The sequence below is a fragment of the Streptomyces cavernicola genome (genome assembly GCF_029968035.1).
Classification (GTDB): Bacteria; Actinomycetota; Actinomycetes; order Streptomycetales; family Streptomycetaceae; genus Streptomyces; species Streptomyces cavernicola.
Map to the genome: position 1 here is coordinate 1 of NZ_JASCIQ010000048.1, position 57,671 is coordinate 57,671.

General features: G+C 71.2%; 46 protein-coding genes, 2 tRNA genes and 1 pseudogene (1 of these 49 running past the window's edge). 10 read left to right on the forward strand and 39 right to left on the reverse strand.

The window, feature by feature from the left end; genetic code table 11:
• Positions 1 to 68 precede the first annotated feature (68 nt).
• The 4 genes from QIS96_RS32640 to QIS96_RS32655 all read right to left on the reverse strand — a co-directional run bounded on the left by QIS96_RS32640 (position 69) and on the right by QIS96_RS32655 (position 3,018).
• Entirely contained in the window at positions 69 to 1,805 is a 1,737-nt protein-coding gene (locus QIS96_RS32640; protein ID WP_282546438.1) for an LCP family protein, read from the reverse strand.
• A 16-nt stretch (positions 1,806 to 1,821) separates the two neighbouring features.
• Entirely contained in the window at positions 1,822 to 2,448 is a 627-nt protein-coding gene (gene nadD, locus QIS96_RS32645; RefSeq protein ID WP_282546439.1) for a nicotinate-nucleotide adenylyltransferase, read from the reverse strand.
• 54 nt (positions 2,449 to 2,502) lie between these two features.
• A complete protein-coding gene (locus tag QIS96_RS32650) occupies positions 2,503 to 2,667 on the reverse strand; it encodes a hypothetical protein (protein WP_282546440.1) in 165 nt (54 codons plus the stop codon).
• A gap of 174 nt (positions 2,668 to 2,841) precedes the next feature.
• Entirely contained in the window at positions 2,842 to 3,018 is a 177-nt protein-coding gene (locus QIS96_RS32655) for a hypothetical protein (RefSeq protein WP_282546441.1), read from the reverse strand.
• 142 nt (positions 3,019 to 3,160) lie between these two features.
• Here QIS96_RS32655 and QIS96_RS32660 point away from each other — a divergent pair, with 142 nt between their 5' ends.
• The gene (locus QIS96_RS32660; RefSeq protein ID WP_282546442.1) at positions 3,161 to 4,297 is read left to right on the forward strand and encodes a M48 family metallopeptidase; all 1,137 of its coding nucleotides are present in this window, start codon (positions 3,161 to 3,163) and stop codon (positions 4,295 to 4,297) included.
• A gap of 50 nt (positions 4,298 to 4,347) precedes the next feature.
• Here the strand turns inward: QIS96_RS32660 and QIS96_RS32665 are convergent, their stop codons facing one another.
• The 5 genes from QIS96_RS32665 to proB all read right to left on the reverse strand — a co-directional run bounded on the left by QIS96_RS32665 (position 4,348) and on the right by proB (position 9,643).
• A complete protein-coding gene (locus QIS96_RS32665) occupies positions 4,348 to 5,454 on the reverse strand; it encodes an SCO2583 family membrane protein (RefSeq protein WP_282546443.1) in 1,107 nt (368 codons plus the stop codon).
• A 73-nt stretch (positions 5,455 to 5,527) separates the two neighbouring features.
• Positions 5,528 to 6,154: an SCO2584 family spore wall biosynthesis protein gene (locus QIS96_RS32670; RefSeq protein WP_456316899.1), complete on the reverse strand. Its 627-nt coding sequence runs from the start codon at positions 6,152 to 6,154 to the stop codon at positions 5,528 to 5,530.
• A gap of 124 nt (positions 6,155 to 6,278) precedes the next feature.
• The gene (locus tag QIS96_RS32675) at positions 6,279 to 7,562 is read right to left on the reverse strand and encodes a glutamate-5-semialdehyde dehydrogenase (RefSeq protein ID WP_282546445.1); all 1,284 of its coding nucleotides are present in this window, start codon (positions 7,560 to 7,562) and stop codon (positions 6,279 to 6,281) included.
• A 200-nt stretch (positions 7,563 to 7,762) separates the two neighbouring features.
• A complete protein-coding gene (locus tag QIS96_RS32680) occupies positions 7,763 to 8,251 on the reverse strand; it encodes a hypothetical protein (RefSeq protein WP_282546446.1) in 489 nt (162 codons plus the stop codon).
• 285 nt (positions 8,252 to 8,536) lie between these two features.
• Complete coding sequence (gene proB, locus QIS96_RS32685; protein WP_282546447.1) at positions 8,537 to 9,643, reverse strand: glutamate 5-kinase; 1,107 nt, start codon at positions 9,641 to 9,643, stop codon at positions 8,537 to 8,539.
• Positions 9,644 to 10,096: 453 nt separating this feature from the next.
• On the opposite strand from proB, the gene QIS96_RS32690 reads away from it, so the two are divergent.
• Positions 10,097 to 12,163 (forward strand): hypothetical protein, encoded by a 2,067-nt coding sequence (locus tag QIS96_RS32690; RefSeq protein WP_282546448.1) that lies wholly within the window; start codon positions 10,097 to 10,099, stop codon positions 12,161 to 12,163.
• A 154-nt stretch (positions 12,164 to 12,317) separates the two neighbouring features.
• On the opposite strand, the gene obgE is transcribed toward QIS96_RS32690, so the two are convergent.
• The 18 genes from obgE to folC form a co-directional block, all read right to left on the reverse strand.
• Complete coding sequence (gene obgE / locus QIS96_RS32695; RefSeq protein ID WP_282546449.1) at positions 12,318 to 13,757, reverse strand: GTPase ObgE; 1,440 nt, start codon at positions 13,755 to 13,757, stop codon at positions 12,318 to 12,320.
• A 194-nt stretch (positions 13,758 to 13,951) separates the two neighbouring features.
• Positions 13,952 to 14,206 (reverse strand): 50S ribosomal protein L27, encoded by a 255-nt coding sequence (rpmA, locus tag QIS96_RS32700; protein WP_282546450.1) that lies wholly within the window; start codon positions 14,204 to 14,206, stop codon positions 13,952 to 13,954.
• 14 nt (positions 14,207 to 14,220) lie between these two features.
• Positions 14,221 to 14,541, reverse strand: coding sequence for a 50S ribosomal protein L21 (gene rplU / locus QIS96_RS32705; RefSeq protein ID WP_161693665.1), 321 nt, complete (start codon positions 14,539 to 14,541; stop codon positions 14,221 to 14,223).
• A gap of 236 nt (positions 14,542 to 14,777) precedes the next feature.
• On the reverse strand, positions 14,778 to 16,151 hold the full coding sequence (locus QIS96_RS32710; RefSeq protein ID WP_282546451.1) for a phospholipase D-like domain-containing protein: 1,374 nt from the start codon (positions 16,149 to 16,151) through the stop codon (positions 14,778 to 14,780).
• Positions 16,152 to 16,431: 280 nt separating this feature from the next.
• Positions 16,432 to 20,544 carry an Rne/Rng family ribonuclease gene (locus QIS96_RS32715; RefSeq protein WP_282546452.1) on the reverse strand — a complete coding sequence of 1,371 codons (4,113 nt, stop codon included), beginning with the start codon at positions 20,542 to 20,544 and terminating at the stop codon, positions 16,432 to 16,434.
• A gap of 240 nt (positions 20,545 to 20,784) precedes the next feature.
• On the reverse strand, positions 20,785 to 21,576 hold the full coding sequence (locus QIS96_RS32720) for a TIGR03936 family radical SAM-associated protein (RefSeq protein ID WP_282546453.1): 792 nt from the start codon (positions 21,574 to 21,576) through the stop codon (positions 20,785 to 20,787).
• A 47-nt stretch (positions 21,577 to 21,623) separates the two neighbouring features.
• Entirely contained in the window at positions 21,624 to 22,733 is a 1,110-nt protein-coding gene (locus QIS96_RS32725; RefSeq protein WP_282546454.1) for a hypothetical protein, read from the reverse strand.
• A gap of 36 nt (positions 22,734 to 22,769) precedes the next feature.
• On the reverse strand, positions 22,770 to 23,282 hold the full coding sequence (locus QIS96_RS32730; RefSeq protein ID WP_282546455.1) for a GNAT family N-acetyltransferase: 513 nt from the start codon (positions 23,280 to 23,282) through the stop codon (positions 22,770 to 22,772).
• Positions 23,283 to 23,325: 43 nt separating this feature from the next.
• The gene (locus QIS96_RS32735) at positions 23,326 to 25,251 is read right to left on the reverse strand and encodes a TIGR03960 family B12-binding radical SAM protein (RefSeq protein ID WP_282546456.1); all 1,926 of its coding nucleotides are present in this window, start codon (positions 25,249 to 25,251) and stop codon (positions 23,326 to 23,328) included.
• Positions 25,252 to 25,322: 71 nt separating this feature from the next.
• Positions 25,323 to 26,861, reverse strand: a complete 1,539-nt coding sequence (locus QIS96_RS32740; RefSeq protein WP_282546457.1) for a CYTH and CHAD domain-containing protein — start codon at positions 26,859 to 26,861, stop codon at positions 25,323 to 25,325.
• A 47-nt stretch (positions 26,862 to 26,908) separates the two neighbouring features.
• On the reverse strand, positions 26,909 to 28,099 hold the full coding sequence (rodA, locus tag QIS96_RS32745; protein WP_282546458.1) for a rod shape-determining protein RodA: 1,191 nt from the start codon (positions 28,097 to 28,099) through the stop codon (positions 26,909 to 26,911).
• On the reverse strand, positions 28,099 to 30,279 hold the full coding sequence (gene mrdA / locus QIS96_RS32750; protein WP_282546459.1) for a penicillin-binding protein 2: 2,181 nt from the start codon (positions 30,277 to 30,279) through the stop codon (positions 28,099 to 28,101). Before mrdA ends, rodA begins: the two co-directional genes overlap by 1 nt.
• Positions 30,280 to 30,331: 52 nt before the next feature.
• Positions 30,332 to 31,027, reverse strand: coding sequence for a rod shape-determining protein MreD (mreD, locus tag QIS96_RS32755; protein WP_282546460.1), 696 nt, complete (start codon positions 31,025 to 31,027; stop codon positions 30,332 to 30,334).
• 5 nt (positions 31,028 to 31,032) lie between these two features.
• Complete coding sequence (mreC, locus tag QIS96_RS32760) at positions 31,033 to 32,088, reverse strand: rod shape-determining protein MreC (protein ID WP_282546461.1); 1,056 nt, start codon at positions 32,086 to 32,088, stop codon at positions 31,033 to 31,035.
• 189 nt (positions 32,089 to 32,277) lie between these two features.
• Positions 32,278 to 33,297, reverse strand: a complete 1,020-nt coding sequence (locus QIS96_RS32765) for a rod shape-determining protein (protein ID WP_282546479.1) — start codon at positions 33,295 to 33,297, stop codon at positions 32,278 to 32,280.
• 303 nt (positions 33,298 to 33,600) lie between these two features.
• Positions 33,601 to 34,014: a nucleoside-diphosphate kinase gene (ndk, locus tag QIS96_RS32770; RefSeq protein WP_282546462.1), complete on the reverse strand. Its 414-nt coding sequence runs from the start codon at positions 34,012 to 34,014 to the stop codon at positions 33,601 to 33,603.
• Between the two features lie 143 nt (positions 34,015 to 34,157).
• A complete protein-coding gene (locus QIS96_RS32775) occupies positions 34,158 to 34,511 on the reverse strand; it encodes a DUF4233 domain-containing protein (RefSeq protein WP_282546463.1) in 354 nt (117 codons plus the stop codon).
• 4 nt (positions 34,512 to 34,515) lie between these two features.
• Positions 34,516 to 36,072 (reverse strand): bifunctional tetrahydrofolate synthase/dihydrofolate synthase, encoded by a 1,557-nt coding sequence (gene folC / locus QIS96_RS32780; protein WP_282546464.1) that lies wholly within the window; start codon positions 36,070 to 36,072, stop codon positions 34,516 to 34,518.
• A 98-nt stretch (positions 36,073 to 36,170) separates the two neighbouring features.
• On the opposite strand from folC, the pseudogene QIS96_RS32785 reads away from it, so the two are divergent.
• Positions 36,171 to 36,836, forward strand: a pseudogene (locus QIS96_RS32785) (rod shape-determining protein).
• Between the two features lie 314 nt (positions 36,837 to 37,150).
• Positions 37,151 to 37,771 (forward strand): hypothetical protein, encoded by a 621-nt coding sequence (locus QIS96_RS32790; protein ID WP_282546465.1) that lies wholly within the window; start codon positions 37,151 to 37,153, stop codon positions 37,769 to 37,771.
• Positions 37,772 to 37,845: 74 nt separating this feature from the next.
• Here the strand turns inward: QIS96_RS32790 and QIS96_RS32795 are convergent, their stop codons facing one another.
• Entirely contained in the window at positions 37,846 to 40,473 is a 2,628-nt protein-coding gene (locus tag QIS96_RS32795) for a valine--tRNA ligase (RefSeq protein WP_282546466.1), read from the reverse strand.
• A 135-nt stretch (positions 40,474 to 40,608) separates the two neighbouring features.
• Between QIS96_RS32795 and QIS96_RS32800 the strand changes: the two genes are divergently transcribed.
• Positions 40,609 to 41,538, forward strand: a complete 930-nt coding sequence (locus tag QIS96_RS32800; protein ID WP_282546467.1) for a hypothetical protein — start codon at positions 40,609 to 40,611, stop codon at positions 41,536 to 41,538.
• An 86-nt stretch (positions 41,539 to 41,624) separates the two neighbouring features.
• Here the strand turns inward: QIS96_RS32800 and clpX are convergent, their stop codons facing one another.
• The 5 genes from clpX to QIS96_RS32825 form a co-directional block, all read right to left on the reverse strand.
• Positions 41,625 to 42,911: an ATP-dependent Clp protease ATP-binding subunit ClpX gene (clpX, locus tag QIS96_RS32805; protein WP_282546480.1), complete on the reverse strand. Its 1,287-nt coding sequence runs from the start codon at positions 42,909 to 42,911 to the stop codon at positions 41,625 to 41,627.
• A 159-nt stretch (positions 42,912 to 43,070) separates the two neighbouring features.
• Complete coding sequence (locus tag QIS96_RS32810; RefSeq protein ID WP_282546468.1) at positions 43,071 to 43,766, reverse strand: ATP-dependent Clp protease proteolytic subunit; 696 nt, start codon at positions 43,764 to 43,766, stop codon at positions 43,071 to 43,073.
• A gap of 45 nt (positions 43,767 to 43,811) precedes the next feature.
• Positions 43,812 to 44,417 (reverse strand): ATP-dependent Clp protease proteolytic subunit, encoded by a 606-nt coding sequence (locus QIS96_RS32815; protein ID WP_282546481.1) that lies wholly within the window; start codon positions 44,415 to 44,417, stop codon positions 43,812 to 43,814.
• 394 nt (positions 44,418 to 44,811) lie between these two features.
• The gene (gene tig / locus QIS96_RS32820; RefSeq protein ID WP_282546469.1) at positions 44,812 to 46,194 is read right to left on the reverse strand and encodes a trigger factor; all 1,383 of its coding nucleotides are present in this window, start codon (positions 46,192 to 46,194) and stop codon (positions 44,812 to 44,814) included.
• 291 nt (positions 46,195 to 46,485) lie between these two features.
• A tRNA-Pro gene (locus tag QIS96_RS32825) sits at positions 46,486 to 46,562 on the reverse strand.
• A 229-nt stretch (positions 46,563 to 46,791) separates the two neighbouring features.
• On the opposite strand from QIS96_RS32825, the gene QIS96_RS32830 reads away from it, so the two are divergent.
• Positions 46,792 to 46,862 (forward strand) — tRNA-Gly (locus tag QIS96_RS32830).
• A 167-nt stretch (positions 46,863 to 47,029) separates the two neighbouring features.
• On the opposite strand, the gene QIS96_RS32835 is transcribed toward QIS96_RS32830, so the two are convergent.
• Positions 47,030 to 47,224, reverse strand: coding sequence for a hypothetical protein (locus tag QIS96_RS32835; RefSeq protein WP_282546470.1), 195 nt, complete (start codon positions 47,222 to 47,224; stop codon positions 47,030 to 47,032).
• Positions 47,225 to 48,195: 971 nt separating this feature from the next.
• Between QIS96_RS32835 and QIS96_RS32840 the strand changes: the two genes are divergently transcribed.
• Entirely contained in the window at positions 48,196 to 49,377 is a 1,182-nt protein-coding gene (locus tag QIS96_RS32840; protein ID WP_282546471.1) for an acyltransferase family protein, read from the forward strand.
• A 16-nt stretch (positions 49,378 to 49,393) separates the two neighbouring features.
• Here the strand turns inward: QIS96_RS32840 and QIS96_RS32845 are convergent, their stop codons facing one another.
• Positions 49,394 to 50,320, reverse strand: coding sequence for a MinD/ParA family ATP-binding protein (locus tag QIS96_RS32845; protein ID WP_349017434.1), 927 nt, complete (start codon positions 50,318 to 50,320; stop codon positions 49,394 to 49,396).
• Between QIS96_RS32845 and QIS96_RS37775 the strand changes: the two genes are divergently transcribed.
• Entirely contained in the window at positions 50,310 to 50,564 is a 255-nt protein-coding gene (locus tag QIS96_RS37775) for a hypothetical protein (protein ID WP_349017436.1), read from the forward strand. The two genes, QIS96_RS32845 and QIS96_RS37775, sit on opposite strands and share 11 nt — an antisense overlap.
• Before the next feature lie 396 nt (positions 50,565 to 50,960).
• On the opposite strand, the gene QIS96_RS32850 is transcribed toward QIS96_RS37775, so the two are convergent.
• Positions 50,961 to 52,160 (reverse strand): type VII secretion integral membrane protein EccD, encoded by a 1,200-nt coding sequence (locus tag QIS96_RS32850; protein WP_282546472.1) that lies wholly within the window; start codon positions 52,158 to 52,160, stop codon positions 50,961 to 50,963.
• A 64-nt stretch (positions 52,161 to 52,224) separates the two neighbouring features.
• Positions 52,225 to 52,689, reverse strand: a complete 465-nt coding sequence (locus QIS96_RS32855; RefSeq protein ID WP_282546473.1) for an HD domain-containing protein — start codon at positions 52,687 to 52,689, stop codon at positions 52,225 to 52,227.
• 251 nt (positions 52,690 to 52,940) lie between these two features.
• On the opposite strand from QIS96_RS32855, the gene QIS96_RS32860 reads away from it, so the two are divergent.
• Positions 52,941 to 54,104, forward strand: a complete 1,164-nt coding sequence (locus tag QIS96_RS32860; protein WP_282546474.1) for a cation:proton antiporter — start codon at positions 52,941 to 52,943, stop codon at positions 54,102 to 54,104.
• Between the two features lie 221 nt (positions 54,105 to 54,325).
• Here QIS96_RS32860 and QIS96_RS32865 read toward each other — a convergent pair whose 3' ends face one another.
• On the reverse strand, positions 54,326 to 55,501 hold the full coding sequence (locus tag QIS96_RS32865; protein ID WP_282546475.1) for a PP2C family protein-serine/threonine phosphatase: 1,176 nt from the start codon (positions 55,499 to 55,501) through the stop codon (positions 54,326 to 54,328).
• Positions 55,502 to 55,642: 141 nt separating this feature from the next.
• Between QIS96_RS32865 and QIS96_RS32870 the strand changes: the two genes are divergently transcribed.
• Positions 55,643 to 56,869 (forward strand): GNAT family N-acetyltransferase, encoded by a 1,227-nt coding sequence (locus QIS96_RS32870; RefSeq protein ID WP_282546476.1) that lies wholly within the window; start codon positions 55,643 to 55,645, stop codon positions 56,867 to 56,869.
• Between the two features lie 28 nt (positions 56,870 to 56,897).
• On the opposite strand, the gene QIS96_RS32875 is transcribed toward QIS96_RS32870, so the two are convergent.
• Positions 56,898 to 57,671, reverse strand: partial view of an Fpg/Nei family DNA glycosylase gene (locus tag QIS96_RS32875; protein WP_282546477.1) — the 3' portion only. Its footprint extends 48 nt past the window's final position; the window shows 774 of its 822 coding nt (coding positions 49-822); the start codon falls outside the window, past its right edge — the gene reads right to left on this strand; its stop codon occupies positions 56,898 to 56,900.

Below are 57,671 nucleotides of genomic sequence, written 5' to 3' on the forward strand. Positions count from 1 at the left end.
GGCCCCGGGGGCCCCGCGGCGGCCCCCCGGGGGCCCGAGGTGGTACGGGGCGCGCCTGGGCGGGCGGTTCAGCCCGCCCTGTAGTCGGCGCCGAGGGCGACTGAGACGTCCGCGTTCGCCGCCACCTTGCCCTTCCTGACGGCGCTGCTCGGCAGGTCGAGGGTCTTGGCGACCTCCTCGGCCTGCGCCTTCTGGGCGGCGTCGGCATAGGTGATCTGCGACACCGTGCCCCCGGCGGTGTTGCCCTGGACCACCGCCCAGCCGCCGTTGACGAGGTCCACGCGCGCGCGCTGCACGGCCTGCGCACCGCCGGAGAGGCTGATGCGGACCGCGTCGCCCTGGTCGGGGCTCTTGACCTTGCCGCCCAGCACGTCCTTGACCACGGCCCGGGTGGCCTGCTCGGTGAGGGTGCCGTCCTGCTGCACGGGCAGAACCGACGTCTTATAGGCACCGGTTTTCGCGTGCTCGGCGAGCTTCGCGAGCGAGGCGCCCAGATCGTTCTCCTTGAGAGACGGATCGAGGATCTGAGTGAGGGTTTTGACGGTCGTGGTGGCCGCGTCCGGGTCGCTGGAGATCTTCCGCAGCACGCCGTGCATGACCGCGCCGAACCGTTGCAGCTGCGCCGTCTCACTCTCGCCCGGCGCCCTGTAGGTGGCGTACGCCACAGCCATCGGGCCGCTCAGGGTCTGCTTCTCGCCCTTCTTGACGAGCGGTGCCTCGCCCTTATTCTTCGCCTCGGGGTCCGGCACGTTCGCATCGGTGTCGATGTCGATGTTGCCGACGAGTTCGACGAGGTTGTTGAGGTACGGGGTGTCCAGCCGCCAGGTGCCCTCGATGCGGGTGCCGAGGAGCGTGTCGATGGCCTCGCGGGTGCCGCCGGCGCCGTCCTCGTCGACGGACTTGCCGAGGGTGGTGGCGGCGCCCTCCTCGTCGGTCACGGCAAGGGAGTTGGGCAGCAGGACGGTGGAGCCCTGCCCGGTGGTGGTGTTGTCGACGAGCAGGGCGGTGGACGTCCCGCGCGCCTTGGTGTTGTGCAGGTGGAGCACGATCACGTCGCGCTTCTGCGGGCCGTCCGCCGCCGCGGGGCCGCCTTCCGAGCCGGACAGGCCGGGGAGCTTGCCCGCGTACCAGAGGTAGCCGACGCCGCCGGTCAGGGCGAGCGCGAGGACCACGACGAGGGCGACCACCCGGTTGCGGCCGCGGCGCTTGGCCTCCTCTCGGCGCTCGGTGCGGGACTCGGTGAACTTCAGCCAGTCGATGACGTCCTCGGACTCGTCGTCCGGGTCCTCGACGAACTGGAACTGCTCGGTGCGGTACTCGCCCTCCGCGCGCGGTGCCCCGTTGCTCGGCGCCTCACCCCGAGGCGTTCCGGCAGGCGTAGGCGGCGGTGCCTCGGCCTCAGGGGGTTCCGGCCGCTGCTGCGGTACCCAGGCGGTCTGCTCCTCGACGCGCTGCTGCGGCGCGGTCCCTGGGGCCTGCCCGTACGGGTCGTACGCGGCGCCCTGCCCCTGGTCGTACGCCTGAGGGCCCTGCCCGGCGTCGTATCCGCCCTGCCCGTAACCGCCTTGCGCGTAGGGGCCGTTGTCGTAGGCGGACTGCTCGGCGTACGGGTCGTAGCCGTAGCCCTGCGGTTGTTGCTGCTGCTGCGCGGCGTACGGGTCGTAACCCTGGGGCTGTTGCGGGGGCTGTTGCACCTGCTGGGGTGCGACCTGCTGGTACACCGGCTGCCCGTACTCGTCGTAGCCGACGATCTCGTAGCGGCCGTCGGCGTACGGGTCGTAAGGGTCCTGCTGTCGGTCGTTCACCGGTGCCCCTCTCGGCTCACTCGCCGCGGTACAGCTCGCGCTTGTCGATGTAGCGCACCACGCCGTCCGGCACCAGATACCAGACGGGTTCGCCCTTGGCGACCCGCGAGCGGCAGTCCGTCGAGGAGATCGCGAGGGCGGGCACCTCGACGAGCGAGACGCCGCCTTCCGGAAGTCCGTCGTCCGAGAGGTGGTGGCCCGGCCGGGTGCAGCCGATGAAGTGCGCGAGGGCGAAGAGTTCCTCCGCGTCCCGCCAGGTGAGGATCTGGCCGAGTGCGTCGGCGCCGGTGATGAAGAACAGATCCGTGTCGGGGTTGAGCGCGCGCAGATCGCGCAGAGTGTCGATCGTGTACGTCGGTCCACCGCGGTCGATATCGATGCGGCTGACCGAGAACTGCGGGTTCTCGGCGGTCGCGATGACCGTCATGAGGTAGCGGTCCTCGGCCGGGGAGACGGCCTTGTGGCTCTTCTGCCACGGCTGTCCGGTGGGCACGAACACGACCTCGTCGAGGTGGAACTGGGCGGCCACCTCGCTGGCGGCCACCAGGTGCCCGTGATGGATCGGGTCAAATGTTCCGCCCATGACGCCGAGACGGCGCTTGCCCGAGTGCGACGGGCCGGTAGGCATGTCCTGCTCTCCCATGCGTGCAGACCCTACCGGCCTCAGGCAAGTGCCCTGTCGGCGGTGGGATACGGCTCAGCGGTCGCGGTTGAAGCGGGTGGTGATCCAGAGGAGCAGGAGCAGCACCACGAGGGCGCCACCGCCGGTGACGTAAGGGCTGATGCTCGCGTGCTCGTCTACGTGCTCACCGCCGCCGGAGGCGAGGGTGACCAGCTGGGCTGCGGTGGTGTGGAGGCTCATCGTCGGCAGGACCTATCCGGGTGGGAGCGGGGTTGAGACTTCCCGCACATCGTATGCGGGCGCCTCGCGGGCGCTCACGCCGACTCAGGCATCGGGGCCCCGGGGCGGTACGCGACGGCCTCAGGGCCGGGGCTCAGGGCCGGGCTCAGGAAGGGCCGGGGCTCAGGGCCGGGCTCAGGAGTCGTCGCGGTCGTCGTCCGCGCCCTTCCCGTAGCCGCGGAGCAGGAACCAGGCGAGCAGGGCGGCGCCGACGAGGGAGACGACGAGGACGATGCGCAGGGTGTCGCCCGGCCCCTGATCCTTCGCCGCGAGCTCGGCGGCGGCCTGCAGGGCGGTGGGGGCGTACTCCATGGCGCGTACTCCTTCGGTGTGCTGCCCGGCCACCGTAGCCCGCGCGGAAAAGTGGATCGATGCGACCCCGTCGCGATGGAACCGAAACGCATAGGCTGGACGTTCTTGGGGGGCGGGACCAGCCGCAGAAATTGGGGGCCACATGACCGAGAACTCCGGAAGCCACGAGAATCTCCCCGGCCGGCAGCGCCGCCGCTTCCCCGGGATCTCCTCGCGGGCGTACGAACACCCGGCGGACCGCTCGGCGCTGGTGGCCCTGCGCCGGCTCAGCGGGTTCGACACGGTGTTCAAGGCGCTCAGCGGGCTGCTGCCCGAGCGCAGTCTGCGGCTGCTCTTCCTGTCGGACTCGGTGCGGGTCAGCGACGCCCAGTTCGCGCACCTCAACACCATGCTGCGCGACGCCTGTTACATCCTGGACCTGGAGAAGGTCCCGCCGATGTACGTCAACCAGGACCCGAAGCCGAACGCGATGTGCATCGGCCTGGACGAGCCGATCATCGTCGTCACCACGGGCCTGGTGGAGCTGCTCGACGAGGAGGAGATGCGCGCCGTCGTCGGCCACGAGGTGGGCCACGCCCTCTCCGGCCACTCGGTGTACCGCACGATCCTGCTGTTCCTCACCAACCTCGCCCTGAAGGTGGCGTGGATCCCGCTGGGCAACGTCGCGATCATGGCGATCGTGACGGCGCTGCGCGAGTGGTTCCGCAAGTCGGAACTGTCGGCGGACCGCGCGGGCCTGCTCGTCGGCCAGGATCTGCAGGCGTCGATGCGCGGCCTGATGAAGATCGCGGGCGGCAACCACCTGCACGAGATGAACGTGGACGCGTTCCTGGAGCAGGCCGAGGAGTACGAGGCGGGCGGCGACCTGCGCGACTCGGTCCTGAAGATCCTGAACGTCCTGCCCCGTTCGCACCCCTTCACCACGGTGCGCGCGGCCGAGCTGAAGCGCTGGTCCGAGTCGCGCGACTACCAGCGGATCATGGACGGCCACTACCCGAAGCGGGACGAGGACAAGGACACCTCGGTCTCCGACTCCTTCCGCCAGTCCGCGTCGAGCTACGCCAGTGAGGTGCGTACGTCCAAGGACCCGCTGATGAAGCTGGTCTCGGACATCGCGGGCGGCGCGGGCGACCTGGGCGGCAAGCTGCGGGACAAGTTCACGGGGGCGGGTTCCGGCACGTCCGGCGCGTCCGGCGCACCCGGCACGCCCAGCGGCGAGGACGACCGCGGCGACAGGGGCGACCAGGACGGCCGAGACGACAGCGAGGGGCGCGCGTAAGGCGTACGCCGTACGGACAGGGGGCGCAGCTCCCGCTCACGAGCCCGGCCTCACGACCCCGGCGAAGGCTGGGCCGAGTCGGCGAGCGTGCCGCACAGCGCCGTGTCGTGCGCTCCGCTCGCGTACGGGTCGGTCGCCGCGGGGCCGCCCGGCTTCGCCGTCTGCCCGGCGAGCAGGGGCCGCAGCCGGTCGGCCGAGGCGGTCGCGCAGGAGAGCGGCCCGGCCTGGACGTGCGAGGTGAGCAGTTCGGTGCGCTGGCGCTGGAGGTCCTCGCGGTCGAAGCGGAAGTGCAGCACGCGGTGGACGGTGAAGAGGCTGGCGCGCTCGCCGTCGCCGTTCTCGTCTGTGGCGGGGCGTACGGCGTAGACGAAGGTGTGCTCGGCGGTCACGTCGATGAGCTCGGAGTTCACCTCGTCGACGTGCAGGCTGCCGTGGACGCGGACGCGCTGGTCGGCGAGCTCGGTGTGCTTGGGGTCGAAGCGGACGAGCCAGCCGGTGGCGGTGTGCCGGCCGTCGGCGGCGGGCCGCTCGAAGCTGCGGTCGAACTGATCGAGCTGGTCCGGGTCGAGCAGGATCCGCACCGAGCGCACCTCGTCGCCGGTGAGCGCGTCGGGGTCGAGGGAGGACGCCACGAGGTAGTCCTTGGCGGTGGTCAGCGCGGTGAGGACCTGGCTGTCGGAGAAGTGCGCGGTGCGGCGTGCGGCGGGCAGCCCGATCCCGGCGGCCCCGGCCTTGTACTCGGCGGCGGGGCTGCGGGCGAACAGCGCGGCGGCGTCCTGCGCGCCGGGCACGACCCCGCGCGGCGCGAGCGGGACGACGGTCGTGCGCAGCGGGTCGGCGGGCCGGTGGCGAGGGGGCGGGGCCGGGTTGCGTACGCCCATGAAGATCGCCGTGGCGAAGGCGACCACGATCAGCAGGACGAGGATCAGGGCCTGCCGGGACAGCCTGTGGGCCGCGGCCGCGGCGGCGGTGGGGCGGCGGCGGACGGCCGGCGCGTGCTCGCCGACGCGCTCGCTCGCCGAGAACTCCTGGAGGCGGGCAGCGCGTACGAACGACTCGTCGAAGACGACGGATCGGTACTCTTCCTCGCCTCCACCGGGGACGCCTTCTGGTGTGCCTTCGGGTGTGCCCTCAGGTGGGTCTCCAGGCCCGGCCATACTTTCAGGGTAGGTCGCCGGGCCCTCGGGTAAACGCGCTGGTACGCGTCAACTTCCCGCAGCGGCAAAGAACTTACGGCGCGGGCGCGGAGCGGTCGGCGTGCAGGGACGGGACGGCGGGGCCGGCCGGCGCGGAGGGGGTGCGGTCCACTCCGCTGGTGGCGGGCGGCGGGCCCGGATCCTGGCGGCCCGAGGAGTTGCCGCGGTACACGGCGCTGAAGGCTAGGGCGACCATGCCGATGCCCATGACGAGGGCGAGGACCCAGGCGACGGGCCGGTGCCAGCGCCCCGGAGCGCGCCGCCCCGCACCGTTCCCGCCCGTCTTGTCGCACTCGGTGCACTCCTCGGAACCGTGGGCGACACAGCCGCCGGGCCCGTGGCCGTACGGGTCGTAGGCGTCGTACGCGTCGTAGGCGTCGTGGGGGTGGTACGAGCCGCGAGGGCGGTGCGGGTCGGACGGATCGCCGCGTTCCGGATCGTGGCCGGATTCGTCCCTGTACCGACGGTGTTCGGCCTCGGCTCGGGCCTCGGCCGCGGCGAGCAGGCGCTCCACGGCGCTGGGCTCGTGGAAGGCGGCGGAGCGGACGAAGTCCTCGTCGAAGACCACGGCGGCGAACTCCTCGTCCGCACGTCCGTGGTCGCGGTCGTCGTCGGGCTCCCGGCCGTCCGGTGACGGCGTGCCCCCCACGTCCTCCGGCACGGGTCCAGAGTAGACCTGGGGGGTCAATTTGGGCAGGGCGTAAGGGAATTCGCCGCTTTGTATACGCGCCGACGGGCACCCGCCGCCCAGGCGCGTACGCCCTGCCCGTGCGTACGGGACGGGCTCAGCGGGTGTGGCCGTCGCCGGTGACGATGTACTTGGTCGAGGTCAGCTCGGGCAGGCCCATCGGGCCGCGGGCGTGCAGCTTCTGCGTGGAGATACCGATCTCGGCGCCGAAGCCGAACTGGCCGCCGTCGGTGAACCGCGTGGAGGCGTTCACGGCGACGGTGGTGGAGTCGACCAGCTGGGTGAAGCGGCGGGCGGCCTGCTGCGAGGTGGTGACGATGGCCTCGGTGTGCCCGGAGGTCCAGAGCCGGATGTGCTCGACGGCTTTGTCGAGGGAGTCGACGACGGCGGCGGCGATGTCGTACGAGAGGTACTCGGTCTCCCAGTCCTCCGGCGTCGCGGGCACGACGGTGGCCTCGGACTTCTCGGCGTACGCCTGGACGCGTTCGTCTGCGTGCACGGTCACTCCGGCCTGCGCGAGGGCGTCGAGGGCGCGCGGCAGGAAGGCCTCGGCGATGTCGGCGTGCACGAGGAGGGTCTCGGCGGCGTTGCAGACGCTGGGGCGCTGGGCCTTGGAGTTGATCAGGATGTCGACGGCCATGTCGAGGTCGGCGTGGGCGTCCACGTAGACGTGGCAGTTGCCGGTGCCGGTCTCGATGACGGGGACCGTGGACTCCTCGACGACGGTACGGATGAGGGAGGCGCCGCCGCGCGGGATCAGCACGTCGACGAGGCCGCGGGCGCGCATCAACTCCCGTACGGAGTCCCGGGATTCGCCGGGCACGAGCTGCACGGCGTCGGCCGGCAGACCGGCGCCGCCGACGGCGTCGCGCAGCACGCGGACGAGGGCGGTGTTGGAGTGGTACGCGGAGGACGAGCCGCGCAGCAGCACCGCGTTGCCGGACTTGAGGCAGAGGGCGGCGGCGTCGACGGTGACGTTGGGCCGGGCCTCGTAGATGATCCCGACGACGCCGAGCGGGACGCGCACCTGGCGCAGGTCGATGCCGTTGGGCAGGGTCGAGCCGCGCACGACCTCGCCGACCGGGTCGGGCAGGGCCACGACGTCGCGCACGTCGGAGGCGATGGCGCGGACGCGCTCGGGGGTGAGGGTGAGGCGGTCGACGATGGACTCGCTGGTGCCGGCGGCGCGGGCCTTGGCGATGTCCTCGGCGTTGGCCTCGACGATCTCCTTCGTCCGCACTTCGAGGGCGTCCGCGATGGCGAGCAGCGCGTCGTCCTTGGCGGCCCGTGGCAGCGGCGCGATGTCGGCGGCCGCGGCGCGGGCGCGGTAGGCGGCCTGGGCGACCGGGGACATGTCGGCGTACGGGGAGAGCGAGGTCATGCTCGCAGGGTAACGGGGCCGCTCACCGGTTCCGGCAGCTGTTCCGCACTCCGAGATGTTCCGAGATGTGAGGTGAGACGGGGGCGGGTCGGCAGGGGGCACCACCGCGAGGCGGCGCCGCATCCCCGCCTCCCCGCCTCCCCGCCTCCCCCGCAGGTCGGCCGGATCCGGTGCCGGGTGGTGGCCGGAAAGGGAGCCGTTCAGAACGGGTGGACGCCCACGGGGGCCGCAGGCGGTGGGCCGTAGCCCTCGGCGATGCGCTGGTGGTACGTCTCGCGGTCGATCACCTCGAGGCCGACGATCTCCCACGGCGGCAGCTGTGCGCTCTGCCGGTGCTCGCCCCACAGCCGCAGGGCGACGGCGGCCGCGTCGTGCAGGTCACGGGCCTCCTCCCAGTACCGGATCTCGGCGTGGTCGTTCGCGTACCGGCTGGTCAGCAGGAACGGGTGGTCGTGGGCGAGCTGTTCGAGGCCCCGCCTGATGTCCGGGAGCGGGGTCGCGGGGCCCGAGACGCTCAGGGTCACGTGCCACAGGCGGGGCTCGTCGGCGGGCGCCCGCCGCTTCTGCTCCGCCGGCTCGCTCGTCGGCTCGGTCCGCTCGTCCGGGTCCGCGGGGGCGTCGCCCGTCCTGACGCTCGTCAGGGCCCGCTCCCCGCCTCGGGACGCCGCCCCAGGGCGCGCTCGTCTCACCGGCGGCCTCCTGCTCTGCCTTCGTCGTGCGGACCTGCCCCGCCCGCGTCACTGCCCCGCAAACAATTGCCCCGCAACAAAGTTGAACAGGCCGGGGCGCTTCGCGTGGGGTTTTTACGGAAGGTCCCCCGCCCAGGGCGCGCTGTTTCGGCCGGATCGGCGTTCCAGCTGCACGTATGGCGTCAACAGGCTGTTGCAGCTTCCCCCGGACTTCCCCCCGGCCTCCCCCGGCTTCCGGCGGTTTCCGGCGACGCGCGCCCGTCCGTCACGCGATACGCACGCACCTCAGCCGTGCAGCAGCACCAGGTCGTCCCGGTGCACGACCTCCCGCTCGTACGCCGGACCCAGCTCCTTGGCCAGCTCGCGGGTGGAGCGGCCGATGAGCTGCGGGATCTCCTTGGCGTCGAAGTTGACCAGGCCGCGGGCGACCGCATGCCCCTCGGCGTCCCGCAGCTCGACCGGGTCGCCCGCGCTGAACTCGCCCTCGACCGCCTGGATGCCGGCGGGCAGCAGCGACGTACGCCGCTCGCAGACCGCGCGCACCGCGCCGTCGTCCAGGGTGAGCGCGCCCTGCGGGGTGGAGGCGTGCTGCAGCCAGAGCAGGCGGTCGGCGGAGCGCCGCCCGGTGCTGTGGAAGTGGGTGCCGGTGTCCCGCCCGGCGAGCGCGTCCGCGGCGTGCACCGCGGAGGTGAGGACGACGGGGATGCCGGCGGCGGCCGCGATCCGGGCGGCCTCGACCTTGGTGACCATGCCGCCGGTGCCGACGCCCGCCTTGCCGGCGCTGCCGATCTGGACGTGCTCTATGTCGGCGGGCCCGCGGACCTCCTCGATGCGCGAGGTGCCGGGCTTCGCCGGGTCGCCGTCGTAGAGCCCGTCCACGTCGGAGAGCAGCACGAGCAGGTCGGCGCGGACCAGGTGGGCGACGAGGGCGGCGAGGCGGTCGTTGTCGCCGAAGCGGATCTCGTCCGTCGCCACCGTGTCGTTCTCGTTGACGATCGGCAGCGCGCCCATGGCGAGGAGCTGGTCGAGCGTGCGCGAAGCGTTGCGGTGGTGGGCGCGGCGGGCCATGTCGTCGCTGGTGAGCAGGACCTGGCCGACGCGTACGCCGTAGCGCGCGAAGGAGGCGGTGTAGCGGGCGACGAGCAGGCCCTGGCCGACGCTGGCCGCGGCCTGCTGGCGGGCCAGGTCGCGCGGTCGGCGGCGCAGGCCGAGCGGGGCGAGCCCGGCGGCGATGGCGCCGGAGGAGACCAGGACGATCTCCTTCTCACCGCCGCTGCGGGACTTGGCGAGGACGTCGACGAGGGCGTCCACCCGGTCCGCGTCGAGGCCGCCGGCCGCGGTGGTGAGCGAGGAGGAGCCCACCTTCACCACGATGCGACGGGCCTCGGCCACGCTCTTCCTTGCTACGCCTGACGCTGCGCCTGACACTTGCGTTCCCCTGCTGCCCTACCGGCGACGTTCTACGGCCAGTGCCGAACCACTGGCCACGACCGGTGACGATCCCTGCTCCCGCAATCTACGTGAGAGGGGCGGGCGGCCGCCCGCGCATTCCGACCCGTGGGCGGCGCGGGCACCGGTCCGCGGTCGGCGCCGGTGCCGGCTCATCGTCGGCGCGGGCGGAGGCGAGGGTTCCGGCAGCTCGGGGGCGGGACGGCCGGCCTCACTCACGGGTTCAGTCGCTTTGCCCCGGTATCCGGTGATAGTTGTCACGGAAGATTGCTCAGGCAGCGCCGATGGTCATACGGTCAGGGGTCAGCCTTCCCCGCTCGGCCCTCCCCCACGGCGTCGTGACGGGGACCGTTTCCACCGCATCCCCCCATCCGAACTTTGCCAGGAGCCCAGCCCGTGCCCTCCGCCGGACTCGCCACCCGCCGCGTCGTGCAGCTACTCACGCTCTTCACGATGTTCGCGCTCTTCACGGCGCAGCTCGCCAGCGCTCTGCTGCCGAACCTGCCCGTCTTCGTCGTAGCGAGCGCCGGGGGTCTGGCCCTCGACACGTACCTGCAGTACAAGCGTCCGGGTCTGCTCGCCCTGCTCGGCAAGATCCGCTTCGACGTGACGGTGCGGCAGCTCCTGCGCGACATGCTGATCGTGGTCGGCCTGCTCCGCCTGCCCGGGATAAACCCGCTCAACGAGCAGGCCCCGCTCACCATCGCGCTGCTCACCTTCTACCTGGCGCACTTCGTCTGCCAGGCCCTGGCCGTACTGGTCCGGCGCAGCCGCCAGCTGCCGATCGTCACGCGCAACATCGACGCCTCGGCCCTGCACCTGAGCGCCGCCCCGCCGCGCATCCTGGCCCGCCGCCAGGCCCACCGCCTCCTTGTCTTCTCGGCCCCCGCGACGGTCGGCCTGATGGTCTCGGCGCTCACCAAGACCGTGTTCGCGGGCGCCGTCGGCGTCGGCATCTCGCTCGCCCTGATGGCCGGCGGCACCGCCTACCTGGCCACCTGGATGCTGCCGAAGAAGCGCCGCGTCAACGACGAGAAGGTCATGGAGTGGCTCTCGGCCTGGCTCGACGAGTACAAGCCGACCGTCGCCATGTACTTCTCCGGCGGCACCACCTCCGCGTACCAGGCGAACATGTGGCTCTCCACGCTCGCCAAGGTCGACGGCAAGCCGCTGATCGTGCTGCGTGAGCGCTTCATGGTGCAGAAGATCGACGCCACCGACGTGCCGATCCTGTGCGTCCCCAAGGTCGCGAACATGTTCGCCCTGGAGGACTCGACGCTGAAGATGATGCTGCACCCGGCCAACGCCGCGAAGACCTCGCAGGTGCTGCGCATCCCCACCCTGAAGCACGCGTTCATCAACCACGGCGAGAGCGACAAGCTCTCCTCCTGCAACCCGTACGCGAAGGCCTACGACGAGGTCTGGGTCGCGGGCCCCGCCGCCCGCGACCGCTACCAGCTCGCGGACATCGGCGTCGACGACAAGGACGTCGTGGAGGTCGGCCGCCCGCAGCTCTCCCCGATCCGCCCGTACGCGGGCGCCCCCACCGGCGAGTACACGACGGTCCTGTACGCCCCCACCTGGGAGGGCTGGGACGGCAACCCGGGCAACACCTCGGTGGTCCTCGCCGGCGAGAACATCGTGCGCGAGCTGCTCGCCGACCCGAAGGTCCGGCTGCTCTACAAGCCGCACCCGATGACGGGCTCGCAGAACCCGGCCGCCGGCGCCGCCAACGACCGCATCAAGGCGATGATCCGCGAGGCCGCCGCGCAGCGCACCGGCGCCCGGCCCGGCCCCGAGGCCGCCGAGGAACTCGCCCTGCGCACCGCCGAGTTGGACGCGCTCACCTCGTCGTCGTTCCGCACCGGAACCGACGAGCAGGAGCGGATGATGCTGCAGACCGCGCCGGCCGAGGACCGCGAGGCGGCCGTGGCCGCGGCGACGGCGGCCTGGGAGGCGGCGTACTGGAGCTCGTTCCCGGAGTGGGAGCACCAGATCATCACCAGCGCCCGCCCGCCGATCTTCTCCTGCTTCAACCAGGCCGACCTGCTGATCAGCGACGTCTCCTCGGTGGTCTCGGACTGGCTGAGCAGCGAGAAGCCGTACGCGGTCGCCAACACCTCGGGCCTGTCCGAGGCCGAGTTCCGCTCGGGCTTCCCGACGGTGCGCGCGGCCACGATCCTCACCCCCGAGGCGGACGGCGTGCCCGCGCTCATGGAGTCGGTGCGCAACCCGGCGCAGGACCCGCACGCCGGCTCCCGCGCCGAGCTCAAGGAGCACCTGCTCGGCCCGTCGGACCCGCCGTCCATCGACCGCTTCAACGCCGCGATCCGCGCCCTGTGCGCCGAGGCCGACGCCCGCCGCGCCCGCACGGAGGCCCGCCTGGTCTCGGAGATCCCGGCCCAGCGCACGGCGGAAGCAGCAACAGAGGAAGACGCGGACGCCGAAGAGGTCAGCGCCTGATCTCCTTGGCCTGTTGTGGGCAATCGTTCCGCAGGGCGGAACGGGTGGGCACAACACCACGGCGCCGAGTGCGCTGAACGACAAGCTGGAGCAACACCAAGAGGGCGGCACCCGGAACTTCCCGGGTGCCGCCCTCTTACGTACGCACGAAAGCCTAGAACGGCTTGAACTCGTCGAACTCCTGCTCCGCCTCGTCCCGCTCCGCCTGCTTGTCCCGACGCCGCTGCGCCGCAGGCCTCGGCGCCTCGAAGCGGTGGTCCTCGCCACGGCGGCCGAGCATCTCCGCACCGGAGGCCACCGTCGGCTCCCAGTCGAAGACGACCGCGTTCTCCTCGGGGCCGATGGCGACGCCGTCGCCGGTGCGGGCGCCCGCCTTCATCAACTCGGCCTCGACACCGAGGCGTTCGAGCCGGTCGGCGAGGTAGCCCACGGCCTCGTCGTTGTTGAAGTCGGTCTGCCGCACCCAGCGCTCCGGCTTCTCGCCGCGCACCCGGAAGAGTCCGTCCTCTTCCTGTACGACGGTGAAGCCGGCGTCGTCCACGGCCTTCGGGCGGATGACGATCCGGGTCGCCTCCTCGACCGGCTTCGCGGCGCGCGCGGCGCCCACCAGCTCGGCGAGGGCGTACGACAGCTCCTTGAGCCCGGTGTGCGCGACCGCGGACACCTCGAAGACGCGGTAGCCGCGCTCCTCCAGGTCGGGCCGGACCATGTCGGCCAGGTCCTTGCCGTCGGGCACGTCGATCTTGTTGAGGACGACGAGCCGCGGGCGGTTCTCCAGGCCCGCGCCGTACTCCTTCAGCTCCGCCTCGATGACGTCGAGGTCGGAGACCGGGTCGCGCTCGGACTCCAGGGTCGCCGTGTCGAGTACGTGCACGAGGACCGAGCAGCGCTCGACGTGCCGCAGGAACTCCAGGCCCAGGCCCTTGCCCTGGCTGGCGCCGGGGATGAGACCGGGCACGTCCGCGATGGTGTAGACGGTCGAACCGGCCGTCACCACACCGAGGTTGGGCACGAGCGTCGTGAACGGGTAGTCCGCGATCTTCGGCTTGGCGGCGGAGAGCACGGAGATCAGCGAGGACTTGCCCGCGCTCGGGTAGCCGACGAGCGCCACGTCCGCGACGGTCTTCAGTTCCAGGACGATCTCGCCGGTCTGGCCGGGCTCGCCGAGCAGCGCGAAGCCGGGCGCCTTGCGGCGGGCGGAGGCGAGGGCGGCGTTGCCGAGCCCGCCCCGGCCGCCCTGCGCGGCGACGTACGAGGTGCCCTGGCCGACGAGGTCCGCGAGGACGTTGCCCTGCCGGTCGAGGACGACCGTGCCGTCCGGCACGGGCAGAACCAGGTCCTGGCCGTCCTTGCCTGCGCGGTTGCCGCCCTCGCCGGGCTTGCCGTTGGTGGCCTTGCGGTGCGGGCTGTGGTGGTAGTCGAGCAGGGTGGTCACGGACTGGTCGACGACGAGCGTGATGTCGCCGCCCCGGCCGCCGTTGCCGCCGTCGGGGCCGCCGAGCGGCTTGAACTTCTCCCGGTGAACGGAGGCACAGCCGTGACCTCCGTTACCCGCGGCGATGTGCAGCTCGACGCGGTCCACGAAGGTGGTCATGGTTCGGTGCCTCCAGGGGTACTGCTGACTGACTGGGTCTGACAGGTCTGACGGGCCTGTCTCTCTACTAACACGCCGAGGGCGGACCCGCTTCCCGTACGAGTGCCGTACGAGAAGTGAGGTCCGCCCTCGGAGTTCCGCGGTGGGAACCGCGGAGAAGAACCGCGAGAGAACTCGCTCTACGGTGCCTTGGTTCAGGCGACCGGAACGATGTTCACGACCTTGCGGCCACGGTGGGTACCGAACTCCACCGCACCGGCGGCAAGCGCGAACAGAGTGTCGTCCTTGCCGCGGCCGACCGAGTCGCCCGGGTGGAAGTGGGTGCCGCGCTGGCGGACCAGGATCTCACCGGCGTTGACGACCTGACCGCCGAAGCGCTTCACGCCGAGCCGCTGAGCATTGGAATCGCGACCGTTCCGAGTGGACGATGCGCCCTTCTTGTGTGCCATCTCTCCTCAGTCCCTTACTTCGCAGCCGTGGGGATCTCAGTGACCTTGATCGCCGTGTACTGCTGGCGGTGGCCCTGACGACGGCGGTAACCGGTCTTGTTCTTGTAGCGCAGGATGTCGATCTTCGCGCCCTTGTGGTGGTCCACGACCTCGGCCTGGACCTTGATGCCGGCCAGAACCCACGGGTCGCTGGTCACAGCTTCGCCGTCGACGAGCAGCAGGGTCGAGAGCTCGACCGTGTCGCCGACATTGGCGGTGGAAATCTTGTCAACCTCAACGATGTCACCGACAGCAACCTTGTGCTGGCGGCCACCGCTGCGCACGATGGCGTACACGCGGATCTCACTCTCTACGACTCGAAACGGGACCCTGCAGTCCAGCCGCTCGCGAAGGCGATCGGCCTCCCCCGGGCACGAGGCGCGGGGGGCTCCCGGACAGAGATCCAGGAGGAGAAAGGTTTACAGGGGTGCGGCACGTCTAATGGACACGCCGACGGCCAAGGTTACGGGGGCCCACCCGGAAGGGTCAAACCGGCCCCGGACCACCGCTCCGCGCCACCGAGCCGGGCCGCTCACGCGAAGCGCCGCTCGCCGTCCTGCGGCAGTGACCGCACGCCTTTGCACAGGTCGGTGGAGTCGTCGACGCCCGGCCAGGCGACGCTGCGCAGCCGGTCGAAGTGCGACCGGTACGCGTCGTGCACGGAGTCGTCGTCGACCTTCACCATCGCCTCGTCGTTCTCCCGCAGCGCCGGCGCCGTGTGGTTGCCGGAGCCGGTGAAGGAGACCTTGTTCCGCTTGCCGACGTACACGCCGTCGATCAGCAGGTACTTGTTGTGGACGAGGTACGGCGTGACGAGCCTCTCACCGGGGTTCTGCGGGTCCCGATCGTCGTTGTAGCAGCGCAGGGACGGCCCGCCGGAGGTGTGCAGCGCCTCCCAGGTGCCCTTCACCCCGCCCTGGCTCGCGGCGCTGTCGGTCTCCGCGTACGTCACGTACACCGAACAGCCGGCCTTCCTCAGGGCCACCAGCTTGTCGGCGATGACCTGCCGGGTCAGCTTGAAGACGGCGACGCGGACCCTGGTGCGCTGGGTGACGCCGGCGGAGTCCTTGTACGTGCAGGTGACGTTGTTGAGGATCGAGTGCACGGTGTCGGTCTCGACGGTCGTCCCGGCCCGCGGGAAGTAGTACGCCTTGTAGGGGTAGTCGGTCACCGTGCGGTAGCGCCAGGCCGCCCAGTCCTTGCGGGTCATCTCGGCGAAGTACGCGGAGTACGCGCCGTACAGCGCCGAGTTGTCCGGCAGTTGCAGCGCGTCGTTGAAGAACTTGGTGTTCGCCGACGGGGTCGAGTTGGTCGTCGTCTGCACGACCACGTTCCGCCCGCCCTCGACCGCCGAGAACAGCCAGAACTTGTTGTGCATGATCGACTTCCCGAACTGCGGGTCGCCGAGGCAGGACTTCCCGGCCGGGCAGAGCAGCGCGAACGACGGCTTCGTACGGTCCGATCCGAGCGCGGCCTTCAAGGTGGCGTACGAGGGGTTGGTGGGGTTGTCGCTGACGCTGGACTCGTCGAGCAGGACCTGGACGTTGACCCCGCGGGCCCGCGCGCGCAGCAGGGCGTCGACGACCGTGGTCTCCCACACGTGGTAGACGGCGACCTTGATCGTGGAGCCGGGGAGCGCGGAGTCGGTGAGGTGGACGAGGCGTGTGCGTATCGCGTACTGCTCGGTCGTGCCGCCCAGCGGGTCGTTGAAGATCGGCCCCTCGGCCAGAGCCCGGGGCTCGGCCGGGGCCTGAGGTTCGGCCGTCGACGTGGTTGCCGCGCCCGCCGGTTGAGCCCCCGTCAGCTGGAGTCCCGCCGCGGACACGGCGGTCACGAAAACGGCGAGGCCGCGCGCACCGGTGCGCAGCCTCGCCGCAGGGTCCCGTACTGCGTCTCTCGGGCGCACGGGCAAGACGATCCCCTCCCCTGCCCCCGGCCACGCGTCCCACCCGGACACCGCTCTCGAACACACAACCGTGGGCTCATGTGTGTGACTCACGAGTCTTACACAGAGTGTCCGGCCGGTTGTAGAGGGTTGCAGCCACCGTCGCTGCGGACGGACTTCCGCGCCAACTCCCGTCCTGGTCAGGGCAGTTGTGGGGGCAAAAAACGGAGGCGCCCCCGCCCCGGAATCACCGGGTGCGGGGGCGCCGTCGTCAGCGGGTGCCGGGCGGTACGCCGTCCGGTCAGCCCTCGTCGGCCGAAGCGGACGCCGAGACGGAGGGAATGGTCTGCTGCTCCGCCGCGGCGGTCTTCTTCGCCGTCTTCTTCGCGGCCGTCTTCTTGGCCGTCGTCTTCTTGGCAGTGGTCTTCTTCGCTGCCGTCTTCTTCGCGGCGGCCTTCTTGGCGGGCGCCTTCTTGGCCGCGGCCTTCTTGGCGGTGGTCTTCTTCACCGCCTTCTTGGCCGGAGCGGCCTCCGCCTCGGGCTTGGCCTCGGCCGGAGCCTCAGCGGTCGCCTCTACGGGAGCCTCCGCAGGTGCCTCAGCCTTCTCGGCCTCGGCCTTGGGCTCGGCCTTGGGCTCGGCCGGCTGCTCCGCGGGGACGACCACGACGGCCGCCTCAGCGGAAGCGGTCGGCGCCGACGCCTTGCGCACCGCACGGCGCCGCGGCCGCGCGGGAGCGGCGGCCTCGGCAGGAGCGGCCTCCGGCGCGGGCTCCGCCTTCGGCTCGGCCACCGGGGCCTCGGCCACGACCGGCTCGACCACGGTGGGCTCGACGACCGCCACGGCCACGTCCTCGGACGGCTTGGGCGAACCGGCGGGCGCCGTCGCCTTCCGCGTGGCCCGACGACGCGTACGACCCTTCGGCGCGGCCTCCTCGGCGGCGGCCGGGGCGGGCTCGGCGACCGGAGCCGCCTCTTCCACGACCGGAGCGACCGGGGCGACCGGAGCGACCGGCTCGGCAGGAGCAGCCGCCTCCGCCGGAGCGGGCTCGACCTCAGCCTCGGCCTCAGCAGCGGCAGCCGCCTTGCGCTCGGCCCGCCGCGCCTTCTTCTCGGCCTTCGCCACCGCCCGCTCGGACGGCTCGGCCGGAGCGGTCTCCTCCGCCGCCTTCGGGGCACCGGCAGGGGCCGTCGCCTTCCGCGTGGCCCGGCGCCGCGAACGGCCACGGGACGCGGCCGCCTCGGCCTCGGCAGCGCTGCTGTACAGCTCCTCGTCCGGCTTGAACTCCGGCTCGGCGAGCTTCGCCGGGGCCGCGGCCTCGGCGGCGACCTCCGCCTCCGTCTCGGCCTCGGCGCTCTCCGCCTTCTCGGCGGCCGGCGCCTCGTGCACGTGCTCGTCCTTGCGACCGCGCTTCTTGGAGCGCTTGCCGCCACCGCCGACGGAGGTCGGCTGCTCCATGTGCACGATCACGCCGCGGCCGTTGCAGTGCACGCAGGTCTCGGAGAAGGACTCCAGGAGCCCCTGCCCGACGCGCTTACGGGTCATCTGCACGAGGCCGAGCGAGGTCACCTCGGCGACCTGGTGCTTCGTACGGTCCCGTCCCAGGCACTCGAGGAGGCGCCGCATGACCAGGTCCCTGTTGGACTCCAGGACCATGTCGATGAAGTCGACGACGACGATGCCGCCCAGGTCGCGCAGGCGCAGCTGGCGCACGATCTCCTCGGCCGCCTCCAGGTTGTTCCTGGTCACGGTCTCTTCGAGGTTGCCGCCCTGGCCGGTGAACTTGCCGGTGTTGACGTCGACGACGACCATCGCCTCGGTCTTGTCGATCACGAGGGAGCCGCCGGAGGGCAGCCACACCTTGCGGTCGAGCGCCTTGGCGAGCTGCTCGTCGATCCGGTACGTGGCGAAGACGTCGACCTCGGACGTCCACTTCTGCAGCCGGTCCGCGAGGTCGGGCGCGACGTGGTTGACGTACCCGTGGATGGTCTCCCAGGCCTCGTCACCGCTGACGACGACCTTGGAGAAGTCCTCGTTGAAGATGTCGCGGACGACGCGGACGGTCATGTCCGGCTCGCCGTACAGGAGGCTCGGCGAGCTCGTCGAGGCCTGCTTCGACTTCTTCTTGATCTCTTCCCACTGCGCCTGCAGCCGCTCGACGTCGCGGCGCAGCTCGTCCTCGCTCGCGCCCTCGGCGGCGGTGCGCACGATGACGCCCGCGTCCTCGGGGACGATCTTCTTGAGGATGGTCTTCAGACGCGCGCGCTCGGTGTCGGGCAGCTTGCGGCTGATGCCGGTCATCGAGCCCTCGGGCACGTACACCAGGTACCGGCCGGGCAGCGAGACCTGGCTGGTCAGGCGGGCGCCCTTGTGACCGATCGGGTCCTTGGTGACCTGCACGAGCACGGACTGGCCGGACTTGAGGGCGGTCTCGATCCGGCGCGGGCCGTTGGCCAGTCCGAGCGCCTCGAAGTTGACCTCGCCCGCGTAGAGCACGGCGTTGCGGCCCTTGCCGATGTCGATGAAGGCGGCCTCCATCGACGGCAGGACGTTCTGCACCTTGCCCAGGTAGACATTGCCGACGTACGAGGTCGACTGCTCCTTGTTGACGTAGTGCTCGACGAGGATGTTGTCCTCGAGCACGCCGATCTGGGTGCGGTCGCCGTTCTGCCGGACGATCATCTCCCGGTTGACCGCCTCGCGGCGGGCCAGGAACTCGGCCTCGGTGATGATCGGCACGCGGCGGCGGCCCTGCTCGCGACCCTCGCGGCGGCGCTGCTTCTTGGCCTCCAGACGGGTCGAGCCCTTGATGGACTGCACCTCGTCGGACGGCTCGGTCTCCTTCTTCGGCCGCGGCTCGCGGACCTTGACGACCGTGCGCTCCGGGTCGCCCTCGCCCGGCTCGCCCTCCGCGGCCGAGTCACCGGCGCGACGGCGACGGCGACGGCGGCGACGGCTGCTGGCGGAACCGCCGGACTCGGCGCGCTCCGCACGCTCCTCCTCGGCGTCCTCCTCGGCCTGCTCCGCGGTGTCCTCGGCGTCCTGCTCGGCCTGCTCGGCGGCGACGGCCTCGGCGCCTTCCTCGGCGGTCTCGTCCTCGTGGTCCTGGTCCGCGGACTCGCCACGGCGACGGCGACGGCCACCCCGGCGGCGGCGACGGCCCTGACGGCCGCCCTGCTCGTCCGTTTCGTCCCCTTCGGCGGACTCGGCCTCGGCGGACTCGGCCTCGGCCGGCTCCTCCTCGGCGGGCTCCTCGGCCTGCTCGACGGCCGGGGTCGGCTCGGCGGGCTCGCCACGGCGACGGCGACGGCGGCGACCGCCGGCGGCGGGCTCCTCCTCGACCGGGGCGGCAGCGGCGACCGGCGCGGTCTCCTCGGCGGCCTCCTCGGCCGCTTCGGCGGCGGCCGCGGCGGCGGCGCGCTCCGGCGTCTGGAACATCGGCTCGGTGAACACCGGCGCCTGGAACACGGCGACGGCGGGCCGCTTCGGCTTGCGCGAGCCGGCCTCCTCGCCCTCCTGCTCAGCGCGGGCGGCGCCACGCGGCTCGGAGAAGATCGACGACGCCTTACGGGCGGCACGGCGACGGCCGCGCTTCGGACCCTCGGCGGGAGCCTCAGCGGCAGTCGCTTCGGCGGAGGGCGCGGCCACGGACTCGGCGGAGTCGGCGGAGGCGGCCTCGACCGGCACGTCCGCGGCGGGCGCGGTCGCGGCCTCGACGGCAGCCGTCTCCTCGGCGACGGGCGCGCTCACCTTGCGGGTGGCACGGCGACGGCTACGGCGCGGGGCGGCGTCCTCGGCGGGCGCTTCAGCGGCGGCGGCCGGCGCCTCGGCGACGGGCTCCGCGACGGGCTCAGCGGCAGCGGCGGGGGTGGCGGCCTCGACCTCTTCGGCGGCCTTCGGCGCACCGGCGGGCGCGGTCGCCTTGCGGGTGGCACGGCGACGGGTACGGCGCGGGGCGGCGTCCTCGGCGGCGGCGTCCTCGGCGGCGGCGTCCTCGGCGGGCGCCTCCGCGGGCGCTTCGGCAGCGGCCGGGACCTCGGCGGTCACGGACGGGGCGGGCGCGGCCTCGGAGGCGACGGCCACGGCGGTCTCGGCAGGCTTGTCGGCGGCCTTCGGCGCACCGGCCGGCGCGGAGGCGCGGCGGGTGGCACGGCGCCGGGCGCGCGGCGGGGCGGCGCTCTCGGCCGGCTCCGGCTCGACAGCGGCGGGGGCGGCGGCCTCGACCTCTTCGGTCTCCTCCTCCGCCGGGTCCTCGACGGCGGCGGTCACGGCCGGCGTCGTCTCGGCGGCCGCCGTGGGCGGTCCGGCCGGGCGGGAAGCGGCGCGGCGCCGACGGCGCGGCGGCAGCTTGTCGCCAGGAGCGTTATTGGTTTCTTCGGCCTCTCCGGTCACACCGGATTCGTTCGGCTCAAGCATGCGGGCGGTTCTCCCGTCAGGCTCCCGGGCGCCGCGCCTTGCACCGGTGACGTCCGCGGCCTGGCGCGCGGTGCGCGGGGCCGCCGTCCGGTAGGCGCGGGCGCCGCACGGGAGCTCTCTTTGTCTGTCTCGCCGGTTCCGTACGCGATGTACGCACGGCCTGGCGAAAGTCTTGGTGGTCAGCGCGCGGCCCGACCCAGGTGGCTCCCGCGTACGAGGGCTGCGCTACGACGGACGTCCCTACGCGGAACCTTCCGGCGCCTGCGCTGCCGCGGCGGGCGATCCGGCGGCCCCTGAGCGATCGGCCGGGGCGGCCGTGACTGCCTCGCGGTCGGGCGCGAGCGGGTCGGTCACCGTGCCGGTCTCTTCATCGAATGGCCCCTGCGCCAGCCTGGTCACCGCGACGGGGACCGGCGGCGCCAGGTCGGCCACAGCTCGGAGACCGGACAGGACGTCGTCGGGTCGAACGGCAGGCGTCACGTGCCGAACAACCAGCCGCAGTATCGCACAGGGGGTGCCCACGGGCCTATCAGCTGATGGACGGGACGCCTGGAGTGCTGCTACGGCGGCACGCGCGTCGAAGCTGCGCATGCCGTTCTTCGTACGCCGCTGCACCTCGACCTCTTCGGCCGCGAGGAAGGCCTCGGCGGCGCGCTCGGCGTCCTCGACGCTCACGCCGTCGAGCCGCAGCTCCCAGACGGAAGCCTGCAGCCGGTCGGCGAGGCCGGAGGTACGGGCCTCGACGATGTCGGTGATGTCGAGCCCGGTGGGCAGCGACTCGTCGAGCAGGTCCTTGAGCTGCGCGGGGTCGCGGTGCTCGGTGAGGGCGATCTCCAGGTACTCGGCCTCGCTGCCCGTGCCGGTGGGTGCGGCATTGGCGTACGACACCTTGGGGTGCGGGGTGAAGCCCGCCGAGTACGCCATGGGGACCTCGGCGCGACGCAGGGCGCGCTCGAACGCGCGCTGGAAGTCGCGGTGGCTGGTGAACCGGAGGCGGCCGCGCTTGGTGTAGCGCAGTCGGATGCGCTGCACCGCCGGTGCGGGCGGCGGGCCTTCGGGCTGTCGCTTGCCCAGTGTCGTCAGTCCTTAGTGAGCTTCGTGAATGCGGTCGTACTGCTACCTAGAGTACGTGCCTCGGGCGCTGCCGGTTCCCCGTGGGGCGCCGGTACGGCCGCCTCGGGGGTGGGGCGCGGTGCTCCGAACAGGGCTCGGCGCAGGTCGGCCCGTACCTGGCGGGCGGTGCTGCGGGTGGTGTCGAGGGCCTGCCGCACAGTGCGGGCGACGGGCCGCCACAGGCCGTCGCGCAGCAGGCGTCCGACGGGTGCGAGGACGGTGCGGTACGCCCACCGCACCGGTTCCACGAACACCCACCGCAGCAGTGTGCCGAGGAAGCGGCCGACGGCGCGCGACACATACCCGGCGACCCGCCAGGCGTGCCCGAACGCGGCCCCGACCTCCCGCCCGACGACGGCGAGGGCCCGCCCGACGGGCACGAGCACCCACCGCCACAGGAACCGCGCGGGCACGACGACGAGCCACCGCCACAGGAAGACGACGGGCGCGACGACCAGCCACCGCCACACGAACACGGCCGGCACGACGACGGCCCAACGCCACAGGAACGCAAGCCCGGCGCCGAGCGCGCGCAGGGTCCACACGATGGCGTGCCCGAGAGGGGTGAGCAGGTTCCGGTACGCCCACACCGCCGGCACCACGAGCAGCACCCGCCCGAGCCATCCGAGCGCCCGGCCGACCGGCAGGACGACGTACCGCCACAACCCCACCCAGGGCCATACGAACACCGCGACCAGCGTCCAGCCGATCACGTCGCCGACGAACTTCAGGACCACGGCGAGCAGTCGCCCGAGCGGCGTGAGGACCTTCGCGTAGAGCCACTGCACGGGCCGTACGACCAGGGTGCGCAGCGCCCACAGCAGGCCGCGGCCGAGCGGGGTGAGCAGACGGCGGTACGCCCACACCCAGGGCACGACGAACAGCGCCCGCCCGAGCCAGGCGAGCGCGCGCCCGAGCGGACGCAGCACGGCACGCTGCAGGAACCGCCCGCACACGACCAGCGCGTCCCAGACCATCCGCACCGGCACGACGAGCACGAGCACCACGATCCGCACCGGCAGCCGGACCGCCCTCACCAGACACCCTTCGGACGCCCCGCCCGGCCCTTGGGTCATGACCTTCCGCTCCCGTTCCACGCCAAGGACGACGCGTCAACGCCCGCTTTGGATCCGCCCGGTGGGCACCCAGTACCGCAGCTTCCCGTCCCGCTCGTCCTCGAGGACCCCGCCCGCGGCCTCGATCACCTTGCGGGAGCCGGTGTTGGCGGTGTCGCAGGTGACGAGCGCGGGGTCGATGCCGAGGTCGGCGGCGTGCAGCAGGACGGCCCGCAGCATGCCGGTGGCGTGACCCCGACGCCGCGCACCGGGGCGGACTCCGTACCCGATGTGCCCGGCGAGGTCGTCCGCGGGCGAGGTGATCCGGCGTCGGATCCGGATCCGGCCGAGGAAGGCGTCACCGTCGACCCACCAGTAGCAGTCGGCCTCGCTGTCGGACCGGACGGCGGCGACGTACCGGGCGAAGCCGTCCGCGTCGTGCCAGCTGTCACCGTGCTCGGCGAGTTCGCGGGCGAGGGTGCGCCCGGCGAAGGCGTCGTCGGCGAACTCGCGCATGGCCTCCAGGAAGGAGACCCGGAAACGGACGTCGGGCACGGTCAGCTCTGCCATGCCCGGCATTGTGCCGGGGCGTTCAACGCCCCGGCACAGCGGGCTACTTGACGACCGTCAGCGGCAGCAGCTTCTTGCCCGTCGGGCCGACCTGGATGTGGGTGTCCATCTGGGGGCAGACGCCGCAGTCGAAGCAGGGGGTCCAGCGGCAGTCGTCGACCTCGGTCTCGTCGAGGGCGTCCTGCCAGTCCTCCCAGAGCCAGTCCTTGTCGAGGCCGGAGTCCAGGTGGTCCCAGGGCAGGACCTCCTCGTAGGTGCGCTCGCGCGTCGTGTACCAGTCGACGTCCACGCCGTACGCGGGGAGCGTCTTCTCGGCGCACTGCATCCAGCGGTCGTACGAGAAGTGCTCGCGCCAGCCGTCGAAGCGGCCGCCGTCCTCGTAGACGGCGCGGATGACCGAGCCGATGCGGCGGTCGCCGCGGGAGAGGAGGCCTTCCACGATGCCGGGCTTGCCGTCGTGGTAGCGGAAGCCGATGGAGCGGCCGTACTTCTTGTCGCCGCGGATCTTGTCGCGGAGCTTCTCCAGGCGGGCGTCCGTCTCCTCGGCGGAGAGCTGCGGAGCCCACTGGAAGGGGGTGTGGGGCTTCGGGACGAAGCCGCCGATGGAGACCGTGGCGCGGATGTCGTTCTTGCCGGAGACCTCACGGCCCTTGGCGATCACGGCAGTTGCCATGTCGGCGATCTGCAGGACGTCCTCGTCGGTCTCCGTGGGGAGGCCGCACATGAAGTACAGCTTCACCTGGCGCCAGCCGTTGCCGTACGCGGTGGCGACCGTGCGGATCAGGTCCTCTTCGCTGACCATCTTGTTGATGACCTTGCGCATCCGCTCGGAGCCGCCCTCGGGGGCGAAGGTCAGGCCGGAGCGGCGGCCGTTGCGGGTCAGCTCGTTGGCCAGGTCGACGTTGAACGCGTCGACGCGGGTCGAGGGGAGCGAGAGGCCGATCTTGTCCTCTTCGTACCGGTCCGCGAGGCCCTTCGCGATCTCGCCGATCTCGGTGTGGTCCGCCGAGGACAGGGAGAGCAGGCCGACCTCCTCGAAGCCGGTCGCCTTGAGGCCCTTGTCGACCATCTCGCCGATGCCGGTGATCGACCGCTCGCGCACCGGGCGCGTGATCATGCCCGCCTGGCAGAAGCGGCAGCCTCGGGTGCAGCCGCGGAAGATCTCCACCGACATCCGCTCGTGCACCGTCTCCGCGAGCGGCACCAGCGGCTGCTTCGGGTACGGCCACTCGTCGAGGTCCATCACGGTGTGCTTGGACACCCGCCACGGGACACCCGACTTGTTGGGCACGACGCGGCCGATGCGGCCGTCCGGCAGGTACTCCACGTCGTAGAACCGCGGGATGTAGACGTTGCCGGTCTTCGCCAGGCGGAAGAGGACCTCCTCGCGGCCGCCGGGCCGGCCCTCGGCCTTCCAGGCGCGGATGATCTCCGTCATGTCGAGCACGGCCTGCTCGCCGTCACCGATGATCGCGGCGTCGATGAAGTCCGCGATCGGCTCCGGGTTGAACGCCGCGTGCCCGCCCGCGAGGACGATCGGGTCGTCGAGCGTGCGGTCCTTGGACTCCAGCGGGATGTCCGCGAGCTCCAGGGCCGCGAGCATGTTGGTGTACCCGAGCTCGGTGGAGAAGCTGAGCCCGAAGACGTCGAAGGCCTTCACCGGGCGGTGGCTGTCGACCGTGAACTGCGGCACCTTGTGCTCGCGCATCAGGGCTTCCAGGTCCGGCCACACGCTGTACGTGCGCTCGGCGAGGACGCCCTCGCGCTCGTTCAGTACCTCGTACAGGATCATGACGCCCTGGTTGGGCAGGCCCACCTCGTACGCGTCCGGGTACATCAGGGCCCAGCGGACGTCGCACTCGTCCCACGGCTTGACGGTGGAGTTCAGCTCGCCACCGACGTACTGAATGGGCTTCTGCACGTGCGGGAGCAGCGCCTCGAGCTGAGGGAAGACGGACTCGGCAGGCATCACTACGACCTTCGTGAGCTGGCTTGCGGGCACCCCCGGCCAGAGGCTTGGGGGACGGGTGACCCTCAAGCCTAACGCGTCCGGCCGAGCGCATCCGCCGCCGAGACCGCCCCCTCCCACCACCCCGGGAGCCTGTCCTCGGCGGTCGCGGCGGCCTGTTCCTGCCGTCCGTGGAGGACTCCGTATGTGAAGGAACTCTCGCCGGCCTCCTGCGCCTGGGCCGCCAGATCGCGCAGGGCGAGGCGGGTCATCACGCTGTCCTGGTGCTCGCCGAGGCCGCTCTGCAGCTCCTTCATCCGGGCGGTCAGACGCTTGGCCGGCTTGCCGAGGGCGGGCGTCGCGACCTCCGCCGCGTACCGGGTGCGCTTGGCCTTCTTGCGGGCCTCGTGCATGGCGAGGTCGCGGTCGTGGCCAGGCGGCGCGGCGAGCGCCTCCTCGACGTGCGCGGCGAGGCGCCGCTGCTCGCGGAGCACGGCCTTCGCCAGCGCCCTCTCCGGGGACTTCGCGGCGGCCCCGAGCAGCGGCGGCTCGGCGAGCAGCGCGTCCAGGGCGTCGAGCAGCGCGAGGTAGCGCGCCCCGTCGAGCACCCCGGTGAGCCGCCGCTTCGAGCCGCTGCGCTGCGCCGCCGACCAGGTGCGCAGCCGCCCGCGCACCGGCCCGACGACGAGCGTGCGCGGCAGCGCGGCCACGGCCTCCTGCAGGCGCGCGGTCAGGACCTCGCGGTCCCGGTCGACGCCCAGCTCCCCGGCGAGCCACTTCAGCTCGTCGCCGACCGGATCGGTGGCGGCCGGGTCGAGGACCTTCCCGTACGAGCGCAGGGCGCTGCGGATGCGGCGGGTGGCGACGCGCATCTGGTGCACGGCGTCGGGCAGATCGCGGCGCACGTCCGGGTCGAGCTCGACGAGCGCGTCCCGCTGTGTACGCAGGTACGCGAGGACGTGGTCCCCCGCGGTCACGGGTTCCGGTGGCTCCTGGGGCTCGTACGGCTTCGCTCCCCCGGTCTCGGCGAGCGCGCGGGCCAGCTTGGACGCCGAGCCCGCGGGGACGACACCCGCCTTGCGCAGCCGCTTCTCCACCTTGTCGAGGAACGCCGGGTCCCCGCCCTCGGCCAGCTCCACCTCGATCTCGGTCCACGCGGCGCTGCCCTCTCCTCCGGCAAGCCGGTCGGCCCGTACGGAGTCCACGCTGACCTCGGCGAGCAGCGCCCCGTCGGCGTCCACGAGGTGGCGTACGTCGCGGGCGGAGCGGAGCCGGACCACCGGGACGAGCTCCGCGCCGCGCACCCGGGAGCGGACCAGGCCGGCGAGGGCGCGCGGGACCTTCTCGGAGAGCGGCGCCTGCACCTCGTCGCGCACGCCCTCGGCGACGGGGAGCTTGAGGTGCCAGCCCGCGTCGTCCCCGCCGGTGCGGCGGCGCAGGGTGCGCGCGGCCGCGGCGAGGCGGAGGTCGACGGTGTCGTAGTAGGTGGCGTCCAGGTCGACGGTGCCGCGGTCCAGGACGTCGGCGACCCCGGGCACCCGCGTCAGGTCGGGCAGCCCGGGGCCGTCTGAGTCTGTGCCGGATCCGGTGGCTTCGTACTTCCGCTCGATCTCGCGCTTCGTCTCCGCCATGAATCGAATTTAGTCGCGCGGGCCGCCCCTGGGCAGCCCCCGCGCGCCTACGCCGACATGGGCCGTTGCACCCGGATCGACTGGAGCAGGCCGACGGCGATCCAGACCGCGAACATCGAGGTGCCGCCGTACGAGACGAATGGCAGCGGCAGTCCGGCGACGGGCATGATGCCGAGGGTCATGCCGACGTTCTCGAAGGACTGGAAGGCGAACCAGGCAATGATGCCGGCGGCGACGATCGTGCCGTACAGCTCGGTCGTCTCGCGGGCGATCCGGCAGGCGCGCCAGAGCACGACGCCGAGCAGCACTAGGATCAACCCCGCGCCGATGAAGCCGAGTTCCTCGCCGGCGACGGTGAAGATGAAGTCGGTCTGCTGCTCGGGCACGAACTGCCCGGTGGTCTGCGAGCCGTTGCCGAGCCCCGCGCCGGTGAGGCCGCCGGAGCCGATGGCGATACGGGCCTGGTTGGTGTTGTAGCCGACGCCCGCCGGGTCGAGGGCCGGGTTGGCGAAGGCCGCGAAGCGGGCGATCTGGTAGTCGTCGAGCAGGCCGAGCTGCCACACCGCGACGGCCCCGGCTGCGCCCGCGCCGAGCAGGCCGAAGACCCAGCGGTTGGAGGCGCCGGAGGCGAGCAGCACGCCGAGGACGATCATCGCCATCACCATGACCGAGCCGAGGTCCGGCATCAGCATCGTGATCATTATCGGGACGGCGGCGAGGCCGAGGGCCTGGACGACGGTGCGGTGGTCGGGGTGGTCCCGGTCGCCCGCGTCCACCCGCGCCGCGAGCAGCATGGCCATGCCGAGGATGATCGTGACCTTCACGAACTCGGAGGGCTGCAGCGAGAGTCCGGCGACGTTGATCCACGCGTGCGCGCCGTTGATGGTCGCGCCGAGCGGGGTCAGCACGAGCAGCACCAGGAACACGGAGACGCCGTACAGGATCGGCACGACCGTGCGCAGCGTGCGGTGCCCGAGCCAGACCGTGACGATCATCAGGGCGAGCCCGATGCCCACGTTCAGGACGTGCTTGACGAGGTACGAGTACGGGTCGTCGCCGACGAGTTCGGTGCGGTTGCGGGTCGCCGAGTAGACGAGGGCCGAGCCGATCAGGGACAGCGCGACCGCGGCGAGGAGCAGTGGCCAGTCGAGCCGTCGGGTGACGGAGTCGCGGGCGAACAGCTTGGACCAGGAGCCCCGTTCGGGCCCGTAGCCGGAGACGGAGAAGCCGCCTGCCATCAGTCACGCCTCCAAGGTGCCGGTGCGGAGAGTCCGAGCGCGAGCTCCTGCTCGGTGGGCGGCTCCTCCTGCTGCGGCTCGTACGGCTTGATCTCCGGTGCGTCGATCGAGCCGTCCGGCTGGATCTCGGGCAGCGCGGACTGCGGCTTGGGCAGCAGGGCCTTCTTGAGGTTCTGCTTGCCCTTGGCGTCGAGGCCGTAGATCGCGTCGTAGATCTTGCGGACGGCGGGGCCGGCGGAGCCGGAGCCCGTACCACCCTGGGAGATGGTCATCACGATCGTGTAGTCGTCGGTGTACGTCGCCAGCCAGCCGGTGGTCTGCTTGCCGTAGACCTGCGCGGTACCGGTCTTCGCGTGCATCGGGATCTTGTCCTGCGGCCAGCCGCCGAACCGCCAGGCGGCGGTGCCGTTGGTGGCGACGCCGGCCAGGGCCTTGTTCAGGTCGGCGACGGTCTTGGTGTCGATCGGCAGCTTGCCGTGCGACTTGGGCTTGATCTCGTCGACCTGCTTGCCGTCGGGGCTGACGACGGCCTTGCCGACGGTGGGGTCGTAGAGGGTGCCACCGTTGGAGATGGCGGCGTAGGCGGTGGCCATCTGGACGGGGGTGACGAGGATGTCGCCCTGACCGATGGCGTAGTTGACGCTGTCACCGGCCTTGAGGCGGTTGCCCTCCAGGCAGTTCTCGAAGGCGATCCGCTCGGCGTAGTCGCCGTTCTTCTTGCCCTGCTTGCACCAGACGTCCTTGTTGGCCTTCCAGAAGTCCTTCTTCCACTGGCGGTCGGGGATGCGCCCGGAGACCTCGTTGGGGAGGTCGATGCCGGTCTTCTTGCCGAGGCCGAAGTCGCGGGCCGTCCGGTAGAACCAGTCGTCGGGGTGCTTCTTCGGCTTGTTGCCGCCGTCGCGCTTCCACTCGCTGTGGCCGAGGGCGTAGAAGACGGTGTTGCAGGAGACTTCGAGGGCGCGGCCGAGGGTGATCGGTCCGTACCCCTTCGACTCGAAGTTGGCGAAGCTGCGGTTGCCGAGGCTGTAGGAGCTGGAGCAGTTGTACTTGTCGTCGAAGGAGTGCCCGGCCCTGACGGCGGCGCTCGCGGAGATCACCTTGAAGATGGAGCCGGGCGGGGCCTGGCCCTGGGTGGCGCGGTTGAGCAGCGGGTAGTTGGACTTCTTGCTGGTGAGCTTGGCGTAGTCCTTGCCGGAGATGCCGCCGACCCAGGCGTTGGGGTCGTAGTCCGGCTGGGAGGCCATGGAGACGATGCGGCCGGTCTTCGACTCCATGACGACCACGGCGCCCGAGTCGGCCTCGTACTTCCGGCCGGTGATCTTGTCGGTCTCCATGCGGGCGGTCTTCATCGCCTGGTTGAGCTCGTACTCGGCGACGCGCTGCACGCGGGCGTCGATGCTGGTGACGACGTTCGAGCCGGGGGTGCCCGGGTCGGCCTGCGTCTTGCCCATGACCCGGCCGAGCTTGTCGACCTCGTACGAGGTGACGCCGGCCTTGCCGCGCAGGTATTTGTCGTACGTCCGCTCCAGGCCGGAGCGGCCCACCATGTCGGAGCGCAGGAACGGCGACGAGGTGTTCTCGGCGGCCTTGATCTCCTCGTCCGTGACGGGCGAGAGGTACCCGAGCACCTGCGAGGTCTGGGAGCCGCCGGGGGCGGCGTAGCGGCGGACGGCGGTGGGTTCGGCGGTGATGCCGGGGAACTCCTCGGCCCGCTCGCGGATCTGCAGGGCCTGCCGGGGCGTGGCCTCGTCGGTGATCGGGATGGGCTGGTACGGGGAGCCGTTCCAACAGGGCTGCGGCGTCTCGTCGTTGCAGAGCCGGACCTTGTTGCCGACTTCCTTGGGCGTCATGCCGAGCACTCCGGCGAGCCGGGTGAGGACGGCGTCCCCGTCGTCGTCCATCTTCATCAGCTCGGTGCGGGACGCGGAGACCACGAGCCGGGTCTGGTTGTCGGCGAGCGGCACGCCCCGGGCGTCGAGGATCGATCCGCGTACGGCGGGGTCGACGACGCGCTGCACATGGTTGCCGTTGGCCTCGTCGGCGTACTCGTCGCCGTTGCGCACCTGGAGGTACCAGAGGCGGCCGCCGAGGGTGAGGAGGAGGGAGAAGACGAGGACCTGGATGATGACGAGCCGGATCCGGACCCGAGGCGTCCGCCCGGTCTCAGGGATGTTGGTCATGGGCGCAGCCCAGTCGTTGGAAGGGTGGTGGTGGGTGACGGGTGGGCATTGCTCACAGCCGCTTGACCCCCTTGATGCGTCCGGTGCGAACCATCCGTGCCTTGGCGGACTTCAGGCGCAGGCTGCCGCCGTTGCGCAGGCCGCCGTTGCGCTGGCTGCCGATGCGCATGCCGCCGGTGCCCGCGGAGAGCCAGCCGGTGGAGACCTCGCTGCTCTTGCCGCCGCTCGAACTCTCGGAGAGCGGGTCGTTCTCGGCGCGTCTGGCCAGAGCCATGACCCCGGGCACGACGAAGGGCGCGAGCAGCAGGTCGTAGAGCGTGGCCGTGAACAGCAGGCTGCCGACGCCGACTTCGGCGGCACCGGTGTCGCCGACGAGGGCGCCGACGCCCGCGTAGAGCAGCGTCGAGCCGATGGCGGCGGCGACCACGACGGCCATCGGGCCGGTGGCAGAGCGCAGTTGGCCGGACTCGGGCTTCATGAGACCGGCGAGGTAGCCGATGAGGCAGAGTACGAGCGCGTACCGGCCGGCCGCGTGGTCGGCGGGCGGCGCGAGGTCGGCGAGGAGTCCCGCGCCGAAGCCGATGAGGGCGCCGCCGACGTGTCCGTAGACGAGGGCGAGGCCGAGGACGGTCAGAAGCATCAAGTCCGGTACGGCGCCGGGCAGATGGAGCCGGGCGAGCACGCTGACCTGGATGACGAGTGCGACGACCACCAGTGTGGTGGACAGGAGCAACCGGTTGAAACGCATGGGCCTTACTCCTGGTCGTCCTGGGGCTGCTGTCCGTCCGCGGCGCCTGGATCTGCGGCGCCCGGGTCGGCTCCGTCCTGCGCTGTTCCGTCGGCCGGCGGGACCTGTCCGTCGCCGCCGACGCCCTGCTCGCCCTCGCCTTCCTGGCCGGGGCCCGGCGGGGTGACGGTGACCGTGACGGTCGGCGTGGGCTTGGGCTTCACGGGCTCGGGCAGCACCTTGTCGCGCGGGTCGGTGCGCGGGGCCTGGACGACGACGCCGACGATGTCGAGCTTGGTGAAGCTGACGTACGGCTTCACGTGGACCGTGCGGGTCAGGTCGCCGCCGGAGGGGTCGACCTTGACGACCTCGCCGATCGGGACGCCGGGCACGAACGGCTTGTCGGCCTGCGAGCCGAAGGTGACCATCCGGTCGCCCTTCTTCACCTTGGCCTTGCCGTTGAGCATCTGCACGGCCAGGTTGCGGTCGCCGCGGCCGCTGGCGAAGCCGAGCTCGTCGGTCTTCTCCATACGGGTGCCGACGGTGAAGTCCGGGTCGCTGGCGAGCAGTACGGTCGCGGTGGTGGGGCCTACGGTGGTGACGCGGCCGACGAGTCCTTCGCCGTTGAGGACGGTCATGTCGCGCCGGAGGCCGTCGTTGGCGCCCGCGTCGATGGTGACGGTCCAGGAGAAGCCCTGCGCGGCTCCTATGGCGATGACTTCGGCGCCCTTGATGCCGTACTGGCCTGCGCCGGCCTTCTTCAGCATCTGGTCGAGTTGGCGGACGCGGCTGCGGTTGCGGTCGTCGCTGCCCAACTTCGCCTTGAGCGCGGCGTTCTCCCGCTCCAGTTGGCTGATGCGGCTGTGCCTGCCGTCGGAGTCGCGGACCGCCTCGATCGCGTTGCCGAGCGGGTTCACCGCGGCCGATACGCCGTTCTCCACGGGGCCGAAGACCGTCGCGGCGGCCTGTCGGGCACCGTCGACCGGGGAGTCCTCCCCGCCGCGGATGTCCACCGTGATCAAAGCGAACGCGATGGCGATCAGCAGCACCAGGAGCAGCCGGCTCTCTCGTGTGTCCCTCACGTGCGGCGGCCGTGCCTTCCTCGTCGGAATGGTTGTGCCTCTTGCTTATGCGGCGCCTGCGGGGCGCGGTTTTTGTCGTCCGAAACCCGTCCGGGGTCGTCCGAACTCGTCGAACAGGTCGGGTTTATGCCTCTATATCAACGATCCGCCGTACGGAACGAAACTCTGTACGGCGGATCGTTGAACTGCTTACCTGCGCGGCGAGGCGTCGAGGACCTGTTGCAGGGCCTCGAACTCGTCCACGCATTTACCGGATCCGAGAACCACGGAGTCCAGCGGGTCCTCGGCGATGTGGATCGGCATGCCGGTCTCGCGGCGCAGCCGCTCGTCCAGGCCGCGGAGCAGGGCGCCGCCGCCGGTGAGGACGATGCCTCGGTCCATGACGTCTCCGGAGAGCTCCGGCGGGCACTTGTCGAGGGTGGTCTTGACCGCGTCCACGATCGCGTTGACCGGTTCCTCGATGGCCTTGCGGACCTCGGCCGCGGAGATGACCACGGTCTTGGGCAGTCCGCTGACCAGGTCGCGGCCGCGGATCTCGGTGTGCTCGTCGTCCTCGTTGTCGTAGGCCGAACCGATGGTGATCTTGATCTGCTCGGCCGTGCGCTCGCCGAGGAGGAGGCTGTACTCCTTCTTGATGTGCTGGATGATCGCGTTGTCCAGCTCGTCGCCCGCGACGCGGATCGACTGTGCTGTGACGATTCCTCCGAGGGAGATGACGGCGACCTCGGTGGTGCCGCCGCCGATGTCCACCACCATGTTGCCGGTGGCCTCGTGGACCGGGAGGCCCGAGCCGATGGCCGCGGCCATGGGCTCCTCGATGATGTGCACCTGGCGGGCGCCGGCCTGCGTGGAGGCCTCGATGACCGCGCGGCGTTCGACGCCTGTGATGCCGGAGGGGACACAGACCACGACGCGCGGCCGGGCCAGGTAACGGCGCTTGTGGATCTTGAGGATGAAGTAGCGGAGCATCCGCTCGGTGATCTCGAAGTCGGCGATCACGCCGTCCTTCAACGGGCGGACCGCGACGATGTTGCCAGGGGTGCGGCCGATCATCTTCTTCGCCTCAGCGCCGACCGCCAGAATGCCGCCCGTGTTCGTGTTGATGGCGACGACGGAAGGTTCGTTGAGTACGATGCCGCGGCCCCTGACGTACACCAGCGTGTTGGCGGTCCCGAGGTCGACAGCCATGTCACGGCCGATGAACGACATGTTGGTTCCCATCAGGAGCGTCTGGCCTTCCCAAAGTCGAGCGTCAATGGCTTTGTCAGGTCGGCGAGGTGGGTGCTGTGGCGTGGAGGCTTACATCGTAGTCTCGCCTGCACGGACACGGCGCGAGGGTCTCCGCCATTGTCAGCAGAACACTCGCCGCCCCGCTAATGGGGACGAGCCGACGGAAGGATGCGTTCCCCCGATTGGCTTGCATATGCCAAGGGGCGACCGGGAATTCACGGCCGCCCCTGGGGCGAATTTCTTTCTGACGGCACATCAGCGCAGGGTGTGCCGGGATCCGCCTCAGGCGAACGAGGGGAAGAAAATCTTCAACTCGCGCTCCGCGGACTCCTCCGAGTCCGAGGCGTGGATCAGGTTCTCGCGCACGATCGTGCCGAAGTCACCTCGGATCGAACCGGGCGCGGCGGCAATCGGGTCGGTCGGACCGGCGAGCGCGCGCACACCCTCGATGACCCGCTCGCCCTCGACGACCAGGGCGACGACCGGGCCGGAGGACATGAAGGCGACCAGCGGCTCGTAGAAGGGCTTGCCCTTGTGCTCGCCGTAGTGCTGCTCCAGCACGTCCTGGTCGAGCGTGCGCAGCTCCAGCGCACTGATGGTCCAGTCCGCCTTGCGCTCGATACGGCCGATGATCTCGCCGATCAGACCACGGCGTACGGCGTCGGGCTTGAGCAGGACGAGGGTGCGCTGGCTCACGGTGTCGGCTCCTTCAAAGTGCAAATACGGGAGAGCGGTACGCAGAGGCTACAGGGCCCCGAGCAGCACCGGTTACTCAGCGTCAGGCCCGCCGCAGGGCCCCTCGCACGCGAGATCGGGCCGGGGCCCTGCGGCCGGGTGGGCTACGCGGGGTCCGCGCTCGTCTTCTGCTCGGCGGCGAACCGTGCCTTGGCCTCGTCGACCTTGCGGCCGAAGTGGACCGAGCACCACCACAGGGCCGCGAAGGAGGCGCCGAGGAAGAACATCGTGGGCACCACGAAGCCGGAGAGGATCAGGCCGATCTGCAGGGCCCAACCGAGCTGCACGCCGCCGGGCCGCGTGACCATGCCGCAGAGCAGCACCGACACGGCCATGGCGATGCCGCAGACCGTCCAGACCGTGCCCATCGTCAGGTCCGGGTCCTTCATCGCGACGAGACCGGCGAAGCCGATGATGAAGAACTCGCCGATCAGCGTGGACGAACAGAGCACGCGCATGGAGTCAGCCCCTCCCCAGGAGCAGTCGGGCCTCGCCGACGGTGATGACGGAGCCGGTGACGAGGACACCGCCGCCGGCGTACTCCCCCTCCTCCTCGGCGAGGGTGATCGCCGCCTCGATGGCGTCGTCGAGACGCGGCTCCACCTGCACGCGCTCGTCCCCGAACACCTCGACGGCGACCGCCGCCAGGGCGTCCGCGTCCATCGCGCGGTGGCTGGAGTTCTGCGTGACCACGATCTCCGCGAAGATCGGCTCGAAGGCCTCCAGGAGTCCGCGTACGTCCTTGTCGTCGCTGGCGCCGACCACGCCGACGAGCCGGCTGAAGCCGAAGACCTCGCTGATCGCATCGGCCGTGACGCGGGCGCCGGCCGGGTTGTGCGCGGCGTCCAGGACGACCGTCGGCGACTTGCGGACGACCTCCAGGCGGCCGGGCGAGACGACGGAGGCGAAAGCCCGCCGGACCGCCTCGACGTCCAGAGGCTCGACGCGCTGCGCGCCGACGCCGAAGAACGCCTCGACCGCGGCGAGCGCCACCGCGGCGTTGTGCGCCTGGTGCGCGCCGTGCAGGGGCAGGAAGATCTGGTCGTACTCACCGCCGAGTCCGCGCAGCGTCACCAGCTGGCCGCCGACGGCGACCTCCCGGGAGACCACGCCGAACTCCATGCCCTCGCGGGCCACCGTGGCGTTGACCTCGACGGCCTTCTTCAGGAGCACCTGCGCGGCGTCCACCGGCTGCTGGGCCAGGATCACCGTGGCGTCCTGCTTGATGACGCCGGCCTTCTCACCGGCGATCTCGGCGGGCGTCTCGCCCAGGCGGTCCGTGTGGTCCAGGGAGATCGGGGTGATCACGGCGACGTCGGCGTCGATGACGTTCGTCGCGTCCCAGGTGCCGCCCATGCCGACCTCGACCACCGCGACGTCCACCGGGGCGTCCGCGAACGCGGCGTACGCCATGCCCGTGAGGACCTCGAAGAAGGACAGGCGGAAGTCCTGCTGCGCGTCGACCATCTCGACGTACGGCTTGATGTCCTGGTACGTCTCGATGAAGCGCTCGGCGGTCACCGGGGCGCCGTCCAGGCTGATGCGCTCGGTGATCGACTGGACGTGCGGCGAGGTGTAACGCCCCGTGCGCAGCTCGAAGGAGCCGAGCAGGGCCTCGATCATGCGGGCCGTGGACGTCTTGCCGTTGGTGCCGGTCAGGTGGATCGACGGGTACGCCCGCTGCGGGTCACCGAGGACGTCCATCAGGGCCTGGATACGGCTCACCGACGGGTCCAGCTTGGTCTCGCCCCAGCGGGTGGCCAGCTCGGCCTCCACCTCGCGCAGCGCGCGGTCCACCTCGGGGTCCTCGGGGCGGGCCGGGACCTCGGCCTGCGGCGGGGCCGCCTGGGCGCGCAGGGTGCGGCTGCCGGCCTCGATCACGGCGAGGTCGGGGTCTCGGTTGGTCTCTTCGTCGACGATGCCGTCGAAGGCGTCGGGCTCGCGCTCCTGCTCGTCGAAGTCGAAGGAGTCGGGTTCGCTGTCGTCGTTCGGGCCGCCGGCCGGGGGGAGGTCACTCACGCCGTCCAGTCTACGGAGCGGGTGTGACAGGACGTTCGCCCCGCCCGGTCGGGGACCTTCGGCCCCCCGCTCCCCGGCTTCGCCCGGCAAAATCGGCGATCACGGACATAGGCATCGACCTCGGCACCGCCGACACCCTCCTCCACGCCCGCGGCCGGGGCATCGCGCTCGACGAGCCCTCCGTGATCGCCGTACGCGAAGGCGGCCGCACCGCCCTCGCGGCGGGCGCGGAGCCCAAGGAGACCATCGGCCGCACACCCGGGTCGATCACCGCGATCCGCCCGCTGCGGGACGGCGTGATGGGCGACTTCGAGGCGGCCGAGGAGATGATCCGGCACTTCGTCCGCAAGGTCGTGCCGGGCCGCCGTACCCGTACCCGCATGGCGTCTGCGTGCCCGGCGGCGTCATCCCGGTCGAGCGACGGGCGATCGTGCAGGCCGCGCAGCGGGCCGGGGCGCGGGCCGTGCACCTGATCGAGGAGCCGATGGCCGCGGCGATCAGGGCCGGCCTGCCGGTGTCCGAGCCGCGCGGCTCGATGGTCGTGGACGTCGGCGGCGGCACCGCGGAGGTCGCCGTGATCACCGAGTTGGGGCGGTGGCGGGCGACCGGCGGGCGCACTCCTTCCCGGCCACGACCTGCGCCTCACCTCGGCCACGGGCATCCCGGTCACGGTCGCCGAGCACCCGCTGGACTCGGTGGCCCTGGGCTTCGGCAGATGCGTTGAGGACTTCGACGCGCTGCAGCGACTGCTGACGGCGGCCTGAACCCGGCACTCGCCTCCCACCGGGGCCCGGCCCGCAGCCTCCGGGAGCTCGTCCAGGTCCTGCCCGTACGCCTCACCGCGCGCCACCCGGCATGCATGCACCTCTGCCCCCACCGTGAGCAGTGCCAACTCCCGCCCCACGAAGCCGTGCACGCCCCAGCGGCCCCACCAGGTCCTGCTCGTTCGCGGCGAACCGCCCTGCGCGCGGGGCGCGTTCGCCCAGGGCTCGGTCCCACTGGACCGTTCCGGGGACCGGGTGCGGCGGTCACGGCGCGGTTTGCCGGGCCTGCCGGGCAGCGGGGGTGCAATCGGTGCATGTGGTACGCCCAGAACTCCGGCCGCAGAGTGCGGCAACTGCTCGGCGACGCCGCGGTCCTGCTGTGGACCGGGGTGTGGGCCGCGGCCGCGACGATCGTGTACCGGCTCGCGCAGCTGCTCACGCGCCCGGTGACCGCCCCCTCGGCGCACGGCCCCGGTTCGAGCGCAGGCTCGGGTGCCGGTCTCGGCCGCTTCGGCCGGTCCGCCGCCGAACTCCCCCTGGTCGGCGAGCGGTTGGACGCGGCGATGCGCGGGGTCGCGGGGGCCGGCGACCGGTTCGAGGGCGGCCGGGCCACCGTGGAGGTGCTCACCGCGGGCGGCGCCGTGCTCCTCTTCCTGCTGCCCGTCGGGCTCGTGCTGGCGCTGTGGCTGCCGCGCCGGCTCCGCTGGGTCCGGCAGGCGGCCGCCGCGTACGAGCTCGCCGCCTCCGAGGACGGCCGTGAACTCCTCGCCCTGCGTGCCCTGATGCGCCCGCTCGACGAACTGTCCCGTACGGCGCAGACCCTGCAGGACGCGTCCCCCGGCAGCCTCGCCGAGGGCTGGCGCGAGGGCGATCCGGAGACCCTGGACGCCCTGGCGGACGCGGAGTTGGTGCGGCTCGGCCTGCGCAGGGCCTGAGCCTCCCGCCGTACGCGCGAAGGCCCCGGAACCGTGGCGGTTCCGGGGCCTTCACATGACCTACGACCTACGGGTCACGCGGCGGGCAGCGCGTCCAGCTGGCCCTTGATGCGCTCGATGTCGGCCTCGGCCTTGGTGAGGCGGCCGCGGATCTTGTCCACGACGTGGTCGGGGGCCTTGGCCAGGAACGCCTCGTTGGTGAGCTTGGCGTTAGCGGCCGTGATCTCCTTCTCGGCCGCGGCCAGGTCCTTGGCGAGGCGCTTGCGCTCGGCGGCCACGTCGATCGTGCCGGAGAGGTCGAGCGCGACCGTGGCGCCCGAGACGGGCAGCGTCGCCGTGGCGGCGAAGCCCTCGCCCTCGGGCTGCAGGCGCAGCAGCTGGCGGATGGCCGCCTCGTGCGGCGCGAGCGCCGTGCCGTCGAGGGTGAGCCGGGCCGGGACCTTCTGGCCGGGCTGCAGGCCCTGGTCGGAACGGAACCGGCGGACCTCGGTGATGACCTGCTGGAGCGTCTCGATCTCCCGCTCGGCGGCCTCGTCCCGGAAGGTGCTGTCCTTCGGCCACTCGGCGATGACAAGCGACTCGTTGCCGGTGAGCGTGGTCCACAGGGTCTCCGTGACGAACGGGACGACCGGGTGGAGCAGCTTCAGCGTGACGTCGAGGACCTCGCCGAGGACGCGCTTGGTGTCCTCGGCGGCCTGGCCGCCCTCCTGGAACGTGGTCTTCGTCAACTCGACGTACCAGTCGAAGACTTCGTCCCAGGCGAAGTGGAACAGGGCGTCCGAGAGCTTCGCGAACTGGTAGTCCTCGTAGTACGCGTCCACCTCGGCGACGACCGAGTTGAGCCGCGACAGGATCCACCGGTCGGTCGCCGACAGGCGCTCGGCGGGCGGCAGTTCGCCCTCGACCGTGGCGCCGTTCATCAGCGCGAAGCGCGTGGCGTTCCAGATCTTGTTGGCGAAGTTCCGCGAGCCCTGGACCCAGTCCTCGCCGATCGGCACGTCCACGCCCGGGTTGGCGCCGCGGGCGAGCGTGAACCGCAGGGCGTCCGAGCCGTACTTGTCCATCCAGTCCAGCGGGTTGACCGCGTTGCCGAAGGACTTCGACATCTTCTTGCCGAACTGGTCGCGGACCATGCCGTGCAGCACGATCGTGTGGAACGGCGGGGTGCCGTCCATCGCGTACAGGCCGAACATCATCATCCGGGCGACCCAGAAGAACAGGATGTCGTACCCGGTGACCAGGACGGAGTTCGGATAGAACTTCTCGAGGCTCTCGGTCTGCTCGGGCCAGCCGAGCGTGGAGAACGGCCACAGGCCGGAGGAGAACCAGGTGTCCAGGACGTCGGAGTCCTGCGTCCAGCCCTCGCCCGTCGGCTCCTCGTCGTCCGGTCCGACGCAGACGACCTCGCCGTTCGGCCCGTACCAGACGGGGATGCGGTGGCCCCACCACAGCTGACGCGAGATGCACCAGTCGTGCAGGTTGTCGACCCAGTCGAAGTACCGCTTCTCCATCTCCTGCGGGTGGATCTTCACCTGGCCGTCGCGGACCGCGTCACCGGCGGCCTTGGCGAGCGGGCCGACCTTGACCCACCACTGCATGGACAGGCGCGGCTCGATCGTCGTCTTGCAGCGCGAGCAGTGGCCCACGGAGTGGGTGTACGGGCGCTTCTCGGCGACGATGCGGCCCTCGGCGCGCAGCGCGGCGACGATGGCGGAGCGGGCCTCCAGACGGTCGAGGCCCTGGAACGGGCCGTGCGCCGTGATGACGGCGTGCTCGTCCATGACCGCGATGTTCGGCAGGTTGTGGCGCTGGCCGATCTCGAAGTCGTTCGGGTCGTGGGCCGGCGTGACCTTGACGCAGCCCGTGCCGAACTCGGGGTCGACGTGCTCGTCCGCGACGACCGGGATGGAGCGGTCGGTCAGCGGCAGCTTGATCAGCTTGCCGACGAGGTGCTTGTACCGCTCGTCGTCCGGGTGGACGGCGATGGCGGTGTCACCCAGCATCGTCTCGGCGCGGGTCGTGGCGACGACGACGGTCTCGTCTCCGTCGCCGTACTTCAGGGAGACCAGCTCGCCGTCGTCGTCCTGGTACTCCACCTCGATGTCCGAGATGGCCGTCAGACAGCGCGGGCACCAGTTGATGATGCGCTCGGCGCGGTAGATCAGCTCGTCGTCGTACAGCTTCTTGAAGAGGGTCTTCACGGCCTGGGAGAGGCCCTCGTCCATGGTGAAGCGCTCGCGCTCCCAGTCGACGCCGTCGCCGAGGCGGCGCATCTGGCCGGAGATCTGGCCGCCGGACTCGCCCTTCCACTGCCAGACGCGCTCGACGAACGCCTCCCGGCCGAGGTCGTGGCGGGACTTGCCCTCCTTGGCGAGCTCGCGCTCCACGACGTTCTGCGTGGCGATGCCGGCGTGGTCCATGCCGGGCTGCCACAGCGTCTCGTACCCCTGCATGCGCTTACGGCGCGTCAACGCGTCGATCAGCGTGTGCTCGAAGGCGTGACCCAGGTGCAGGCTGCCCGTGACGTTCGGCGGGGGGATGACGACGGTGTACGGCGACTTCTCGCTCTTGGCGTCGGCGGCGAAGTAACCGCGGTCTACCCAGCGCTCGTACAACGGCCCCTCTACCTCGGCCGGAGCGTAGGTCTTCGGCAGTTCGGGCTCGGGGACGCTGCTGTTCTGATGCTGAGTGTTCTCGGTCACGACGCACAGTTTAGAGGCGTCACGGTCCCGTACCGAAACCAGATTCGTTGGTAACGGTGTGACCCCCGACGCCCCGCGCCGCGACGGCTTCGGTCAGGATGTTCGGAACGAATAAGTTCTGGAGGGGACTAAGGAATGAGCTACAACCAGCCGGGCCCGTACGGCGGCCAGCCTCAGCAGCCCGGACCCTACGGCCAGCAGCCGCAGGCGCCCCAGCCCGGCTACGGTTACCCGCAGCAGGCCCCCCAGGGCGTCCCGCCGCAGCAGCAGGGCTACCCGCAGCAGCAGCCCTACGGCGCCCCGCAGCAGCCGGGTCCGTACGGCCAGCAGCCGCAGGCCCCTTACGGCCAGGTTCCGCCCCCGCCGTCGGGCGGTGGCGGCAACAAGAAGGCCGGCATCATCGTGGCCGCGGTCGTGGCCCTCGCGGTCGTCGCGGGCGGCGTGTGGTTCTTCGCGTCGGACAGCAGCGGTGGCGGCGGCGGTGGCGGCGGCGTCGCCGCCGGTGACGGCAAGACGTACGAGCTGACGACGCCGGAGACGCTGCTCGGCGAGTACAAGAAGAAGGCCGGCACCGACGCCGCCGGCGGTCAGATCCGCGACGCCGAGAAGTGGGGCCTGAAGAACGGCAAGGAGGTCGGCTCGCAGTACACGGCCGGCAGCGGGATGTCGCAGAAGCTCATCCAGTTCAACGGCGCCTACGGCGAGATCGACGACCCCGAGGCGCTCCTGGACGCCGCCTTCGCCGGCATGAAGCAGGAGGCGGAGAACAACCCGTCCGGGGGCGGTCAGCCGGTCGGCGAGCCGCAGGACATGAGCCCGAGCGGGTTCGAGGACGGCGTCATGCGGTGCCAGGAGATGGAGGTCGACCTCGGCGCCAGCATGGGCGGCGAGTCCAGCGGCAAGCCGATGAAGATGCCGATGTGCCTGTGGGCCGACAACAGCACCTTCGCCCTGGTCATCCCGCAGAACACGGACTCCATCCTGAAGGGTGAGAGCATCCCCGTCGACGAGGCGGCCTCCATCACGGCCAAGGTCCGTGACGAGGTCCGCGTCGAGGCCAAGTGACGCTCGTACGGCGCTGATTGACGCGAAGGGGCCCGGCCGGAGTGATCCGGCCGGGCCCCTTTCGCGTACGTGCTCTGCCGCGTCGGCTACGCGCTCTTCTCGTGCCGCCCGTCGTTCTTGCCCACGATGCGCGGGACGAGCGTCGGGTTGACGTTGGAGTGGACGACGTCCGGGGTGATGACGACGCGGGCCACATCCTTGCGGGACGGGACTTCGTACATCACCGACTGGAGGACCTCCTCCATGATGGCGCGCAGGCCGCGGGCGCCGGTCTGGCGCAGGATCGCCTGGTCGGCGATGGCCTCCAGGGCCTCGCGCTCGAAGTCCAGCTCCACGCCGTCGAGTTCGAACAGCCGCTGGTACTGCTTCACCAGGGCGTTGCGCGGCTCGACAAGGATCTGCAGCAGGGCCTCGCGGTCCAGGTTGTGCACGGACGTGATGACCGGGAGGCGGCCGATGAACTCGGGGATCATTCCGAACTTCACCAGGTCCTCGGGCATGACGTCCTCGAACTGGTCCTTCTCCTCCAGCTCCCGCTTGGAGTGGATCGTCGCGCCGAAGCCGATGCCCTTGGCGCCCGCCCGGCCCTCGATGATCTTCTCCAGACCGGCGAAGGCGCCGCCCACGATGAACAGCACGTTCGTCGTGTCGATCTGGATGAACTCCTGATGCGGGTGCTTACGGCCGCCCTGCGGCGGGACGGAGGCGGTGGTGCCCTCCAGGATCTTGAGCAGCGCCTGCTGCACGCCCTCGCCGGAGACGTCACGCGTGATCGACGGGTTCTCGCTCTTGCGAGCCACCTTGTCGATCTCGTCGATGTAGATGATGCCGGTCTCGGCCTTCTTGACGTCGTAGTCCGCGGCCTGGATCAGCTTCAGGAGGATGTTCTCGACGTCCTCGCCGACATAGCCGGCCTCGGTGAGCGCCGTGGCGTCCGCGATCGCGAACGGGACGTTCAGCATCCGGGCCAGGGTCTGGGCGAGGAGGGTCTTGCCCGAGCCCGTGGGGCCGAGCAGGAGGATGTTGGACTTCGCCAACTCGATGGCGTCGTCCCGCCCTTGGGCCCCGCCGTTCTCACCGGCCTGAACCCGCTTGTAGTGGTTGTACACCGCGACCGAGAGGGCCTTCTTGGCCGCTTCCTGACCTACGACGTAACCCTCGAGGAACTCGTAGATCTCGCGAGGCTTGGGGAGTTCTTCCCACCGCACCTCGCTGGTCTCCGCCAGCTCTTCCTCGATGATCTCGTTGCAGAGGTCGATGCACTCGTCGCAGATGTACACACCGGGGCCTGCGATGAGCTTCTTGACCTGCTTCTGACTCTTTCCGCAGAACGAGCACTTGAGCAGATCGCCGCCGTCACCGATGCGTGCCACGAGGTGCTTCCCCTTCGCCTGGGAGACGCCCGTGACGGACGGCTCCTGGTGCCTCATATCCGACGGTACCTTGCCGGGCCCCCCGTTCGGGCCCCCCTTGGCGCGGTTCGCTTCTTCCGCGAACCGCGCCAAGAGGCAGCAGATACTGCTGTGCTCGGGTCAGGCGACCGACGAGTTGTTCATCTTGCGCGTCGAGATGATCTGGTCGATCAGCCCGTACGAGAGCGCGTCCTCGGCCGTGAGGATCTTGTCGCGCTCGATGTCGTCGCGGATCTTGTCGATCGGCGTCGTGGAGTGCTTGGCCAGCATCTCCTCCAGCTGCGAACGCATCCGGAGGATTTCGTTGGCGGCGATCTCCAGGTCGGAGACCTGACCGCGGCCGGTCTCGCTGTACGGCTGGTGGATCAGCACGCGGGCGTTGGGCAGCGCCATGCGCTTGCCGGGCGTACCGGCGGCGAGCAGGACCGCGGCGGCCGAGGCGGCCTGGCCCATGCAGACCGTCTGGATGTCCGGCTTCACGAACTGCATCGTGTCGTAGATCGCCGTGAGCGCCGTGAAGGAGCCGCCGGGGCTGTTGATGTAGACCGAGATGTCGCGGTCCGGGTCCATCGACTCCAGGCACAGGAGCTGCGCCATGACGTCGTTGGCGGAGGCGTCGTCGATCTGCACGCCGAGGAAGATCACGCGCTCCTCGAAGAGCTTCGCGTACGGGTCGTACTCACGCACGCCCTGCGAGGTGCGCTCGACGAAGCGCGGGATCACGTAGCGGGACTCGGCGCTCGGGCCGGTGTACTGTCCGGCGGCCTGCTCGGCGCGCACGCGGTCGTAGAGGCCGCTGCCGGGGAAGTCGTTCACTGGGGTCTCCTGAAGTGAGCTAAGACGGCTGAGGCTGGACGGGGCTCAGGCCCCGGTGCCGCCGCCGCCCGGCACGCCGGCGGCCGTGTGCATGATGTCGTCGATGAGGCCGTACTCCTTGGCCTCCTGCGGGTCGAACCAGCGGTCGCGGTCCGAGTCGCGGGTCACCTGCTCGACGGTCTGGCCGGTGTGGAAGGCCGTCAGATCGGCCATCTTCTTCTTGGTCAGCAGCAGCCGCTCGGCGTGGATCTTGATGTCCGACGCGGAGCCGGCGAGGCCCGCGGACGGCTGGTGGATCAGGATCTCGGCGTTCGGCAGGGCGAAGCGCTTGCCGGGGGTGCCCGCGCTGAGCAGGAACTGACCCATGGAAGCGGCCATGCCCATGGCGATCGTCACGACGTCGTTCTTGATGTACTGCATGGTGTCGTAGATGGCCATGCCGGCCGTGATCGAGCCGCCGGGGCTGTTGATGTAAAGGAAGATGTCCTTGTCCGGGTCGGCGGCCAGGAGCAGCAGCTGCGCGGTGATCTTGTTGGCAATGTCGTCGTCGACCGGCTGACCGAGGAAGATGATCCGCTCGTTGAGCAGCCGGTTGTAGACCTGGTCGCCGAGGCCACCACCGATGGAAGGCTCGCCGGCGGCGGAGGGCATCAGATTCGTCACGTATCCACCTGCTCGTCTTGCGACGGCGCCGGGCCGTCTCACGTCTTCTGCGGGCCAGGAGCCTCTTTCGGGGACTCCCCTGCCCTCGTAGTTATGGACCCTAACGCGCGGGTCCCTCCGGGGAATCCCGCAGAGGGAACTGTTCGCTGTGAGCGCAGGTTCGCCCCCTCCAGGGGCGCGGGGAACTGCGCGAGCGACCCGCGACGGGCCGCAGCCGCCGTAGGACATTCCGTGGCAGACGCGTCTGCGGCTCGTGGGGGCTGAGCGCGCCCACCCGGCGGAGCCGCAGATGTCACAGCCCCGCGCCCCTGACAGGGACGCCTGAGCCCCCGGAACCCGACAGGTTCCGGGGGCTCAGTACCGCTCTAAGCCGAGCGCAGCGTCACGCCTCAGACTTGTCCTCGTCCGTGCCCTCGGCTGCCTCGACGACCTCCGTGGCGGCCTCGGTCTCGTCCTCGTCCGAGAGGTCGACGACCTCACCGTTCGTGTCCTTGACGGTGGCGGCCTCGACGACGACGGCCAGCGCCTTGCCGCGGGCGACCTCGCCGACCAGCATCGGGACCTGGCCGCCCTCGACGACGGCCTGGGCGAACTGGTCGGGGGACATGCCGGAGGAGGCAGCGCGGCGCATGAGGTGCTCGGTGAGCTCCTCCTGGCTGACGTTCAGCTTCTCCTTGTTGACGAGCTCGTCCAGGACGAACTGCGTCTTGATGCCCTTGACGGCCTGCTCGCGGGTCTCCTCGTCGAACTCCTCGGCCGACTTGCCCTGGATCTCCAGGTACTTGGCGAGGTCGAGGCCCATCTGGCCGAGCTGGTGGTGCTCGAGGTTGTGCTTACGGGTCTGGACCTCGTCCGCGAGCAGCTTCTCGGGGACGGGGACCTCGACCAGCTCGAGCAGCTTCTCCAGGACGCGCTCCTGGGCCTGCGTGGCCTGGTCGTACTGCTTCATGTTCTCGAGGCGCTTGCGGCTGTCGGCCTTGAGCTCGTCCAGCGTGTCGAACTCGGAGGCCAGCTGCGCGAACTCGTCGTCCAGCTCCGGCAGTTCGCGCGCGGCGACCTGCGAGACCTTGACGGTGACCTCGGCGTCCTTGCCCTCGGCGGAGCCGCCCTTGAGCTGCGAGGTGAAGGTGGCCTCGCCGCCGGCCTCGAGACCGGTGACGGCCTCGTCGATGCCGTCGAGGAGCTCGCCGGAGCCGATGGTGTACGAGACACCGCTCGCGACGCCGTCCTCCAGGACCTCGCCGTCGACCTTGGCCTCCAGGTCGATGGTCAGGACGTCGCCCTCGGCGGCGGCGCGCTCGACCGGGGAGGTCGAGGCGAAGCGCTCACGGAGCTGCTCCACGGACTTCTCGACGTCCTCGTCGGTGACCTCGACCGCGTCGACCTCGACCTCGATGCCGGAGTAGTCCGGGATCTCGACCGTGGGGCGGACGTCGACCTCGGCGGTGAAGTTCAGCGTCTCGCCGTCCTTCAGCTCCGTGATGTCGACCTCGGGCTGGCCGAGGACGTTGAGCTCGGCCTCGTTGACCGCCTCGGTGTAGAACTTCGGAAGCGCGTCGTTGACGGCCTCTTCCAGAACCGCACCGCGGCCGAAGCGCTGGTCGATGACGCGCGCAGGGATCTTGCCCTTACGGAAGCCCTTCACCGTGACCTGCTGGTTGATCTTCTTGTACGCCGCGTCGAGGCTGTCCTTGAGCTCCTCGAAGGGCACCTCGACAGTGAGCCGAACCCGGGTCGGGTTCAGGGTCTCCACGGCGCTCTTCACGGTTCGGTCTCCTTGGTGGCTGACTTCTGGGGTTCTGCCTCGACCGATCCCCGCCGCGACTGGGCGGTGGAGAGGGCTTCAGCGGATTGGGTCGCCCGGGAGAACTTCATCAGACGTGAGACACACGGGCGCGCAGCTTGCATAGTAACCGCAGCAGGTACGCGCCCCAAAAGGCGATCTTGGCGGACCGCGGCGAGCGGCGCCCGAACCCGTACGACAGCGGAGAACCACCGGGCTCCGTGGCGGACCACGGTACGTCAGAAATGCCGCAGACGCCGAGGGAATCAGTGCTGGTCGGGGTGGCGGGATTTGAACCCACGGCCTTCCGCTCCCAAAGCGGACGCGCTACCAAGCTGCGCCACACCCCGTCGGTGCGACACGTAGGGTACATGCCCGCCGAGCATGCGGCTCCCGCATTGTTCATGGGGGTTCGGCGAGGGGTTCGCAAGGGATTCGCGGGGGTGCGGGAGGAGAGTTCGGGGCGGGCCGTGAGCGGTTCCGCGGGGGGCCTCTCCATGAGGGGGTGTGCGCCACAGGGGGCCGACCCGCTACGATGCTCTTCGTGCCGCGGTCGGTGTGACCTGCGGTGCGGTGCTTGCGGGCGTAGCTCAATGGTAGAGCCCTAGTCTTCCAAACTAGCTACGCGGGTTCGATTCCCGTCGCCCGCTCTGTGGCCTCCGGCCCGGTTCCGCTGCACGCGCGAGCGTGCGAGACGGAACCGGGCCGGAGGCTTTTCTGCGTGAGCGCGCGGGTGCAAGGGCGGCGCGTGGGTGTGCCGCGCACGCGGGCGCTGTGCGCGGGTGCCGTGCTTCCTGCCGTCAGAGCTTCCCCGCCGTCAGAACTGGATGGAGTTGATGGTCTCCGCTATCGAGTTCAGGAAGCGCTGGATGTCGTCGGCCATGCCGGTCGAGGCCAGGAAGAAGCCGAAGAGTGCGGCGACGACCGCCGGCCCGGCTTTGAGTGCGCCTCCACGGATCATCACTACAAGAATGATCGCCAACAGCAGCACCACAGACAGCGAAATCGCCACACTGATCACACCCTAGGTCGGTCCGCACTCCCGCTCGGAGGCACGCACCCCGCACGCCCCCGCCAGAACCATCGTGCCACCAACGGGCCCTGGCTATGCGGCGGGTGACACATCGTTGGCCAATGACGCGCACGTCCTTACGGCCTCGCGCGGCACCGGCGCACCACCGGGGCGCACGCGCGCGGCTGTGGCACCTGGGGCGCGACCGCCGGGCGCGTGCGCCGTGGCCTGAATTCGACCCGCGTACGCGCCCTGGATTTCGGCTTGATCGTTTCCCTGTGCGTCCGGGATGCAGGCGGACGTGACGGGTGACGTGTATCGCAGTTGCGGGCGTCGGGTGCGGTGTTCACGGGTAATTCGAATTGTCGGAGCGGCCACACCCGCCTCGAATGATCCACGGGTGCGCAAGTGTGTACGTGAGTACGTCGACCGCGAGTTCAACTTCTCGGATCGGTACGGGGGTTGAGGGAATCGCGTATTTGAAGCGGGACATTTCATCGGCAGTCGCCTGCGGGCGTTATGCCCGATGAATCCGGATGAGCGAGGACACAACGGGCGTTCATTCAGGCCGCATTGGTGAGATGGATCGCTTGGTCGGCTTCGTCACTCCGACCGTATCGGGCGTATGAGGGGAGTGCGGGGGCGGGGTGCGGCGGGCGGGGCGCGGGTGGCGGAAGAGGCCTGGGCGGGCAGCGTACGACGTGCATACGTACTACGTAAGGGCCTTGTATGCGCGCGATATGTGAAGCCTATGAAGTCCCTATGCATGGAGGCCCGGGGCTCGTATGCGGCAGGGCATGTACGGGTACTCGGACAGGCATAAGCGGATATCGCTCCGGTAGTCCGGAGAGGGTTTTACGAAAACACTCATCCGCCGCTAGGGTGCCTCAGATGTTCCACGCTGCCTCCTCCACCCCCGAAAGCGCAGTGCGGTCACGGATCGACTCCCCGAGTACGTGGCGGGAGGGCCTGTGACGAATTCGCTGCGCCCGGGTGGCCACCAGAGAAACCCGCTGCCCCCGGTCCGGGAACAGTCGTCCGCTGTGCCGACTCCACGGCCGTCGCAGGGCGGAACGGACGCTTCGGCCGAGGCGGGCGCGCAGAGCGCTCCCGGCGCGAAGCCCGCGAAACAGCGTGACGCCTTCTTCGACAACGCGAAGTACCTGGCGATCGTGCTGGTCGCGATGGGGCACTCGTGGGAGCCGTTGACGGACGGAAGCCGCGCCGCCGAGGCGCTGTACATGACCGTCTACACATTCCACATGCCGGCCTTCATCCTGATCTCCGGCTATTTCTCGCGCAGTTTCGACATGCGCGCGGACCGGCTCAAGCGGCTGGTCACGGGCGTGCTCGTGCCGTTCGTGATCTTCGAGGTCGCGTACACCTTCTTCAAGAGGTGGGCGGACGACGATCCGACGCAGCCGATCAGCCTGCTCGACCCCTGGTATCTCACCTGGTTCCTGGCCGCGCTGTTCGTCTGGCGGATGACCACTCCGCTGTGGAAGCTGGTGCGCTGGCCGATTCCGCTGTCGATCGCGATCGCGGTGCTCGCCTCGATCTCGCCCGACATCGGCGACGACCTCGATCTGCAGCGCGTCCTGCAGTTCCTGCCTTTCTTTGTCATCGGCCTGTTCATGAAGCCGGAGCACTTCCAGCTCGCGCGGCGTCGTGAGGTCAAGCTGCTTTCCATTCCGGTCTTCGCTTGCGCACTGCTGCTCGCGTACTGGGCGGGGCCGCGGATGACGTCGGCGTGGTTCTACCACCGGGACAGCGCGCAGGAGTTGGGCGCGCCGTGGTGGAGCGGTGTCGTGATGACGCTCGCGCTGCTCGGGTGCTCGCTGGTCCTCGTGGCGTGCTTCTTCGCCTGGGTGCCCAAGCGGAAGATGTGGTTCACGGTGCTTGGCGCAGGCACGCTGTACGGCTACCTGCTGCATGGCTTCCTCGCGAAGGGGTCCCGTTTCTGGGGCTGGTTCGACGAGTACGAGTGGCTGCACAAGCCGCTCGGTGAGGTTTTCGTGACCGTGGTCGCGGCTGCGGTCGTCACTGCGCTGTGCACGCCGCCTGTGCAGCGGGCGTTCCGCTTTGCGATGGAGCCGAAGATGGAGTGGGCGTTCAAGCGGGACGCCGCGGCGATCGCGCGGCATCGGCGCTGACGCCGGAGGGCTGCATTCAGCGGCGGAGTGAGAGGGACAGGGCCTCCGCCGCTATGTGTGTGACCGCCTCGCGGGTGGCGTGGGCGAGGAGTTCCGTGTTGATCTCGCCGCCGGCCGCGAGGTGACGGTCGTACGGGAGCAGGTGGACGGTCGCGCCGGTGGCGCGGAGTTTCTGGACGGCCTTGTCGATGTCGAGGCCTCCGTGCGGGACCGCCTCCGTGAGGACGACGACCGTGCCCGCGACGACCTGCCGGGGCAGGCCCGCCATCCACTGCAGTACGGAGTGGGTGCTGGCCACGCCCTCGAACGTGGCGGGGGCCACCAGGACCCGGGAGTGCGCGGCGGAGAGCGCGGTGCGGGCCACCTCTGCGGGCAGCGTCTCGCAGTCCACGACGGTCACCCCGAAGTAGCGGCGCAGCGCCACCATGGCCTTCTCGTACGCCTTGGTGTCGATCATCGCGCCGACCTCGCCCTTGCTGCCGGGCAACAGCCAGGCGTTGTCGGGGAGTTGGACGAGATAACCGGTGACGTCGAGCAGGGACATGGACGGTTCGAGCATCTCGGCGAGGTCCCGGACCGTCCAGCGCAGCGAGGGCGCGCCGAGTCGGAACGGCAGCGTGCCGAGCGCCGGGTCGGCCTCTACGAGGAGCACCGGGTCGTGGCGGTAGTGCGCGTACGTCCGGCCGAGCAGTGCCGAGACGGTGGACTTGCCGGCGCCGCCGCGGATCGACGTGACGGCGATCTGGCGTCCGGTGGCCACTGGCTGCTGCAGCGTCTCGGCGGTACGCGAGGCCTCGGCGACCTCGCGCGCGGCCGACGAGGAGACAGTGCGGCGCACGGCGCGCAGGGCGCGGCCGACGAGCGGTTCGCCGTGGCGCGGCTTGCGGCGGGTCCCGGCGAGCGAGTCGTCCACGACCGGCAGCGAGCTGAACGTGCCGCGCACGGGGGCGGACCCGGGCGGGGCGTACGGGGACTGGGGCGGTGCAGGTGCTGCTGGTGCCTGTGTCGGGGCCTGCACCGGGGCCTGCGTCGGGGCCTGGGGCTGGGGCTGGGGCTGGGGTGGCGCCGGGGCCTGCGGCGGCTGGGCGGCCGGGAGCGGCGGCGCGGCCGAGGCGTCCGGGGCTGAGGACGGCAGCGGCACGGACGGCACCGGTACGGACGGGATGACCGCCGTCACCTCACCCTGAGCCGGAGCGGCCTGGACGGGCGGCAGCGGCGCGGACGCCGGCACAGCCGACGGCACCGGAGCAGGAGCAGGAGCTGGAACCTGGGCAGGGGCAGGGGCCGGAGCAGAGACAGGCGCCGGGGCCGGGGCCGGAGCAGCGGCAGGGGCAGCAGCCGCAGCAGGAACCGCAGCAGGAACCGTAGTGGGGGCGGGAGTTGGCGCCGGAGCAGGTGGCGGGGCCGGCTCGGCGAAGTCGTCGAGTACGGGGCGGGCCGCGGTGTCCGACCGGTCCGCCGGCTTCGCCAGGGACGGTCCGGGCACGCCCCCACCGCGTACCGCGGCCGTGCCCGGGGCCGTGGTCTGCTCGGGCCGGTCCTGGTCTCCGTTCGGCATCATGTCCCTCTCCCCTGCTGCCCGTTCAGGATCCGCCGAGCAGGTGCGCGTACACACCGAAGACTCCGACCGTGAGCGGCAACAGGCCGACCACTCCGATCGATTCGACCAGGTCGGCCGCGCGCCGCAGCCGCTGCGCGAGTGGCGGCGCGGGCTGCAGGACGAGGGCGAACAGGGGCAGGGCCGCGGCCAGGCCGAGCAGCAGGAGCGGCCCGGGGCCGTCCGTCTCGCGCAGCCAGAGCACGGCGAGCCGTACGACGAGGACCGCGGCGGCCGCGAACACCGCGACGACCTCGACGGCCAGCGGGAACGCGCGGGCCCTGGCGAGCAGGACCACGGCGGTGACCGCGGTGGCCAGGACCGTCCACGGCGTGGGCGCGACCGAGGTGAGCAGCCAGCCCGCGGCCGCCGCCGAGCCCGCCGTGAGGACGGTGGCGACGACGAGGCCGCGGTGGGTGTCGGCGAGCGCGTCGGCGACGTGGTGGCGGCTGACCGAACTGCCCGCCGAGCGGCGGTCGTCGATGGCCGTCAGGCCGGTGGCGCGCAGCGCGACCCGGGGCAGCAGGCCGAGCAGCACGACCGAGGCGAGCGCGAGCAGGGCGCCGAGGCGGGCCGGTTCGGCGTCGACGGCGAGCGCGGCCAGTTCCCACAGCGCCGTGAGCGCCGCGGTGGCGCCCGCGCCGACGAGACCGGCCCGCGCGAACGGCGTGCGGAGTCCGAGGAGCAGCAGGCCGAGCGCGACGGCGACCGCGGTGACGGCGAGCCGGGCCGCGCCGGGCAGTGCGTGCGCGTCGGCCAGGGTCCAGGCCCCGGCCGCGGCGAGCAGGGCGGCGATGAGCAGCAGTACGGCGGCGAGCCCGCGATTGCCACGGCCGGCGACAGCGGCCCCTGCCCCTGCCTCTGCACCTGTCCCTGCCCCGGTGCGCGCGGTGAGCGCGCCCGCCGCGGCGAGGACGAGGGCGGCGCCGAGCAGCCCGTACGCCACCGGGGCCGCCGGGTACGCGGCGCGGGCGAACAGGGTCGTCACGGCGGCCAGGAGGAGGCTCGCGGCGGCGGCGACCGGGCGGCGCGCGGCGGGCCGCCAGCGCCAGGTCCGCAGGTCGAGGCGGCCGGACGGCTCCGGCGTCGACGCGGGCGCGTGCGCCTGCGCTCGCGCCGGCGTGCCCGAGGACGTCAGCCCGGGTGCGCCGCCCGACGTGTCCACCCCGCCCACCACGTTCACCACGCGCGGGAACCTATCATCGCCAACCCCTTTGACCTGCTGGGCAGTTGAGCCCTTGCGCCGTTCGTCATGCGTCGTCCCCGAGTCCGAGGAGCGCGCGCATGTCGGCGTACTTGCGCGTGAGCCTCGCCCTGGTCGGCTCGTCCAGGACGGCGAGCCTGGCCGGATCGGCATTGTGCGCGAGATCGGCGGTTTTGACGAGGGCGGCGCCGGGCGTCGCGAGGATGCGGTCGGCGTAGGCCCGCGGCGTCTCGCCGCTGCGCTTGGTGAGGGCCAGGACGATGTCCTTCGTACGGGCCGACAGCGGGGCGTCGGCCAGCCACTGCTCGGTGAGGGCTGCGTCCTCGATCGCGTCGTGCAGCCAGGCCGCGGCGATCTGTTCCGCGTCGCCGCCGCGGGCGCGCACTCCGTGGGCGACGGCCGCCAGGTGCTCGGCGTAGGGGCGGCCCGCCTTGTCGGTCTGCGCGGCGTGCGCCTCGCGGGCGAGGGCCTCGACCTCGGCCAGGCTCAGCCGTCGCTGCTGCCGCTCCATCCCGCGCCCCCTTCCGCGCAGTCCGGCTGCGCGTCCCTGCCCGGCATTCTCCCGTACGCGGCCGACGGGCCCGGCACCGGTCCCTCGGTTTCCGCTGCCCCGGGGACTGTCCGAGTCCTTTGGTAATCTAAGTATTGACGCGTTCTTGACGCTCCCTTTGCCTGCGGAGGGAGCGTCACGCATGCGGCACCGACCGCGCACGACCCGACTCGGAGGTACGGCCCATCGGACACGCAGACACCTTGATCGCCATGGGCGGGGCTTTCCTCGCCGCCGCAGTCCTCGCCCGCCTCGGGGGCCGGATCGGACTGCCCACCATCCCGCTCTTCATCCTGGCCGGGATCCTCCTCGGCCCGCACACGCCCGGCGTCGTGCTGCTCTCCGACCCGCACGAGCTGGAGATGCTCTCGGCACTCGGCCTGGTGCTGCTGCTCTTCTACCTGGGCCTCGAGTTCCACCTGGACGACCTCAAAGCGGGCGGCCGCAAGATGGCCCTCGCCGGCGGGACGTATCTCGTGCTGAACGTCGGCGCGGGCCTGGGCTTCGGATTCGCCCTCGGCTGGGGCACCTCCGAGGCGCTGGTCCTCGCCGGGGTGCTCGGCATCTCGTCGTCGGCGATCGTCACCAAAGTCCTGGTGGACACGGGCCGGCTCGGCAACCCCGAGACCAAGCCGATCCTCGGGATCATCGTGGTCGAGGACGTGTTCCTCGCCCTCTATCTGGCCGCGCTCCAGCCCATCCTGTCCGGCGCCGACAGCCTCTCCTCGGCCCTGCTCGACGGCGGCAAGGCCTTCGGCTTCCTGCTCCTGCTCGCGCTCGCCGCGCGGTTCGGCACGAAGCTGGTCGGCCGGCTCATCCACACCCCGGACGACGAGCTGCTCGTCATCTCCTTCCTCGGCGCGGCCGTGTTCCTGGCCGGCGTCTCCGAGTGGTTCGGGGTCGCGGACGCGATCGGCGCTTTCATGGTCGGCCTGATGCTCGGCTCCACGAGTTCGGGCGAGCGCATACGGAAGCTGGTCCACCCCTTGCGGGACGCCTTCGGCGCGATCTTCTTCTTCGCCTTCGGCCTCTCCATCGACCCGGGAGACCTGCCGGTGGTGCTGTGGCCGGTCCTCGCCGCGGTCGCGCTGACCCTCCTCATGAACGTCCTCGCGGGCCTCGCCGCTGCGAAGGTGTACGACTTCGGGGCCGGGCCCGCGGCGAACATCTCCACGACGCTGCTCGCGCGCGGGGAGTTCGCGCTGATCCTCGCCACGATGGCCGCTGCCGCGGGCTTGGACGAGCGGCTGTCTCCGTTCATCGCGGGGTACGTGTTGCTGCTTGCCGTTCTCGGGCCCCTTGCGGCGGGGCGGTCGCCTGGCCGGCGGGGGGTTCCTGTGGGGTTGCCCGAAGGGCGGGTCGGCGCCGGGGTGTGAGTCTCTGATCGCCGTGGGGGGTGCGGTTTCGTCGCCGGGTGCGGGCCGGTGGTCCGTCCTCGCGCAGTTCCCCGCGCCCCTGAAGGCGTGCGGCTGCGCCGCTGCCTTCTCGGGGAGAGCGCGGCGAAGCCGCAAGCTCTCAGGGGCGCGGGGAACTGCGCGACCGGCCCACGACGGCCCGCACCCGGCGACGAAACCGCACCCCGCAGACGGGACCCCGCCTACGCGTCCCGACAGATCAGCAACAGCGCCCGGTCGTCGTTGACGTCCTTCGCCACCGCCTCGATGAGGTGCCACGCCGCCCCGTGGAAGCCGCCGGCGACATAGCGGTCGGCCTCGCCGGTGAGTCGGTCGATGCCCTCGGAGAGATCCCGGTCGGACGTCTCCACCAGGCCGTCGGTGAACAGCATCAGTACGTCGCCGGGGCGCAGGCACCCCTTCACCGGGTCGAACTGCGCCCCGTCGTACACCCCGAGGAGCGGGCCCTCGGCGGACTTCTCCTCCCAGCGGCCCGTGCCGGCGTGCAGCTGGACGGCGGGCGGGTGGCCCGCGGAGAGCAGCTCGTAGTCCCCGGAGTCCAGGTCGAGGGCGAGGTGGATGGAGGTCGCGAAGCCCTCGTCCCAGTCCTGGCGGAGCAGATAGCCGTTGGCGGCGGGCAGGAACGCGTGCGGTGGCAGCGAGCCGAGCAGCCCGCCGAAGGCGCCGGAGAGCAGCAGTGCACGGGAGCCGGCGTCCATGCCCTTGCCGGAGACGTCGGTGAGGACGACCTCCAACGTACGGCCGCCGCTGGTGCGCGCGGCCACCACGAAGTCGCCGGAGAACGACTGCCCGCCGGCCGGCCGCAGCGCCATCTCGCGGTGCCAACCGGGCGGCAGCTGGGGCAGCTTGCTCTGGGTCTTGATGCGCTCGCGCAGGTCGAACAGCATCGTGCCGCCGCGCCGCCACGGCACCCCGACCCGGCTGCGGAACTGCGCCAGGACGAGCCCGAAGAACCCGCAGGCCGCGATGGTCAGGACGATGCCGGGCGTGACCCGCGAGGGCCCTTCGGTGTACGGGCCGAGCTGCACCGACTCGACGATCAGGGCGACGGCGGCCGTCGCGTACAGGCCGAGCAGGCTGGCCGGGCGGAGCAGCAGCCCGCCCGCGACGATCGGCACGACGAGCAGGGCGGGCGAGATCCACACCGGCATGGCGAGCGTGCCGACGGCGATCACCGGGATGGTCAGGAGCAGCCCGACCAGGGCGATCCAGTCGGAGCCGTCGCCGCGGAAGTAGTCGACACCGGATTTGCGCAGGCCGATGCGGGCCCGGTGCAGACGCTTGCGCAGCCGGGCCGGGAACGTCTCCGCTGCCGCGCGCCGCTCGGGGTCGCGGCCGCTCCTATGTCGTAGGGCCATTGCTCGCGGACTCTATACAGGCTCGGCTCGGATGCGCACGGGTGGCCCCGGTTGTCCCTCGGTCGAGCGGGCGGCGGAACCCGCGCGTGACGGTCGAAAATGCCTCGCTCCCGGCGCGAGGGCGTTGATAGGCATGGGCCCATGACGACTGAGGTGCGTGTGCTGCAGCCCGACGACTGGGACCGCTGGTTCAGTAACCTGGAGCTCGCCTTCGGCACGCGGGAGGCCGCGGAGGAGCGGGAGTTCGACCGTTCCGTGACCGAGTGCGAGCGGTCCATCGGCGTCTGGGACGGCGGCGAGGTGGTGGGCACGGCGGGTGCGTTCTCGTTCCGCCTCTCCGTGCCGGGCGGCGCCCTGGTCCCCGCGGCCGGCGTCACCATGGTGAGCGTCGCGCCCACGCACCGGCGGCGCGGCCTGCTCACGTCGATGATGCGCCGTCAGCTCGACGACGTACGCGCCCTCGGCGAACCCCTGGCCGTGCTCACCGCGTCCGAGCCCGCGATCTACGGCCGGTTCGGGTACGGCGCGGCCACGCAGCGGATGAGCGCGGAGATCCAGTCGGCCCGCGTGCGGCTCCAACTGCCGCCCGGCGCCGAGGAGATCGGGCTTCGGCTCGCCGACCCGGCGGCCGTGCTGCCGCGGTGCGAGGAGCTGTACGCGCGGCAGGTGCCGAAGCGGCCCGGCATGCTGGCGCGCCTGCCCGGCTGGGAGCGCAAGGGCGTCCTGGACCCGGCGGAGGAGCGCGGCGGCGGCACGGCGCTGCAGTGCGTACTCGCGGAGCGCGCGGGCGAGTTGGTGGGGTACGCCCGCTATCACGTGCAGCCCGAGTGGGTGGGGACCGTCCCGGAGGGCGCGGTGCGGCTGCGCGACCTGGAGGCCGAGGACCCGGCGGCGTACGCGGCGCTGTGGCAGTACCTCTTCGACCTGGACCTGACGTCGAAGGTGGTGCTGCGCAACCGGCCCGCGGACGACGCCTGGCAGCTCCTCGTCTCCGACATCCGGCGCTGCTCGGTGCGGGTCGAGGACGGTCTGTACGTACGCCCGGTCGACGTCGGCGCGGCCCTCGAAGCCCGGACGTACGCCACGGACGTGGACGTGGTCCTGGAGGTGACGGACGACTTCTGCCCCTGGAACACCGGCCGTTGGCGGCTCTCCGGCGGCCCGAAGGGCGCGGTCTGCGCACGCACCGACGACCCGGCCGAACTCACCCTGTCCGTACGGGAGTTGGGCGCCGCCTACCTCGGCGGGGTCTCGCTCGGCGCGCTCGCGGCGGCGGGCCGGGTGCGCGAGGAGCGGCGGGGCGCACTCGCCCAGGCCGCCACGGCCTTCGCCTCCCCGGTCGCACCGTGGCTGCCGCACGGGTTCTGAACTCGACGGGCCCGTACGGGGGTTGGGCCTAGCGCTGTTGGCAGCCCGGACACCAGAAGAGGTTGCGGGCGGCGAGATCGGCGGTGCGGATCTCGCCGCCACAGATGTGGCAGGGCTGGTTCGCCCTGCGGTAGACGTAGACCTCGCCGCCGTGGTCGTCGACGCGCGGCGGGCGGCCCATCGCCTCCGGGGTGTGCTCGGGGCGGACGGTGTCGATGCGGTTGAGCCGCACGCCCTCCCGCATGAGTCCGACGAGATCGTCCCAGATCGCGGCCCACTCGTCGTACGAGAGATCCCTGCCCAGGCGGTACGGATCGATGCCGTGCCGGAAGAGGACCTCCGCGCGGTAGACGTTGCCGACGCCGGCGATGACCTTCTGGTCCATGAGGAGCGCGGCGACCGTGGTGCGGGAGCGGGAGATCCGCTTCCACGCCTTGTCCGGGTCGTTCGTGACGCCGTCGACGGGGCGCAGCGGGTCGGGGCCGAGGCGCTCGTGTATCGCCTGCTTCTCGGCGTCCGTGATGAGCGCACAGGTCGTGGGCCCGCGCAGGTCCGCGTACGCGGTGGGGCCGACGAGGCGGAGGCGGACGGTGTCCGTGGGCGGCGGGGCCGGTACGTCGCCGAAGTTCAGCTTGCCGAAGAGGCCGAGGTGGATGTGGACGTGACCGGCGGGGCCGAAGCCGAGGAAGAGGTGTTTGCCGTGGGCGTCGGCGGTGTCCATCGCCTGGCGGTCGAGGAGGGCGGCGGCGTCGCTGAACTTGCCTTGCGGGCTGGTCGCCCGGAGCTTGTGGTCCAGGAAGCG

Excerpts from the sequence above, each read along its gene's own strand:
- QIS96_RS32660 (WP_282546442.1), top strand. The coding sequence starts at position 3,161 with ATGACCGAGAACTCCGGAAGCCACGAGAATCTCCCCGGCCGGCAGCGC.
- QIS96_RS32655 (WP_282546441.1), bottom strand. The coding sequence starts at position 3,018 with ATGGAGTACGCCCCCACCGCCCTGCAGGCCGCCGCCGAGCTCGCGGCG.
- obgE (WP_282546449.1), bottom strand. The coding sequence starts at position 13,757 with ATGACCACCTTCGTGGACCGCGTCGAGCTGCACATCGCCGCGGGTAAC.
- QIS96_RS32775 (WP_282546463.1), bottom strand. The coding sequence starts at position 34,511 with ATGCGCGTGCTCTGTTCGTCCACGCTGATCGGCGAGTTCTTCATCATC.
- QIS96_RS32870 (WP_282546476.1), top strand. The coding sequence starts at position 55,643 with ATGACGACTGAGGTGCGTGTGCTGCAGCCCGACGACTGGGACCGCTGG.
- QIS96_RS32790 (WP_282546465.1), top strand. The coding sequence starts at position 37,151 with ATGTGGTACGCCCAGAACTCCGGCCGCAGAGTGCGGCAACTGCTCGGC.
- QIS96_RS32715 (WP_282546452.1), bottom strand. The coding sequence starts at position 20,544 with ATGCTTGAGCCGAACGAATCCGGTGTGACCGGAGAGGCCGAAGAAACC.
- QIS96_RS32865 (WP_282546475.1), bottom strand. The coding sequence starts at position 55,501 with ATGGCCCTACGACATAGGAGCGGCCGCGACCCCGAGCGGCGCGCGGCA.
- nadD (WP_282546439.1), bottom strand. The coding sequence starts at position 2,448 with ATGGGAGAGCAGGACATGCCTACCGGCCCGTCGCACTCGGGCAAGCGC.
- QIS96_RS32855 (WP_282546473.1), bottom strand. The coding sequence starts at position 52,689 with ATGGAGCGGCAGCAGCGACGGCTGAGCCTGGCCGAGGTCGAGGCCCTC.
- mrdA (WP_282546459.1), bottom strand. The coding sequence starts at position 30,279 with ATGACCAACATCCCTGAGACCGGGCGGACGCCTCGGGTCCGGATCCGG.
- QIS96_RS32725 (WP_282546454.1), bottom strand. The coding sequence starts at position 22,733 with ATGACCCAAGGGCCGGGCGGGGCGTCCGAAGGGTGTCTGGTGAGGGCG.
- QIS96_RS32735 (WP_282546456.1), bottom strand. The coding sequence starts at position 25,251 with ATGCCTGCCGAGTCCGTCTTCCCTCAGCTCGAGGCGCTGCTCCCGCAC.
- QIS96_RS32675 (WP_282546445.1), bottom strand. The coding sequence starts at position 7,562 with ATGACCTCGCTCTCCCCGTACGCCGACATGTCCCCGGTCGCCCAGGCC.
- QIS96_RS32815 (WP_282546481.1), bottom strand. The coding sequence starts at position 44,417 with ATGCCCTCCGCCGCCGGCGAGCCTTCCATCGGTGGTGGCCTCGGCGAC.
- rpmA (WP_282546450.1), bottom strand. The coding sequence starts at position 14,206 with ATGGCACACAAGAAGGGCGCATCGTCCACTCGGAACGGTCGCGATTCC.
- QIS96_RS32665 (WP_282546443.1), bottom strand. The coding sequence starts at position 5,454 with ATGGCCGGGCCTGGAGACCCACCTGAGGGCACACCCGAAGGCACACCA.
- QIS96_RS32650 (WP_282546440.1), bottom strand. The coding sequence starts at position 2,667 with ATGAGCCTCCACACCACCGCAGCCCAGCTGGTCACCCTCGCCTCCGGC.
- QIS96_RS32765 (WP_282546479.1), bottom strand. The coding sequence starts at position 33,297 with ATGTCGTTCATCGGCCGTGACATGGCTGTCGACCTCGGGACCGCCAAC.
- QIS96_RS32800 (WP_282546467.1), top strand. The coding sequence starts at position 40,609 with ATGAGCTACAACCAGCCGGGCCCGTACGGCGGCCAGCCTCAGCAGCCC.
- QIS96_RS32860 (WP_282546474.1), top strand. The coding sequence starts at position 52,941 with ATGGGCGGGGCTTTCCTCGCCGCCGCAGTCCTCGCCCGCCTCGGGGGC.
- QIS96_RS32730 (WP_282546455.1), bottom strand. The coding sequence starts at position 23,282 with ATGGCAGAGCTGACCGTGCCCGACGTCCGTTTCCGGGTCTCCTTCCTG.
- QIS96_RS32740 (WP_282546457.1), bottom strand. The coding sequence starts at position 26,861 with ATGGCGGAGACGAAGCGCGAGATCGAGCGGAAGTACGAAGCCACCGGA.
- mreD (WP_282546460.1), bottom strand. The coding sequence starts at position 31,027 with ATGCGTTTCAACCGGTTGCTCCTGTCCACCACACTGGTGGTCGTCGCA.
- rodA (WP_282546458.1), bottom strand. The coding sequence starts at position 28,099 with ATGGCAGGCGGCTTCTCCGTCTCCGGCTACGGGCCCGAACGGGGCTCC.